This window comes from Azospirillum melinis (assembly GCF_013340935.1).
GTDB lineage: Bacteria > Pseudomonadota > Alphaproteobacteria > Azospirillales > Azospirillaceae > Azospirillum > Azospirillum melinis.
In genome coordinates this window covers 1-51,873 of record NZ_WHOS01000050.1, presented here as the reverse complement: position 1 = coordinate 51,873, position 51,873 = coordinate 1, and the positions used below count along the sequence as shown (strand labels likewise).

The following is a 51,873-nucleotide window of genomic DNA, read 5'->3' as shown; positions in this document are numbered from 1 at the left end:
TGGGGGGATCCCCGGGCGGGCCGGGCCGCCGGCAGGGGGGCGGGCGCGGGGGGGGCGGGACGCCCCACGCGGCGGCCGGGGTATGGGCGGGAGGGCAACGGGCCCCGCCCCGCCCCGCCCGGGCTGGGGGGGGGGGGGGAGGGGGGGGGGGGGGGCACCCAGGGGGGGGGGGGGTCCCTTAAGGGAGGCCCCCCCCCCCCTAGGCCCCCCGCCACTCCCCCTCGACCCAAGTCCCGCGCACCGTCAGATCCGGCCGCAGCAGCACCAGATCGGCCCGCCAGCCGGGCGCGATCCGGCCGCGCTCGCTCGCCATTCCCAAGAACTCGGCCGGATAAAGCGACGCCATCCGCAGCGATTCCTCCAGCGGCAGGCCGATCAACGTCCCGGCGTTGCGCACCGCCGTCGCCATGTCGAGATCGGCCCCCGCCAGAGTGCCGTCGGCCAGCACCAGCCGTCCGTCGCGCCGGTAGATCGTCCGCCCGTTCAGCTCGAAGCGATCCGCATCGGTACCGGTCGGCGGCATGGCGTCGGTCACCAGCATCATCCGGCCCCGCGGCCGGGCGGCCAGCGCCGCGCGCATCATCAGCGGATGGACGTGGTGGCCGTCGGCGATCAGCCCGCACCAGGGCCGCCCGTCGCCCAGCGCCGCCCCGGCCGGGCCGGGCTGGCGGTTGGCGATGCCGGGCATGGCGTTGTAGAGGTGCGTCACCCCGCGCACACCGAGATCGAAGGCATCCACCACCCGCTCGGCGCTCGCCATCGTGTGGCCGACCGACAGGATCACCCCCGCCGCCATCAGCCGGGACAGCGCCGCGTCGTCCACGCATTCCGGCGCCAGGGTCAGCAGCACCCGGCCGCCCGGCATCCGCGCCGGCAGCCCGCCGATGAAGTCGAGATCGCCCTCGTCCGGCGCGCGCACGAAGCGCGGGTCATGGGCGCCGACCCGCTGCGGGCTGATGAACGGCCCTTCGAAATGGATGCCCAGCACACCGCTGCCCGGCTGGGCGACCGCCGTCACCGCCGCCTCGGCGGCGGCTCGGTGGCAGTCGGGGGTGTCGGTGATGATGGTCGGCAGCAGCCCGGTGGTGCCGAAACGCCGGTGCGCCGCGGCAATGGCGAGCGTCGCTTCCGCCGTCGGCTGCTCGTTGAACAGCACGCCGCCGCCGCCATTGACCTGGATGTCGAGGAAGCCGGGCGCCAGCAGGTCGCCGGCCTCCAGCGCCACCGTCCGCTCGACGTCCGGCGGGGTACGTCCGGGGGCGACGATGTCGAGGATACGGCCGTCCTGGATCAGCAGGCTGCGGCCGTCGAGGATGGTTTCGCCCGTGAAAATCCGGGCACCGGTCAGGAGCTCTCGCATCAGACGGTCTTCGTCACTTTGGCAAGGTTGGGCGGACTGTCGGGGTCGATGCCGCGGGCCAGCGCCAGTTCATAGACCGCGCCGTAGAAGCTCTGCAATGCCGCCAGCGGCGCCGCCTCCGGCGCGATCCCCGGCAGGCTCGGCAGCAGCGTCGTTCCCGCAAGTCCAGCCTCGGTGGTGGCGACAGCGGCGCCCAGCCCGACGATGCGCTCCACCACCGCGCGGGTGTGGGGCTCCGCCGCATCGGCCTGGGTCAGGGCCAGCACCGGAAAGCCGGAGCCGACCAGCGCCAGCGGGCCATGGACCACCTCCGCCGCGCTGAAGGCCTCGGCGTGCAGACGGCAGGTTTCCTTGAACTTCAGCGCCATCTCCAGCGCCGCACCGAAACCGACTCCGCGCCCCAGCACATACAGGTTCCGCACGGTGGCGAGCGGCATCAGCGCCGGCTTCCAGTCCAGCGCCCTGGCTGCCTCCAGCGTGTCGGGCAAGGCCGCCAGCGTTGCCTTCAAAGCCGGATCGTCCTGCCAGTGCGCCACCAGTTGCAGATAGGCGGCCAGCGAGGCGATGCAGGATTTCGTCGCGGCGACGCTGCGCTCCGGCCCGGCCGCCAGCGGCAGGAAATGGTCGCACATCTCCGCCAGCGGCGAGTCCTCGGCATTGACGAAGCCGACCACCCGCGCACCGCCGGCCTTCGCCGCCTCCACCAGCCGCAGCAGGTCCGGGCTGCGGCCCGACTGCGAAACGGCGATGAACAGCGCCCCCTCCAGGCTGAGATGCCCGCCATAGACCGAGGCGATGGACGGCCCGATGGAGGCCACCGCCCGCCCGATCCGCGTCTCGATCAGATATTTGCCGTAGGCCGAGGCATGGTCGGAACTGCCGCGGGCGCAGGTGACGACGAAGCGCGGCGGCTCGCGGCGCAGCCGTTCGCCCAGTTCGGCGAAGCCGGCGCCACAACGCTCGATCTGCCGGGCCACCGCGGCGGGGGCCTCCGCCGCCTCCACCGCCATCAGCGGGGTGGAGCGGGAGGTGTTGAACTCTGGACTGCCCTGATCGGTCATGGCGGCGCTCGCGATTGACTGGTATAGATACCAATGTAAGACCTTCTTGCACCGGAGGCCAGCGTCCATTGGTGGAATCTCATCACGACAGCCGCCGCAATGCGGAAAAGAAAAGCGGCGCGACCCGGGAAAGGTCACGCCGCACGATAAAACCACTCAAATACCAGACAAGATGCCCGCTATTCGGCGGCACGCCGTCCGCCCGGCAGCATGCCGGTCATCGCGCCCGCCAGCGCGTCGGCATCGTTGCCGACGATCAGGTCCAGCCCGTTGGCGCCCAGTCCCATCACCGCGCGCACGCCGGCCCGCTTCAGCGCCTCGGCATTCGCCTTGCCGACATCGCTCAACTCGACCCGCAGACGGGTGATGGCGAATCCGGCCACCTCCTTGATGTTGCCGGCGCCGCCCAGCGCCTCGGCGATGCGGGCGGCACGGTCGGCCGGGACCGGCGCCGCGGCCGGAGCAGAGGCGGGCTTCGCCACGACCGGAGCCGCCACGGCGGCGGGACCGTCGGCTTCCGCGCCGGCGCTGTGCAGATACTCCTGCATCTCCGTCTTCAGGTTCTCCGACAGGGTGCCGAACACCGCCTGCACGCTGTCGCGCACCCGCAGGACGCCGGACGCCCCCATGCCTCGCAGCTTGCCGTCATCGACGCGGGCCGGGTCCTTCACCACCACGCGCAGGCGGGTGATGCAGGCGTCCAGATTGCTGATGTTGCCACGCCCGCCGAAGGCCAGGACGAGGTCGCGCGCCCGCTCGCTGCCGGTGGCCGTGCTGACGCTTTCCTCCGTCGCGTCCTCGCGGCCGGGAGTCTTCAGGTTCAGCGCCAGGATGGTGTAGCGGAACACGACATAGTAGATCGCCGCGTAGACCGGCCCAAGGATCAGCACCAGCCACCATTTCTGCGACAGCGGGCTGAGCGCGTTGAACAGCACGAAGTCGATGCCGCCCTGCGAGAAGGTGAAGCCCATATGGGCGCCGAGCGAGTTCATGATGAACTGCGAGGTCGCCGCCAGCACCGCATGGATCAGGTACAGCACCGGCGCCAGGAACAGGAAGCTGAACTCGATGGGTTCCGTGATGCCGGTCAGGAAGGAGGTCAGTGCCGCGGACACCATGATGCCGCCGACGCGCACCCGGTTCTCCGGCTTGGCGGTGTGCCACATGGCGATGGCCGCGGCCGGCAGGCCGAACATCTTGAACAGGAAGGCGCCGGACAGGATACCGGCGGTCGGGTCGCCGGCGAAATAGCGGGCGATGTCGCCATGGACCACCTGCCCGGCGGCGTTCTGGAAGGACCCGATCTCGAAGAAGAAGGGCACGTTCCAGATGTGGTGCAGACCGAAGGGGATCAGCAGACGTTCGACGAAGCCGTAGATGGTCGCGGCCAGACGCGGATCGTTCACCGCCGCCCAGCGCGAGAAGCTGTTGATGCCCTCCTGCACCGGCGGCCAGACCACCGACAGCACGATGCCGAGCACGATGGCGGCCAGTGCCGTGATGATCGGCACGAACCGCTTGCCGGCGAAGAAGCCGAGATAGGCCGGAAGCGCGATCTTGTAGAAGCGGTTGAACATCGCCGCCGCCAGCCCGCCGGCCAGGATGCCGCCGAACACGCCGGTTTCCATCGACTTGATGCCCATGATGGTCTTCGGCTCCATGCCCCAGACCCCGGTCATCACGCCCAGCGTGGCGAGCATCACGATATAGCCGATGGTGGCGGCGATGGCCGACACGCCGTCATTCTCGGTGTAGCCCAGCGCCACACCGATGGCGAAGATCAGCGGCAGGTTGCCGAAGATCACGTCGCCGGAATTCTTCATCAGCATCGACAGCAGCGGCGGCATCCATTCGAAGTTCGCCGCGCCGATACCCAGCAGCAGACCGGCGACGGGAAGAACCGCCACCGGCAACATCAGCGACTTGCCGATTTTCTGTAGAAACGCAAAGGGGTTCATTGCCATGGCGGCTCTCCCGCAAATTGTCCGGCGGCGGCGACATCCTGGGTTCCGGATGGGTCGGCCCTGGGTGGGAATACAACCTGACCCATGCTCGGGTTTCACGACATAGGCGACATAGCGTGCCGGGCAAGCTTGCGGCTTATCCCCGATGCGCCATGCGGGGCGCGGATTGGCCGCAGGCTTCCGCCTTTCCCGGACGGGATCTTTCGATAACATATGACGAGAATTGCGCTTGGGCTATGCGGCGTCTGCGCACAGACGGCGTCCGATACAGGAGACGCCCGCCAGGGGATGCCCGCTGCGGTCTAGCGATAAGAAAAGAGGACCGAACCACATGACCGCGATCACGCTTGCAGCTCCGCTGGCCGGATGGGCCATGCCGCTGTCCGAGGTGCCCGATCCCGCTTTCGCCCAGGGGTTGGTCGGAACCGGCATGGCCATCGACCCCACGGTGAACGAGTTGCGCAGCCCCTGCGACGGCACCGTGCTGTCGATCCACCGGGCGCGCCATGCCTGCACCGTCCGCACCGCCAGCGGAGCGGAAATTCTGCTGCATCTGGGGGTCGACACCGTCGGCCTGAACGGCGAGGGCTTCACCGCCCATGTCCGGGACGGGCAATCGGTGAAGACCGGCGACCGCCTGATCAGCTTCGACATGGATCTGGTGGGAAGCCGGGCGCAGAGCCTCGTCAGCATGATGGTCGTCGTGAATGACGGCTACACCGTCGACGGCCAGTCGGTGGATCGCGAGATCGCCACCGGCGACGCGGCGATGACCGTTCATGGCGGCAGCGGCGCCGATGCCGGACTCCCCGCCGCCGGCCCCGACTCGGCAGAAGAGGGCGATGGAGAGACCGGCGAGCGGACTGTTATGCTGCCCATCGCCAACGGGCTTCATGCCCGCCCGGCCGCGGCCCTGGTCGCCGCGACCAAGGCCTATCCCGGCACGGTCACCATCCACTGCCGCGACCGCCGCGCGAACGCCAAGAGCGTTGTCGCCCTGATGGGACTCGGCACCGTGCTCGGCGACCGGCTGACGGTGAGCGCCGCCGGTCCCGGCGCCCAGGACATGGCGGAAAGCATCGCCGTGCTGATCGAGGGCGGGCTGGGCGACCCGGTCGTCGCCGGTGCCGGTTCGCTGGCCGCGCCGGCGACAAACCCCACCGCCCCCACATCGATCTCGGCCCCGGCCCAGCCGGCCGCCGAGGAAGAGGTCGGCCCCCCCTTCGCCCCCGGCGAAGAGGTTCTGCTGAAGGGCACCATCGCCGTGCCGGGACAGGCGGCCGGCACCGTCGTCCGCCGGTTCCGCACCACTGTGCGCGTGGTCGAACAGGGCGCCGGCCTGGATATCGAGGAGCCGCGCCTGCGCCGGGCGCTGGAGCAAGTCGTCGCCGGTCTGGCTCACTCCGCCCAGCGGATGCCCGAACACGCCGCCATCTTCCAGGCCCACCGCGAGCTGCTGGACGATCCGGAGCTGCTGGACGGCGCGCTCGCCGACATCCGGGCCGGCAAGAGCGCCGAATGGTCCTGGCAACGCACGGCGCGCCTCCAGGCCGACGCCCTGGCCGCCCTCGCCGATCCCCGCATGGCCGAACGCGCCGCCGACCTGCGCGACCTTGAACAGCAGGTGCTGGCCGCCCTGTCCGGCAAGGGGCCCGACGTCGGGCTGGCCGAATTGCCGGCGGGCAGCATCGTCCTGGCCGACGAGATCCTGCCCTCCGACCTCGCCGGCGTGCCGGCCGGACGGCTGGCCGGCATCGGCATGGCGCATGGCGGCCCGACCTCCCACGCCGTCATCCTGGCGGCTGCGCTGGGCGTGCCCACCGTGGTGGCGCTGGGCCGGCAGGCGGAGCGGGTGCCGGACGGCGCCCCTGTGGTGATCGACGGCAACCGCGGCGAGCTGCTGGTCTTCCCGCCGGAGGACACGCTGGCGGCGACCCGGACCGCCGTCGCCGCCCGCACGGCGCGCCGCGAGGAGAACCGCCTCACCTCCCGCGAGGACTGCCGGATGGCCGACGGCACGCGGATCGAGGTGTTCGCCAATCTGGGCCGGGTCAGCGACGCCCCCGGCGCGGTGGTGGAGGGTGCGGAGGGCTGCGGCCTGCTGCGCACCGAGTTCCTGTTCCTGGAACGCCAATCCGCTCCGACCGAGGATGAGCAGTACCAGCAATACCAGCAGATCGCCGATGCGCTGGAAGGCCGGCCGCTGGTGATCCGCACGCTGGATGTCGGCGGCGACAAGCCGCTGTCCTACCTGCCCCTGCCGAAGGAGGAGAACCCGGTGCTCGGCCTGCGCGGCGTCCGCGTGGGCTTGCGCGAACCGGAGCTTCTGCGGGCGCAGATCCGCGCCATCCTGCGGGTGAAGCCGGCCGGCGTCTGCCGCATCATGGTGCCGATGATCGCCTCGCCGTCTGAACTCCAGGCGGTGCGGGCGATGGTGGATGAGGAGCGGGCAAAGCTCAGCCGGGCCGAACCCATCGAACTGGGGGCGATGATCGAGGTGCCGGCCGCCGCCCTGATCGCCGACCGCATCGGCGCGGTGGCCGACTTCCTGTCCATCGGCACCAACGACCTGACCCAGTATGTGCTGGCGATGGACCGCGGCAACCCGCATGTGGCGGCCCAGCTCGACGCGCTGCATCCGGGCGTGCTGCGGCTGATCCGCCTTGCGGTGATGGGGGCGAAAACCAACGACCGGGTGGTCGCGGTGTGCGGCGGCTCCGCCTCCGACCCGATGGCGGCGCCACTGCTGATCGGCCTCGGCGTCACCGAACTGTCGGCCACCCCGGCGGTGATCGCCGACCTGAAGGCGTTCATCCGCACCCTGCGCATGGAGGATTGCCGCCGCGTCGCCGAAGCCGCCCTCGGCACCGACAGCGCCGAAGAGGTCCGCCGGCTGGTCGCGGAGACCTGGCCGGCGCTTTGATGCCCTGAAACGGAAAAAGCCGGCAGCCCATCGCTGGGCGTGCCGGCTTTTCGATGCACTATCGAAGAACCGTCACACCCGACCGGCCATCAGCAGCACCGCCGCTGCCTGCCGGCCGCCATGCCAGCGGGCTGCACTCCGGGCGGCGGTGCGCATCGCGGCGATACCGATCAGCGATGCGGCGACGAACAACCCCGGCGTCAGGTCGCCGCGCATCAGCAGCGCCGCCCCCAACCCGACGATCAGCACGCGATAGACCGTTTCGCAGAAGCCCAGCCCGGCGAGGAAGCCGTCGGTGCAGCCGAAGCTGTCGGCACCGGCCAGCCGGGCGAGCTGCGACTGCCCGCCCGCGGCATGCGCCGGCCCGGTCGCCCCCACCGCGATCATCGCCGCCAGCGCCGCGACTCCGGCCAGCGCCATGGCACCCATCAGCGGGCTCACCAGCGCCAGCACCGCCAGATGGACCGGCGCCCACGCCGCCTCCAGCACCCACAGACGCTGCAACCACCCGGTGGCGGCACCCGATGGCACCAGCCGCGCCAGCTCCCGCGATTGCGCGAACTCCAGCATCGCATGCAGGGCGAACAGGCTCAGCGCCACAGCCACCAGCAGAAGAAGGCTGCCGTCATCGCTCCCTACCCACAGGGCGTCCTGCAACGGCCGGGCATACAGCGCGCTGCCGGCCACCAGCAGGTTCGCCGCCACCCCGAACAGGCAGCTGCGGATCAAAGCGGACCGGTTGGTGACCGCGTGACGGGCGATGGACGACGCCATGTCGGACGCTCGCGTTCGGAAGGGAAGGACCGGCGGCAGGCTCTGCGTCCCGCGCGCCATGGCGGGGGGCGGACAGTCCCGGCCGGCGGGCTGATGGGCGGACTTGCTGGCGGGCTGATGATCGAACGATGACAGGCTCATGCGGGCTACGGCCGGACGGCCGCTCCTTAAACCTTGGCGGACCTCGGCGGTCCTCATGAAACTGCGCAGCCACGGCGACCGTCGCATGTCCGGCATGATGCGTGGGAAAATTTCCCACATCAAGCGAAAAGGTGATTCCCTTTCCCTTCCGCCGCGCTATTGTCACATCGATCCTCACATCGATGCAGGACCTAGCCCCCAACCGCCGGAGTGTCAGGCGCGTGCCGATCCGCAGCCCCGAACCAGACCGCCCGACAGTGGCCGGCAGCACCGGGGCGGCACCGCCGCCGGCGCTGCTGACGGCGGTGCGCCGGCTGCTGGTCCCGCTGGTGCGGACGCTGATCGGCTTCGGCATCTCCTGGCCGATGCTGGCGAACCTTCTGAAGTCGGTGTATGTCGAGGTGGCGGAGCGCGGCTTCGCGCTGCCCGGAAAGCCGATGACCGACAGCCGCATCACCCTGCTGACCGGCGTCCACCGCAAGGACGTCAGCCAGATCCGCAGCGCGCCGCCGGTCGCGGAGCAGGCCGCCGCTGCCGCCCCGTCGCTGGGCGCCCAGGTGCTGAGCCGCTGGCTGACCGAAGCCGCCTTCCTCGACGCCGACGGCCGCCCCCGCCCCCTGCCCCGCGTTTCCGACGGCGAACCCGGCTTCGAAACACTGGTGACCGGCATCAGCAAGGACATCCGCCCGCGCGCCCTGCTGGACGAGCTTCTGCATGCCGGACTGGTGACAGAGCGGCCGGACGGGCTGCTCGACCTTGCCGAGGCGGCGCATGTGCCGCGCGGCGACCTGGACAAGCTCGCCTACTATTACGGCCGCAACCTTGCCGACCATCTGGCGGCGTCCGGTCACAATCTGGCGGGCGGCGCGCCGCCATTCCTGGAGCGGGCGCTCGCCTACGACCGGCTCAGCCCCGACTCCATTGCCGTCCTGCGGCGGGAGGCCGACCGGCTGGGAATGGCGATGCTGGTCGAACTGAACCGCTTGGCGGCCGATCTCGCCGATGGCGACGCCGGCCGCGACGACGCCGGACACCGCTTCACCGCCGGACTCTACCTCTATGACGAGGAAGAGGCGGCCGATCCTGCGCGGCACGATCCCGGGTCCGGCGAGGGAGCGGCGGCATCGTGACCCGCAAGTCCACCCCCCTTGCCCGCATGCTGCTGCTGACGCTGATGCTGGCCGCCGCCGGCTGCGGTCCTTCCCCCAACCGGGACGGCGGAGTGGCGGACGGCAAACTATCGGACCGCGGCATCGGAGGGACCGGTGTTTCCATCGCCGACCGCGGCATCGGAGGGACCGGCATCGTCGGAACCGTCACAGCCTTCGGCAGCGTCTGGGTCAACGGCCTGCGGGTCGATCTGCCGCCGACGACCCAGGTGCGGATCGAAGGCCGGCCGGCCCAGCCCGGCGACGTGCGGATCGGCCAGACGGTCGCCATGACCGCCGCCCCGGGCGGACCGACCGGCCTGACGGCGCAGACACTGGAGGTGCGCTTTGCCGTCGCCGGTCCGGTGGAACGGACGACGGCCGGCGGCGCCCCCAGCGCCGTGGTGTTGGGACAGCGCATCGACCTCGCCGACGCGGAGGGCACCACCGCGCTCACCCCCGGACGCTGGGTCGCGATCTCGGGCCTGCGCCGGCCGGATGGCGTGATCGACGCCAGCCGCGTCGATCCCTGGGAGCCGGCGCGCGGCTGGGTCCTGCGCGGACGGCTGGACTCGGTGACACCGAAGACGCTGACCGTTGCCGGGCTGACGCTGTCCCGCGGCCGGAGCCTGACCGGCGCCCTCCCGGCGGTGAGCAGCCTTGTGCGCGTCGCCGGCAAGCCCGATCCCGCCGCGGCGCTCGCGGTGGAGGCCGACCCCTTCAACCCCTTCGGCAGCACGGTCAGCGCCCTGTCGATCGAAACCTATGTCGATGCTTCCGGGCAGACGACGAGTCCGGGCGGCCCGCGCATCGGCCGGCCCGACGGCGAAGCCGTGCCTGCGCGTGTGGTGATCGACAGCGTGGTGACGTCCGGCGGTGGAATCGACCGCAGCCGGTCCTTCGGCGCCCAACGCCTGGGTGGCCGCTCGCTCGACGGCGCCGATCCCGCCGCCCGCGCCGCCGGGCTGGCACGGGCGGGCATGCGTCCCGACGGCCCGCAGGGGCCGGACGCACCGGGCATGGAGGGGCCGGACGGTCCGCCCGACGGCGTGCGCACCCATCCGGGATGGGGGGGACCACCCACCCCTTATGGCGGCCCCTATGGCGGGCCGGCCGCCGGCCAGCGTCCCGCTGCCGGCCCCAACTCCGGCCCGGACGGCAGCTCCGCCTCCGGCCCCGCCCGTGCGGCCAGTCCGCCCTCTTCCACGGACGCCTCGCGGGAGTCCACCGCTGCCCCGACCGGCGGCGGGTTCGGCGGAGGATTTGGCGGTCCCGGCCGGGGACGGGGTTCCATGCCGGGCGATGGCGGTTCGCCCCACGGCGGCCCGAGAGGAGGATTTGGCGGAGGTTTCGGTGGTGGGCCGGATGGGGGTCGCGGCGGGCATTTTTGATTAAGCACAGCGACCGATGCGTGCAAATAACCCGACACCCTGGACTTAAGCATTTATTTTGAAAGCCTGGAAGACGCCTTTGACCCTGTTCACAAGGCGCTGCGGCATTTTGATCCACATTTGGATTTTGCCTGCATTCCTGAACTCGTCCGCATTAGCATATTAATATATCAACGTCGGAGGAAAGCCGTCGCGGAAGACCGGCGCCATTGTCAATCGGGGCTGAACCGAAACCGCAAAGTCGGTTTCCATTATCGTCTTCGGTTTAGGCCCTAACCGTTTTCAAGTTTCGCCCGTTCAACCGGCCCGCCCTGGCAGGGGGGAACGGTGTCGCGCCGTCCGCAGCGGCTCCAACTCTTCGCACAGACAGGACCAGACCATGATCTCGCTCCTTTCGCGGCTGTCGATCCGCGCCACCCTTGGACTCGTCGTCGCCGCGCTGGGGCTGTTGCTGATCGCCACCAGCAGTGTCACGCTGATCGACGTCGTCGACCGCACCCGCAACGCCCAGCGTGTCGCCACGCTCAGCGAGACCAGCCGCGACCTGCTGCGCACGCTGCTGGCGATCCGGCTGGAACGCGGACTGGTCGGCCCGGCGCTGGGGGCGGAGGAGCCGGCCGGCGACGCCGAACTGCGCGACATCGCCGCCAACCGCACGGTGGCGGAAAGCGGCTATGCCGCCATCGCCGCCAAGCTGGACACGCTCGACCTGCCCGGCCTGCCGGCCGCGGCCTCGACGCTGCGCGCCACCCACGACACGCTGGCCGCCCTGCGCCGGCAAGCCGATGGCGCGCTGCGCCAGCGCAAACCCGCCCGCGATCCGGCGGTGGCGGAGGCCTGGGCGACGGCGCCCGTCGCCTATCTCGACGCGCTGACCGCCGCGACCGATCTGCTGGACGGATCGCTGAAACTGGCCGATCCGATGATCGACCATCTGCTGGGCATCAAGCGCGCCGCCTGGAACACCCGGCTGAATGCCGGCGGCATGGCGCTGCGCATCCAGACCGCGGTCGCCACGGGCCAAGCCTGGACACCGGCCGATGCGCAGGCGGTGGCGGAGGCCATCGGCCGCACCGGTCAGGCCTGGGCCCTGGTCAGGGAATCGGCCTCCCGTCCCGATACGCCCGGCCAGATCCGCGAGGCGGTCGAAAAGGCCAAGGTGAATTTCGAAGGCCCGCTGGTCGAACAGCGCAAGGCGGTGCTCGCGGCCCTGGCCGAAGGCCGCAAGTCTCCGGTGGAGATCGGCACCCTGCGCCAGCAGGACACCGCCAGCCAGGGCTACATCGTCGACGCCGCCCTGGCGGCGGTGGACCGCATGGTCGTCCGTTCCGATGCGCAGGCGGCGCGTGCGACTCAGGATGCCGTCATCGCCGGCCTGCTGGTGGTGGCCGCCGTGCTGCTGACCGTCATCGGCATGGTCGTCGCCAAGCGCCGGGTCAGCGATCCGATCCGCTCGATGACCGAGGCGATGCGGCGTCTGGCCGACCGCGACATGGCCGTCACCATCCCCGGCCTGGGCCGCGCCGACGAGATCGGCGGCATGGCGGCGACCGTCACCGTCTTCCGCGACAGCATGTTGACCGCCGACCGTCTTGCGGCGGAGCAGGCCCGCGAACAAGCCGCCAAGGAGGCGCGGGCCGCCCGGCTCGAGGCGCTGATGCGCGATTTCGACGCCAAGGCGATGCACATCGTCGAGACGGTGGCCTCGGCCGCCACCGAGATGCAGGGCACCGCCGGTGCGATGTCAACCACCGCCTCGCAGGCCAGCGCGCAGGCGACCGCTGTCGCCGCGGCTTCCGAACAGGCGTCCGTCAACGTGCAGACCGTGGCGTCGGCGACCGAGGAGCTGTCGGCCTCCATCCTGGAGATCGGCCGGCAGATCGCCGCCTCCACCCGCATCTCGGGCGAGGCGGTGACCCAGGCCGAACGGACCAACAGCACCATGCGCACGCTGGTGGAGGCGGCCGACCAGATCGGCCATGTGGTGGAGATGATCAACACCATCGCGGCGCAGACCAACCTGCTGGCGCTCAACGCCACCATCGAAGCCGCCCGCGCCGGGGAGGCCGGCAAGGGCTTCGCCGTCGTCGCCGGCGAGGTGAAGGCGCTGGCCAGCCAGACCGCCCGCGCCACAGACGAGATTCAGGCCAAGGTGAAGGAGATCCAGCAGGCGACCGGCGGCGCCCAGGACGCCATCCACGGCATCGGCCAGACCATCGGCCGCATCAGCGAGATCACCACCACCATCGCCGCCGCCATCGAGGAACAGGGCGCCGCCACCCGCGACATCGCCGGCAACGTCACGGAGGCCGCGCGCGGCACCACGGAGGTTTCCTCCACCATCGTCGGCGTCAACCACGCGGTGCTGGAGACCGGCTCCGCCGCCACCGAGGTGCTGGACGCCGCCAGCAGCCTTGCCCGCGAGGCCGAAACCCTGCGCGGCGAGGTGACCTCCTTCATCACCGCCGTGCGGGCGGCGTGACGCCGGTTCCCGTCGTCGGTCCGGCCAGCATGGTTTCCTGCACCGCCATCACCGCGGCGCCGATCACCCCGGCGCTCTCGACCTCCGGCACATACTGGATGTCGAGATGCCGGGTGGAGAGGGCGAGCGAGCGCTGATAGACGCTCTGCCGGATCGAGGCCAGCAGCAGCGGTCCGATCCGCGCCACGCCGCCGCCGATGAAGATGTGCGACGGATTGAAGAAGTTCACCACGGCGGCCAGCATCCGCCCGATATGGCCGCCGGCCTGCTGGACGATGGCGGTGGCCGCCGCATCCCCCGCTCGGCTGGCGTTGCCGAGATCGACCGTCGTCAGCGCGCCGTTGCGCTCCAGCAACTCCATCAGCCGCGGGCTTTCCCCGCCCCGCGCCGCCTCCTCCGCCATGCGTGCGATGGCCGGTCCGGCCGCCATCGCCTCGACGCAGCCGGCGTTGCCGCAATGGCAGACCGGCCCCTGCGGATCGACGCAGATATGGCCGACGTCGCCCGCCGACCCGTCCCGCCCGCGATAGACCAAGCCGTGGCAGATGATGCCGCAGCCGATGCCGGTGCCGATCTTGATCACCAGGAAGTTCTGAAGCTGTCCACGCAGGCGCCAGTGCGTGCCCAGCGCCATGATGTTCACATCGTTGTCGACGAAGACCGGGGCGGCATACTCCTCCGCCAGGAATTCGCGGATCGAGAAGGTCTCCCACCCCGGCAGCAGCGGCGGATTGACCAGCATGCCGCTGTCGAAGGCGACCGGACCCGGCACGCCGACGCCGATGCCCAGCACCCGGCCCGGCCCGATCCCCATCCGGTCCCGCGCCTCGCGCAGCAGGTCCCGCACCCGCCCGAACAGCACTGCCGGCCCGTCGCGGACATCCGCCGCTTCCGACCGGTGGTCCAGCACCGTCATGTCGGGGGCGAGCAGCGCCACGTCGATGCTGGTGGCGCCGATGTCGATTCCCGCCAGCACCCCCATCCGGTGGCTCAGCCGCAGCACCTCCGGTCGCCGTCCGCCCGACGAGGGCTGCACCCCGCCTTCTTCGATCAGTTCGCGCCCGATCAGGCTGGAGATCGCGAGGTTGGCCTTGCTCTTGGAAAAATCGACCGACGCCGCCAGTTCGCCCCGCGACAGGCCGCCCGCCCAGAACAGCCGCTCCAGCAAGGCGCGCTCGCCGTCCGACAGACGCTGCCAGTCAACCATCGACGAGTGCCTTTCCAAACGACGCGTGTCTCCTTCCCTATCACACCTTACCCACTTTCGCCAAATTATGTTCGAAGTCGGCCATTGTCTGTCCAAAGCAGCGGGCTTACCATCAGCCCAACGAACGAAGCGGCGTCTCCCGGCTTTCGAGCCGACGAAGGGGCGACACGCCTCGCAGTGGGAGAAACGTCATGGACGGTATCCGCCCGGCCGCAGACTTGCGGTCGGTGGAATGGCCGTCAGGGGGTGCGGAGCCATGAGCCTGCATGTCGCCTTCGACGGCATCACCAAGGAATTCGGACCCGTACGGGTGTTGCACGGCGTCGGCTTCGACCTGCATCCGGGCCGGGTGCATGGGCTGCTGGGCGAGAACGGCGCCGGCAAATCGACGCTGATGAAGATCCTCGCCGGCTATCACGCGCCGACCTCCGGCACGCTCACCATCGATGGCGAAGCGGTGACGTTCCGGAACTCCCGTGACGCCGAACAGCGCGGCATCGTGCTGATCCACCAGGAACTCAGCCTCGCCGACGACCTGACCGTCGCGCAGAACATGTTCCTCGGCCACGAGATCAAGCGCGGCTGGCTGCTCGACGACCGCAAGATGCGCGAGCAGGCGGCCAACGCCCTGCGCCAGGTCGGCTTCGACCGCGATCCCGACACCAAGGTGCGCGACCTGATCGTCGCCGAGAAACAGCTGGTGGAGATCGCCAAGGCGCAGCTGCGCAACGCCCGCCTGCTGATCATGGACGAGCCGACGGCCAGCCTGACGCCATCGGAATGCGACCGGCTGTTCAGGCTGATCGACCGGCTGCGGCGGGACGGCGTCACCATCGTCTACATCTCGCACAAGCTGGACGAGGTCGAGCGCATCACCGACGAAGTGATCGTGATGCGCGACGGCCGTTTCGTCGCCCGAGCCCCCACCGCCGAGACGCCGCGCCAGCGCATGGCGACGCTGATGGTCGGGCGCGAACTGACCGACATGTTCCCGGACAAGCACATGCCGGCCCTCGGCAAGCCGCTGATGGCGGTGCGCGGCCTGACCGTTCCCGGCTGGGCGGAGGATGTGAGCTTCGACCTCCATCCCGGCGAGATCCTGGGTTTCGCCGGTCTGGTCGGCGCCGGCCGCACCGAACTGTTCGAAGGCATCCTGGGCCTTCGCCCGCGCAGCGGCGGTACGGTCGAGATCGAAGGCCGCCCGGTTCGCCTGCGCACCCCGCGCGAGGCGATGCGCAACGGCCTGACCTATCTCAGCGAGGACCGCAAGGGCAAGGGCCTGCACGTCAACATGGGGCTGCGCGACAACCTGACCCTGATGACGCTGCGCCACCATGCCCAGCCTCTGCTGTCGCCGGCCTCGGAGGATCGGGCGCTGGAGCATGCCATCGCGAATTTCGGCATCCGCGGCAACCCGCAGGGCACGGCATCGTCGCTGTCCGGCGGCAACCAGCAGAAGCTGGCCATCGCCAAGTTCCTGGAGCCCGACCCGCGCGTCTTCGTGCTGGACGAGCCGACCCGCGGCGTCGATGTCGGCGCCAAGCGGGACATCTATTTCCTGATCGCGCGGCTGGCCGCCGAAGGGCGCGGCGTGATCGTCATTTCATCGGAACTGATCGAACTGATCGGGCTCTGCCACCGGGTGATCGTGATGCGCGGGCGGCGCGTGACCGCGACCGTGCCCGCCGACCGGCTCAGCGAAGAGGAGTTGATTGCCCATGCCATCGGGACAGACATCGGCACCCACACCCGTCACTGAGGCCGGCACCGTGTCCACAGGCAAGCCCGCCCGCCGCTTCGACCCGCACCGCTTCGGCCCGGTCGTCGGGCTGGTGCTGCTGCTGATCGTCGGCACGGCGCTGAACCCGGATTTCGCCACCTGGGACAACATGATGAACGTGCTGACCCGCACGGCCTTCATCGGAATCATCTCCATCGGCATGTGCTTCGTCATCATCTCCGGCGGCATCGACCTGTCGGTCGGGTCGATGGCGGCACTGATCGCCGGCGGCATGATCCTGCTGATGAATGCGCTGGCCGGGTCGGTCGGCTCGCCGGTCGTCGTCGTGGCACTCGGCATGCTGTTCGCCCTGCTGCTGGGCGGCGGCTTCGGGCTGGCGCACGGCTATCTGGTCACACGCGGACGGATCGAGCCCTTCATCGTCACGCTGGGCACGCTCGGCATCTTCCGCGCCGTGCTGACCTGGCTGGCCGACGGCGGCGCCATCACGCTGGACAACGGCCTGTCGGATGCCTACGGCCCGGTCTATTACGGCAGCCTGCTCGGCATTCCGGTGCCGGTCTGGGTCTTCCTGGTGGTGTCGGTCGCCGGTGCCGTCCTGCTGAACCGCACCGCCTTCGGCCGCTATGTCCAGGCCATCGGCTCCAACGAGCAGGTCGCCCGCTTCGCCGCGGTGGATGTCGACCGGGTGAAGCTGCTGACCTACGGGTTGCTCGGCGTCTGCGTCGGCATCGCCACGGTGCTGTATGTGCCGCGCCTGGGTTCCGCCTCCCCCACGACCGGCCTGCTGTGGGAGCTGGAGGCCATCGCCGCGGTGATCGTCGGCGGCACCTCCTTCAAGGGGGGCGAGGGACGGATCGCCGGCACGGTGATCGGTGCGGTTCTGCTGTCGGTCATCAGCAACATCCTGAACCTGACCAGCATCATCAGCGTCTACCTGAACGCGGCGGTGCAGGGCTGCGTCATCATTGCCGTCGCCTTTTTGCAGCGCCGGCGTCCCTAAAAAACGAAGAGGAGGAGAAACGTCATGTCGGAAGTTGCGCGTTATTCCCGCCGCCTTGTCCTGGGCGCCGGTGTCGCCATGGCCGCGACGGTCGCCCTCGGCGCCGGTCTTGGCGGCGTCGCCTTCGCGGCGGACACGGTGAAGCTGGGCGTCAGCATCCCGGCCGCCACCCACGGCTTCACCGGCGGCATCGTCTGGTGGGCCAACCAGGCGAAGGCGGAGCTGGAAAAGGCTCACCCCAACCTGAAGATCACCGTCAAGACCGCCAGCGGCGCGCCGGAACAGGCGAACCAGCTCCAGGATCTGGTGACGGTGACCAAGATCGACTCGCTGGTCATCTTCCCCTTCGAATCCGCCGCCCTGACCCAGCCGGTGCTGCAGGCGAAGAAGAAGAACGTCTATGTCACCGTCGTCGACCGCGGCCTGACCGACCCCAGCGCCCAGGACGCCTACATCGCCGGCGACAACACCGCCTTCGGCCGCATCCCGGCGGAATACATCGCCAAGAACTACAACGGCAAGGCCAACATCGTGGCGCTGCGCGGCATCCCGACCACGCTCGACAACGAGCGCTGGGAAGCCTTCACCGGCGTGCTGAAGCAGTATCCCGACATCAAGATCCTCGATGGCAAATACGCCAACTGGAACCGTGACGACGCCTTCAAGGTGACGCAGGACTTCCTGACCCGCTTCAAGGACATCGACGTCGTCTGGGCCGCCGACGACGACATGGCCTTCGGCGTGCTGAAGGCCATCGAGCAGGCCAAGCGCACCGACATCAAGGAGGTGTTCGGCGGTGCCGGGTCCAAGACGATGGTGAAGACCATCCTCGACGGCTCCAACCCGCTGATCCACGCCGACGTGTCCTATTCGCCGAAGTTCATCTACGACGCCATCAAGATGACCGCCGAGGCGCGTCTGAAGGGCGACAAGCTGCCGGCAACCTACATCATCCCGTCGGCGCTGATCACCAAGGAGAACGCCAAGGAATTCTACTTCCCGGATTCGCCGTACTGATCCCTGGTTCGTCAGTCCCCCTGACCCTCCCCTCCTGGCGGGGGAGGGTCAGGGGGGACAGCCGCCAGCCGATACCTCCCCCCATCAGGGAGCCAGCCCCATGAAGACCATCAAAGGCCCCGCGATCTTCCTCGCCCAGTTCGCGGGCGACGCCGCACCCTTCAACTCGCTGGACGGCATCGCCCGCTGGGCTGCCGGCCTCGGCTTCAAGGGCGTGCAGATCCCCAGCTGGGACCGCCGCCTGTTCGACCTGCACAAGGCCGCGACCAGCAGCACCTATTGCGACGAGATCAAGGGCACGCTGGCCGATGCCGGCGTCGAACTGACCGAGCTGTCAACCCACCTCCAAGGCCAGCTCGTCGCCGTCCACCCCGCCTACGACGCGCTTTACGACGGCTTCGCCCCGGCGGAGGTCCATGGCCGTCCCGACGCCCGGCAGGCCTGGGCGGTGGAACAGCTCCACCTCGCAGCGAAGGCGTCGGCGAACCTCGGCCTGACCGCGCACGCCACCTTCTCCGGCGCGCTGGCCTGGCCTTATCTCTATCCGTGGCCGCAGCGTCCGCCCGGCCTGATCGAGACCGCCTTCGACGAACTGGCGAAGCGCTGGCGGCCGATCCTCGATGCCTTCGACGACGCAGGATGCGATCTCTGCTACGAGATCCACCCCGGCGAGGATCTGTTCGACGGCACCAGTTTCCAGATGTTCCTCGACCGGGTGGGCGGACATGAGCGCTGCAACATCCTGTTCGATCCCAGCCATTTCGTCCTCCAGCAGTTGGACTATCTCGGCTATATCGACGTGTTCCGCGACCGCATCCGCATGTTCCACGTCAAGGATGCGGAGTTCAATCCGACCCCCTGGCAGGGCGTCTATTCCGGCTATGCACCGTGGAAAGACCGCGCCGGGCGCTTCCGCTCGCTGGGCGACGGGCAGGTCGATTTCCGCGGCATCTTCTCCAAGCTGACCCAGTACGGCTTCGACGGCTGGGCGGTGCTGGAATGGGAATGCTGCATCAAGCATCCGGAACAGGGGGCCGCCGAAGGCGCCCGCTTCATCCAGGACCACATCATCCGCGTCACCGACCGCGCCTTCGACGATTTCGCCGATGCCGGCACCGACGAGGCGGCCAACCGCCGGATTCTCGGTCTGGGGAAAGGGGCATCATGAGCCCGGATCAAGCACCCGCGTCGTCAAGACGCTTAAGGCTCGGCATGGTCGGCGGCGGCCAGGGCGCCTTCATCGGTGCCGTCCACCGCATCGCCGCCCGTATCGACGACCGTTACGAACTGGTGGCCGGCGCCCTGTCCTCCAACCCTGAGCGGGCACGGGCCAGCGGGGCGGAGCTTTTTCTGGCGCCCGACCGCTGCTACGACGACTTCCACAGGATGGCGGCGGCCGAGGCCGCCCGCCCCGACGGCATCGACGCGGTCGCCATCGTCACGCCGAACCACCTGCATTATCCGGCGGCCAAGGCCTTCCTCGAGGCCGGCATCCACGTCATCTGCGACAAGCCTCTGGTCCACACGGTGGAGGAGGCGGAAGAGCTGGCCGCCCTGGTGCGCCAACGCGACCTTGTCTTCGTGCTGACCCACAATTACAGCGGCTATCCGATGATCCGGCAGGCACGCGCCATGGTGGCGTCGGGCATGCTGGGCCGGATCAGGGTGGTTCAGGCCGAATATGCCCAGGACTGGCTGGCGACCGACCTGGAGGCCAACGGCAATAAGCAGGCTTCCTGGCGCACCGACCCGGCGCAGAGCGGCATCGCCGGCTGCATCGGCGACATCGGCACCCACGCCTTCCATCTTGCGGAGTTCGTGACCGGGCTGCGCTGCACCGACCTCGCCGCCGATTTGACCGCCTTCGTGCCCGGCCGGCGGCTGGACGACAATGCCCACATCATGATGCGCTTCGACGGCGGCGCCCGCGGCATGCTTTGGGCCAGCCAGGTCTCCCCCGGCACCACCAACGGCCTGCGCCTGCGCGTCTTCGGCGAGACCGGCGGGCTGGAATGGCAGCAGGAACAGCCCAACGAGCTGCGCTTCACCCCGCTGGGCGAGCCGACCCGCACCCTGCTGCGCGCCGGTGCGGGAAGCCTGCCTGAGGCCAGCGGCATCTCGCGCACCCCGGCCGGTCATCCGGAGGGATATCTGGAAGGCTTCGCGCAAATCTACCGCGACGCCGCCGACCGCATCGCCGCCCGGCTGGACGGCCGCCCGGCCCCGGCGGACGTGCCGCTGCCGACGGTGGAGGACGGGGTGCGCGGCGTGCGCTTCATTCATGGCGCCGTCGAGTCCAGCCGCCGCGATGCTGCCTGGGTGTCGTTGGCGAACAAGGACGCGTAAACCGGAAAATTTTCCCGATCATCGCCCTCTCCCGCCCCGGGAGAGGGAGCTTGACCACCGCAAAAAGCCGGGCCCTTCGAAGGGGAACCGGCTTTTTTGCATTCCCGGCAGCGGGATGCGCAGAACCGGCAAAAGCCGTTCCGAAGAGGCAATCCCCCGCCCGGCCATTTCCCTAACATCCGTTCACCAAGACAGCCGGCGCCGGTCCTGCCGGCCCGGTCCCGAACGGACTTCGCATGACCACCCAGGATTTCCATCCGTCCCGCCGGACGGTCCTTTCCGGCAGCGCCGCCCTTGCCGTCGCGGGCAGCGGGATGCTGACCGCAGTCGCCGACACCGCCGTCGCCGCCGAAAAGACGGCCACCCGCCCAGACCAGACCAAAGGAACGAAACCCATGCTCCAGGGCAGCCACGTCACCACCAAGGACGGCGTCCAGATCTACGTCAAGCAGTGGGGGCCGCAGACCGGCCAGCCGGTGGTCTTCAGCCATGGCTGGCCGCTGACCGGCGACGCCTTCGAAGACCAGATGATGTTCCTGGCCCAGCACGGCTACCGCACCATCGCCCATGACCGTCGCGGCCACGGCCGGTCGTCGCAGCCGGGCTTCGGCAATGATCTCGACCATTACGCCGACGATCTGGCCGCGGTGACCGAGGCGCTGGACCTGAAGAACGCCGTCCATGTCGGCCACTCCACCGGCGGCGGCGAGGTCGCCCGTTACATCGGCCGCCATGGCGTGTCGCGCGTCGCCAAGGCGGTGCTGATCGGCGCCATCACGCCGATCATGGTGAAGACCGACTGGAACCCGGACGGCGTGCCGCTGGAGGTCTTCGACGGCATCCGCGCCAGTGTGAAGGCCGACCGGTCGCAGTTCTTCAAGGACCTGACCATCCCCTTCTACGGCTACAACCGGCCGGGCGCCAAGGTCTCGCAGGGCGTCATCGACAGCTTCTGGCTTCAGGGCATGATGGGCGGGCTGCAGGCCGAGTATGAGTGCATCAAGGCCTTCTCCGAGACCGACCAGCGCGACGATCTGAAGAAGATGATCGTCCCGACGCTGGTCCTGCACGGCGACGACGATCAGGTCGTCCCGCTCGCCACCACCGGCAAGGCCGCCGCGGCGATGCTGCCGAAGGGCACCCTCAAGGTCGTTCCCGGCGGTTCGCACGGCATGTGCACCACGCAAAAGGATCTCATCAACGAGGAACTGCTGGCCTTCATCCGCGCGTAACCGGGCGGCGGGACACTGTCATTATGGCGGCAACAATTATGTTCTGCACAGACTGATTGTCCCAACAGCTAGCCTCGTGCCATTGTCCTTTCAGACGGCGCCGCCGACGAAAACGGTAGCCAACCCCTTAAAAATCCACACGGAACAGGAAACGATCATGACCTTCAACGCCAAGTCGCTCATCAACGCCGACGACACCGTCTTCATCTTCATCGATCACCAGCCGCAGATGTCCTTCGGCGTGGTCAACATCGACCGCCAGCAGCTGAAGAACAACACCATCGCCCTGGCCAAGACCGCCAAGCTGTTCGGCGCCTCGACCATCGTGACCGCCGTGGAGACCGAGAGCTTCTCCGGCTACATCTGGCCGGAACTGATGGACGTCCTGAAGCAGGACCCCATCGAGCGCACCTCGATGAACAGCTGGGACTCCGAAGAGCTGGTGGCCGCGGTCAAGGCGACCGGCAAGAAGAAGCTGGTCATCGCCGCCTTGTGGACCGAGGCCTGCCTGCTCTACCCGACCCTGTGCGCCATCGAGGAAGGCTTCGAGGTCTACATCGTCACCGATTGCTCGGGCGGCACCTCCAAGGAGGCCCATGACGCCGCGGTCCGCCGCATGGAGCAGGCCGGCGCCCATTCCATCACCGCGGTCAACGTCCTCCTGGAAATCCAGCGCGACTGGGCCAAGCGCGAGAGCTATGACGGCGTCATGAACATCGTCCGCGAGCATTTCGGCGCCTACGGCATGGGCGTCGATTACGCCTACACCATGGTCCACAAGGCCCCGCAGCGCGGCGAATTCCCGCACAAGGTGGTCGGCGGCCTCAAGCACGAGCACGCCTGATCCAACATTGTCCGGTGCCCGGTTCCGGCCGGGCACCGGCCCTCATTTGACGGAACAGCTTCAGACCGGGAGTCCGGACCCATGATGCCCTATCTCCTTTCGGCCGGCGCCGGCATCCTGGTCGGCGTCATCTATGCGCTGATCGGCGTCCGTTCGCCGGCCCCGCCGACCATCGCGCTGATCGGACTGCTCGGCATGCTGGTCGGCGAACAGGTGGTGCCCGTCGTCAAGCGGCTGATCGCCGGCGAGCCGGTCGTCGCCTTCATCCAGACCGACTGCGCGCGCCATGTGCTGGGTCCGCATGCCGGCGTCGCCGCACCGCCGGTGGAGTCCGATCCGGCTGACAAGGGAGGGAAGGCATGACGCCTCCCCCCATCGACCGCCGGAAAGCGATGGCGGGAACCGCCGCCGCTTCCCTGCTAGCATCGCCGCTGCTGTCCACCCTCGCGTCCAGACCCGGGAATGCCGCCATGCCGAATTCCGCCACCCCGAATCAAGCCGCCGGCGATCTGATCCTCGTCAACGCCAAGGTCACCACGCTCGACCGCGCCAACCCGCAGGCCAGCGCCATCGCCATCCGCGACGGCCGCTTCCTTGCCGTCGGCACGGAGGCCGAGGTGCGCGCCGCGGCTCCCCAGGCGACGGTGATCGACGCCAAGGGCCGGCGGGTGATCCCCGGCCTGATCGACAGCCACATGCACATCATCCGCGGCGGCCTGAACTACAACATGGAGCTGCGCTGGGACGGCGTGCCGAGCCTCGCCGACGCCATGGCGATGCTGAAACAGCAGGCGGCCATCACCCCGGCGCCGCAATGGGTCCGCGTCGTCGGCGGCTTCACCGAGCACCAGTTCGCCGAAAAGCGCCTGCCGACCATCGAGGAGCTGAACGCCGCCGCTCCCGACACGCCGGTCTTCATCCTGCACCTCTACGACCGCGCCCTGCTGAATGCCGCGGCCCTGCGTGCCGTCGGCTATACCAAGGACACGCCGAACCCGCCAGGCGGCGAGATCGTGCACGACGCCGCCGGCAACCCGACCGGCCTGCTGCTGGCCCAGCCCAACGCGACGATCCTCTATTCGACGCTGGCCAAGGGGCCGAAGCTGCCGCCGGAATACCAGCTGAACTCGACCCGCCATTTCATGCGCGAGATGAACCGGCTGGGCGTGACCGGGGTGATCGACGCCGGTGGCGGCTACCAGAACTATCCCGACGACTATGCCATCGTCGAGAAGCTGCATGCCGACGGCGAGCTGACGCTGCGCATCAGCTACAACCTGTTCACCCAGAAGCCGAAGGAGGAGCTGGCCGACTTCGCCGGCTGGGCGTCGAAGGTGAAGCCGGGCGACGGCGACGACAGCTACCGCCACAACGGCGCCGGCGAGATGCTGGTCTATTCCGCCGCCGACTTCGAGGATTTCCGCGTCGCCCGCCCCGACATGCCGCCCAACATGGAAGGCGACTTGGAGCCGGTGATCCGCCTGCTGGCCGAGAACCGCTGGCCCTGGCGCCTGCATGCCACCTACGACCAGACCATCGGCCGTGCGCTCGACGTGTTCGAGAAGGTCAACCGCGACGTGCCCTTCGACGGGCTGCACTGGTTCTTCGACCACGCCGAGACGATCAGCGACCGCAACATCGACCGCATCGCCGCACTCGGCGGCGGCATCGCCGTCCAGCACCGCATGGCCTACCAAGGCGAATATTTCGTCGAGCGCTATGGCGCGAAGGCGGCGGAGCGGACCCCGCCGATTGCAAAGATGATGGCGGCCGGCCTGCCGGTCGGCGGCGGCACCGACGCCACCCGCGTCGCCAGCTACAACCCCTGGGTCTCGCTGTCCTGGCTGGTGACCGGCCGGACGGTGGGCGGGCTCAGCCTCTATCCGCGCGCCAATCTGCTGGACCGCGAGACGGCGCTGCGGCTGTGGACGGAGGCCAACACCTGGTTCTCCAACGAGCAGGGCAAGAAGGGTCAGATCAAGGCCGGCCAGCTCGCCGACCTCGCCGTGCTGTCCGATGACTTCTTCTCGGTGCCGGAGGACCGCATCGTCCACCTGACCTCCGTCCTGACCATGCTCGGCGGCGCCGTGGTCCATGGTGAGGGCGATTACGGCCCGCTGGCGCCGCAACTGCCCAAGCCGATGCCGGACTGGTCGCCGGTGCGGACCTTCGGCGGCTACTACAAGTCGGCCGACAGCGGTGCGAACAGCCAGCGTCAGGCGCTGGCCTCGGCCTGCGGCTGCGCCACCGGCTGCGGCGTCCACGGCCACGACCATGCCGCCGCCTACGCCGCCGACGTGCCGGCCGCCGACGTGCAGTCCTTCTGGGGTGCGCTCGGCTGCGGCTGCTGGGCGGTGTAACCACCTCTCCCCTGGAAATGGATCCCCCTCTCCCCCTGGGGAGAGGGGGGATTTCCCCCCAATCGGAACATCACCGCCATGACCCTCCGCTCCTTCGAACGCCCGGCGGAACGCATCGTCGACCGCATCCTCGACTGGGACGGCACATGGCTGCTTGCCCGGCTGGCTCTGGTCGGCGCCTACCTCCTCGGCGGTCTGGTCAAGCTCACCGACTGGCCGGGCGCCGTCGCCGAGCAGGCGCATTTCGGCCTCACCCCGCCCGCGCTCTGGGCGGCCCTGACCATCCTGGTCGAGCTGGTCGGCCCGCTGCTGATCCTGCTGGACCGGGCGCTGTGGCTGGGTGCCGGCGCCCTCGGCGTCTTCACCGTTCTCGCCGCCCTGATCGCCAATGATTTCTGGACGATGGCCGGACCGGAGCGCTTCATGGCGACCAACGCCTTCTTCGAACATATCGGGCTGGTCGGCGGCTTCGCGCTCGCCGCGATCGTCTCGCGGATGCGCCGCCGCCTGGGTATAAACCGCTAAGCGAAGGAAAGCGCACCGCCCTCATCGCCATCCACTATAACAGCACAGCGGACCCCCAGCATGTCGCCATCCGGTCAGTTCGAACTTGTCCTCGGCCTGATGGCGGCGATCATCGTGCTGGAACTTGCGGCCAAGCGGTTGCGCATGCCGCCATCCGCCGTTCTGGTGCTGGGCGGCATCGCGCTCGCCCTGATTCCCGGCCTGCCGGAGATCACGCCCGATCCCGACCTGACCCTGCTGCTGTTCCTGCCGCCGCTGCTGTTCGCCAGCGCCTATTTCACGGTGTGGAGCGATTTCCGCGCCAACCTGCGCATCATCCTGCAACTGGCTGTCGGGGCGGTCGCCTTCACCACGCTGGCGGTCGGGGTTGCCGCCCATCTGGTGATGCCGTCGCTGCCCTGGGCGGCCTGCTTCACCCTCGGCGCCATCCTGTCGCCACCCGACGCGGTCGCCGCCAAGGCGGCGCTGAAGGGTTTGCCGCTGCCGCCACGCATCGTCACCCTGCTGGAGGGCGAAAGCCTGGTGAACGACGCCACCGGGCTGGTTCTGTTCCGCATCGCCATCGCGGCCGGGATGACCGGCACCTTCGAGGCCGGCCATGCCTCGCTGGAGTTCCTGTGGCTCGCCATCGGCGGTGTCGTGGCCGGCGTGGTCTTCGGCCACATCGCGGCACTGCTGCTGGGGCGCCTGCGCGACGTGCCGCTCAGCATCGTCGGCGGCTTCCTCGCCGCCTGGGGCAGCTATCTGGGCGGGGAGGCCCTGGAGGTGTCGGGCGTGCTCGCCACCGTCGGCTGCGGTCTGGTGATGGGCCGCCGCCAGCACGACCTGTTCACCGCGCAGTTGCGCACCCATGCCAACGCCGTGTGGGCGGTGGCGGTGTTCCTCATGGAATCGATGGTCTTCATCATCATCGGCCTGTCGCTCCGCGGCGTGCTGGGCCGGCTGGAGGCCGCCGGTACCGGCCTGACCGACCTGCTGCCGATGATCGTCGCCGTCACACTGGCGATGATCCTGTCGCGCTTCGCCTGGCTCTTCCCCTCGACCTACCTGCCCCGTTTCCTGTTCCCAAACTTGCGGCGGCGCGATCCCTACCCGTCGGTGGCGGTGCCGGTGATCATGGGCTGGGCGGCGATCCGCGGCGTGGTCAGCCTTGCCGTCGCCCTGTCGGTGCCGGTGGAGTTTCCCGGCCGCGACATCATCCTGGCGACCACCTGGGCGGTGATCCTGGTGTCGATCCTGGGGCAGGCGACCACGCTCGCCCCGCTGATCCGCAGGATGCGGCTGGGCGGCTTTACGCTGGAGCGCCGCCCGACCCTGTCGGAATCCGAAGCCCGCATCCGCATGGCCCGCGCGGCGCTGGAAGCGGTGCGCGAGCGGTCGGACACGGCCGACGGACGCCAGCGCCACCCGCGCCTGCTCGAACAGTATGGCCACCGCGCAACGATGGCCGAGCGCTTCCACGAGAGCGAAGGCATGCTGGCGGAGGACCGGCGCGAGCATTTCGCCGCCGTCCTGGCCGCCAACCGCGCCGCCCGCACGGAGATCCTCGGCCTGCACCGCGGCGGCCGCATCCATGACACGGTGCTGCACCGGCTGGAAGCGGAGCTGGATCTGGAGGAACTCAGCGCCGAACAGGCGCTGGCGGAGGGGGAGGCTGCGGGGTGAGTGCATAATTTCCCTCTCCCGCCCCGGGAGAGGGCGATTACATGCCCCCCTACGCCGCCTCGCCCACCGGGGCCGGCTTCGCCGCGCGCAGGATCATGCCGAACAGATCGCGCGGCTCGTCCGGATCGGCCAGCATGTCCAGATTCTCGTAGAGCCCCGTCCCCGCCACCTTGTCGCGGACATAGCGCAGGGCGGAGAAATCCTCCGTCGCGAAGCCGACCGAGTCGAACAGCGTGATCTGCCGCGCGTCGCGCCGCCCCACCGCCTGCCCGGTCATCACCGTCCACAGCTCCGTCACCGGATGGTCGGGGGCGAGCTGCTGGATCTCGCCCTCGATCCGCGTCTGCGGCGGATATTCGACGAAGATGTCCGACCGCAGCAGGATGTCGCGGTGCAGTTCCGTCTTGCCGGGGCAGTCGCCACCGACCGCGTTGATGTGCACCCCCGCCCCGACCATGTTGTCGGTCAGGATGGTGGCATACTGCTTGTCGGCGGTGACGGTGGTGATGATCTGCGCCCCCTCCACCGCCTCCTCGGTCGATTTGCAGGCGGTGATCTCGAAGCCCTGGTCGCGCAGGTTGCGCACGCATTTCTGCGTCGCCACCGGGTCGATGTCGTAAAGCCGCAGTTTCCGGATGCCCAGCAGCGCCTTGAAGGCCAGCGCCTGGAATTCCGCCTGCGCCCCGTTGCCGATGATCGCCATGCAGGCGGCATCCTTCGGCGCCAGATGCTTGGCCGCGACGGCGGAGGTGGCGGCGGTGCGCAGCGCCGTCAGGATGGTCATCTCCGTCATCAGCACGGGATAGCCGTTGCCGACATCGGCCAGCACGCCGAAGGCAGTGACGGTCTGCCGCCCCTCCCGTGTGTTCTTCGGATGACCGTTGACATACTTGAAGCCATAGGTGCGGCCGTCGCTGGTCGGCATCAGTTCGATCACGCCCTCCGCACTGTGCGAGGCGACCCGCGGAGTCTTGTCGAAGCTCTCCCAGCGGCGGAAATCCTCCTCCACATAGGCCGACAGCTCGGTCAGGAAGCGTTCCACACCGATGTGCAGCACCAGCTTCATCATGTGGTCGACGCTGACGAAGGGAACGAGGTTCAGGTTCGGGATCATGATCGGGCGCTCCATTCGCTCAGAAGCTGCGGGTGGGGTAGTCGAGAACGCGGCGCCCCATCAGGCTGGCCAGCAGTTCCACCATCAGGGTCGCAGTGCGGCCGCGCTCGTCCAGGAAGGGGTTCAGCTCGACCAGATCGACGCTGCTGACCAGACCGGTGTCGTGCAGCATCTCCATGATCAGATGGGCTTCGCGGAAGGTGGCGCCGCCGGGGACCGTGGTGCCGACGCCGGGCGCGATGCCGGGATCGAGGAAGTCCACGTCCAGGCTGACATGCAGCAGCCCGTCCGCCTCCACCACCCGCTCCAGGAACGGGCGCAGCAGGGCGACGATGCCGTGCTCGTCGATCTTGCGCATGTCGTGGATGGTGATGCCCGAGGTCTCCAGCGCCCGCCGTTCGGCCGGATCGACGCTGCGGATGCCCATCATGCAGACATTGTGCGGGTCGAGCCGGGCGGGTGGCGGCGGGAAATAGCCGTCGAAGCCGGCTAGCCCGGTGGCGTAGGCCATCGGCACGCCATGCAGATTGCCGCTCTCCGTCGTCTCCAGCGTGTGGAAATCCGGATGGGCGTCGAGCCACAGCACGAACAGCGGGCGCCGCATCTCGGCGGCGCGCTGCGCCAGCCCGGTCAGGGTGCCGGCGGCAAGGCTGTGGTCGCCGCCCATGAAGATCGGCATGGCGTCCTGACCGGCGCTCGCCTCGTACGCGACCTGGGTGAGTGCCGCGGTCCAGCCCGCCACCTCCGGCAGGAATTTCAGCGCGGCATTGCCGTGCGCCATCGGCCGTTGCGGCCGCGGCGCCACGTTGCCCAGGTCGGTCACACTGTGGCCCAGCTCCGACAGCGCCTTGGCGATGCCGGCGGTGCGGTAGGCGCTGGGTCCCATTTCGCAGCCAAGCCGGCCCGCCCCATCCTGCACCGGCACGCCGACCAGCCGGCACTGCTTCGTTTTGGTCTTGTGGTAGGACATTGTTTGGTCTCTTGCCTGTTCCTCTCACCAGCAAACCACAGGCGTCCGGCGGAACGGACAGGGCAATTTGACAAATGTCGCCAATCTGCCTACCAAACTGAACAGCCAAGCTTGCCAGAATGTCGGGAGGCCTACGACCATGACGCTCGACCAGCTCGATGAGAAGCTCATCACCCTGCTGCGCCATGACGGCCGCCGCAGCATTTCCGACCTCGCCATCGAACTCGGCGTCTCGCGGGCGACGGTGCGCTCGCGGATGGAGCGGTTGGAAAGCTCCGGCATCATCACCGGCTACACCGTGATCCTGCGTGCCGACACGGTGGAGGCGCCGGTGCGCGGCATCATGCTGATCGAGGTCGAGGGGCAGGCGACGGACCGGGTCGTCCGCACGCTCAGCGGCTTCCCCGAAATCATGGAAATCCACAGCACCAACGGGCGCTGGGATCTGATCGTGGAATTGTCGGCCGGCAGCCTGCCGGAATTCGACGGCGTGCTGCGCCGCATCCGCCTGATCCCCGGCATCACCACCAGCGAGACCAACCTGCTGCTGAACACCCCGCGCAGCACCCGCGCCCGGCTGTAGGCCAACCCGGAATTACCGCCATGGAGTTGCCAATTTGGGCAGCCATGGCTTTCATTCTGGCAAGTTCGCCCGATTCTTCTGTCACTTTTTCATCTTCCAGCCGCCAGCTGCTTCGCTGATGCTCCGTGTCCCCAACGAAATCGGGACGCCGCATGGACCAGCATCGCATCGCCATCGATCCTCTCGCCAGCGTCGAACAGGACGGGCCGGCCCACCGCCACCCTCCCTCCAACCCCGCCGCCGCGGTCGCCGTCCAGGCGGACGGGCTGCACAAGCGGTTCGGAAAGCTGGAGGTGCTGAAGGGCGTGTCGCTGACCGCCCGCGAGGGCGACGTCATCACGTTGATCGGCTCGTCCGGCTCGGGCAAGAGCACGTTGTTGCGCTGCATCAACATGCTGGAAGTGCCCGACGAAGGGCGCGTCACCATCTGCGGTGAGACCATCGCGATGAAGACGGCGCGCGGACGGACCCTGCCGGCCAATTCCCGTCAGGTCGACCGCATCCGCACCAGCCTCGGCATGGTGTTCCAGAACTTCAACCTCTGGAGCCACATGACCATCCTGGAGAATGTGATCGAGGCGCCGGTCCATGTCCTGGGCGTGCCGAAGGGCGAGGCCATCGACCTCGCGCGCAGCCTGCTCGACAAGGTCGGCATCCTGGGCAAGGCCGACTGCTACCCGGTCCAGCTGTCGGGCGGGCAGCAGCAGCGCGCCGCCATCGCCCGCGCCCTTGCCATGCAGCCCAAGGTGATGCTGTTCGACGAGCCGACCTCGGCGCTCGACCCCGAACTGGTCGGCGAGGTGCTGCGCGTGATCCGACAGCTCGCGGACGAAGGTCGCACCATGATCCTGGTGACGCACGAGATGGACTTCGCCCGCGAGGTCTCGTCGAAGGTCGTCTTCCTCCACCAGGGCCGGATCGAGGAGGAAGGAGCACCCGACAGGGTGCTGACCAATCCGGAGTCCGACCGCGTGCGCCAGTTCCTGTCCCGCCATCTCTCCGCCGCCTGAGTCTGCCGCCCAAAAGGGGGGTGCGCCACACAAGCGCAGGCATCCCGGCTTTCGCGACGATGACGGCCGACGGACGCCTGTGCCAAAGTCCGCCGTTCCGCCGCCGGTACGGATCGCAAGAGCCGGACCCGAGCGGACAAACGAACACAGGATACCAACCAATGAAGAAGATCCTTTTGGCCCTGGTGCTGGGCGCCCTGGCCGCCGGCAGCGCCGTTCCGGCGGTGGCGAAGGATGCAAAGAAGATCCGCATCGCGTCCGAAGGCGCCTTCGCGCCGTGGAACGGCATGGATTCGTCAGGCAAGCTGGTCGGCTTCGAAATCGACCTCGCCTGGGACCTGTGCAAGCGCATCGAAGCCGACTGCGAGCTGGTGGCGATGGATTGGGACGGCATGATCCCGTCGCTGCAGCAGGGCAAGATCGACGCCATCATGGCCGGCATGACCATCACTGACGAGCGCAAGAAGGTCATCGCCTTCGCCGGCCCCTACGGCACCGAGCAATCCACCTTCGCCACCCTGAAATCCTCCAAGCTGGCCGGTGCCGGCGTCGGCGCCGAGCGCGTCGACCTTGCCGACGAGGCCGCTGCCAAGCCGGCGGTCGCCAAGCTGGCGGAGCTGCTGAAGGGCAAGACGATAGGCGTCCAGACATCGACCATCCAGGTCGATTTCCTCGAGAAGTATCTGCCGGACGTGACCGTGCGCAATTACGACAAGATCGACAACGCCGCCATCGATCTGGCCGCCGGCCGCGTCGACGCCATCTTCGGCGACCGCTCGCCGGTCGAGGCGCTGATGCGCGCCGCCGGCAACGACACGATGACGCTGTTCGGCCCGGCGATGACGCGCGGCGTGCTGGGCGAGGGCATGGGCGTCGGCCTGCGCAAGGCCGATGCGGAGCTGAAGGGCCGTCTCGACAAGGCCATCGCCGATGCCAACAAGGACGGCACCATCGCGACCCTGAGCCAGAAGCATTTCGGCTACGACGTTTCGGTGCGGTGATCCCGATGCTGGACCTCCTCGACTCCGGGCTCACCTCCGGGCTGCACGGCTGGGGGCCGCAGCTCCTGTCCGGGACGGCGATGACCATCGCGGTCGCACTGTCGTCCTTCCTGCTGGGTCTCGCCTTCGGGGCCGCCGGCGCCGCCGCCAAGCTCAGCGACAGCCTGGTGTTGAGGGGTCTGGCGGAGCTTTACACCACCGCCGTGCGCGGCGTGCCCGAACTGCTGGTGATCTACCTGCTGTTCTTCGGCGGTTCGGGCATGATCATGGCGGTGGCCGGAATCTTCGGCTATGGCGGCCTCATCGAGCTGAACGCCTTTTCCATCGGCGTCGCCGCCGTCGGCCTGATCTCCGGCGCCTATTCGACCGAGGTCATCCGCGGCGCCGTCAAATCGGTGCCCTACGGCCAGATCGAGGCGGCGCGGGCCTGCGGCATGGGCCGCTGGCGCATCCTGCGCCGGGTTCTGGTGCCGCAGACCCTGCGCTTCGCCCTGCCCGGCCTGGGCAATGTCTGGCAGCTGACGCTGAAGGACACCGCGCTCATCTCCGTCACCGCCCTGGCCGAGATCATGCGCGTCGCCCACACCGCCGCCGGCTCCACCCGGCAATCCTTCCTGTTCTACAGCGTCGCCGCACTGCTGTACCTCGCGCTGACCACCGTCTCGACGACGGCGTTCCAGCAGGCCGAGCGCTATGCCAGCCGCGGCGTGCGGAGGGCCTGACGATGAACTGGACCTTGATGTGGGACAGCCTGCCGCGCCTTCTGGCGGCCCTGCCCCTGACCTTGCAGCTGGTGGCGCTGGCGCTCGCCTTCGGGGCCGTTCTGGCCTTCGCCACCGCGCTCCTGCGCCTGTCCGGCAACCGGGTGGCGGTGGCCCTGACCTCGGCCTACACCTTCGTTTTCCGCGGCACGCCGCTGCTGGTGCAGATCTTCCTGATCTATTACGGCCTCAGCCAGATCGACCTCATCCGCGACAGTTTCCTCTGGCCCGTCCTCAGCCAGCCGATGTGGTGCGCCATCCTGGCGCTGGCGCTCAACACCGGCGCCTACACCTCGGAGATCCTGCGCGGCGCCATCGAGACGGTGCCGCAGGAGCAGGTGGAAGCGGCACGGGCCTGCGGCATGTCGCGGGTGCGGCTGTTCCGCCGCATCGTCCTGCCGGTGGCGATCCGCCAGATGTTGCCGGCCTACGGCAACGAGGTGATTTTGATGGTGAAGGCCAGCTCGCTCGCCAGCACCATCACGATGATGGAGATCACCGGCGTCGCGCGGCGGATGATCGCCCAGACCTTCGCGGTCTTCGAGATCTTCATCGTCGCCGGCATCCTCTACCTGCTGATCAACTTCGTCGCCACCCGCCTGATCAAGCACGCGGAATGGCGCACGACTCCCTATCTGCGGGCGCGGGCCTGACGCGCGGCATTCATGCTATCCTGCCGTCCGGCCCCGACTGCAACAGCAACAGCAACCGGACGACATGACCCCGGACGACATGACCAGCGCCGTCAGCGACCAGGACCGCCTGATTCCGGCCGATCTCGGCCGTCTCTACGTGAAGGATTGGACGCCCGCCCGGGCCGGCGGGCTGCCGCCGATCCTGCTGTTCCACGATTCGCTCGGCTGCGTCGATCTCTGGCGCAGCTTCCCGGCCCGCCTTGCCGCCGCGACCGCAAGGCGGGTCATCGCCTATGACCGGCTGGGCTTCGGCCGCTCCGATCCCCACCCCGGCACCCTGCCCCGCGATTTCGTCGCCGCGGAGGCGCGGGACACCGTCCCCCTCCTGCTCGACAGGTTCGGCATCGGCGATTTTGTCGTCTGCGGCCACAGCGTCGGCGGCGGCATGGCGGTGGAAACGGCGGCGCGCTTCCCCTCCCGCTGCCGCGCGCTGGTGACCATCGCAGCACAGGCCTTCGTCGAGGAGCGCACGCTGGACGGCATCCGCGAGGCCAGGCAGGGCTTCCAGGATCCAGCCCATTTGGCCCACCTGGCGAGATACCAGGGCGACAAGGCGCGCTGGACGGTCGATGCCTGGACCGAAAGCTGGCTGTCCCCGGCCTTCGCCGACTGGACCCTGGACGCCGCCCTGGCGGAGGTCCGCTGCCCGGTTCTGGCCCTGCATGGCGACCGCGACGAGTATGGCTCGGCCCAGCACCCCGCCCGCATCGCCGCCGGCCGCGGGACCGTCCGCCTCCTGCCCGACACCGGCCACGTCCCGCACCGCGAATGCGAAGAGGAGGTGGTGGAGGCGATCCGGTCTTTCCTCAGCGAACTCCTCAGCGAACCCTGACGCCCGCCCCGTCCGCCGCCAGCGCCGCCTCCAGCAGCTCCGCAAGCTCCCCAACCCGGTAGGGCTTCGGCAGCACCCGCACCCCGTCGATCCGGGCGATGTCCTCGCTGTAGCCGGTGGTCAGCACCACCGGCAGGCCGGGCCGCAGGCGCCGGGCGGTGTGGGCCAGATCGATGCCGTTCATCGCCCCCGGCATCACCACGTCGCTGAACAGGATGTCGATCCGCAGGGCCCGGTCGTTCAGCAGCCCCAGCGCCTCCTCGGCATTGCCGGCGCGCAGAACGGCATAGCCCATCTCGTCGAGCGCTGCCGCCACCATGCTGCCGACGATGGGGTCGTCCTCCACCAGCAGCAGGCGCCGGCCGGCCCCGCGCGCGGTGTCCAGCGCCCGCTCCTTCGCGGGTGCGGCCACCGGCTTGACCGTCCGCGGCAGGAACAGCGAGACGGCGGTGCCCTGGCCGGGCGCGCTGTCGATCTCCACCCGGCCCGACGACTGGCGGGTGAAGCCATACACCTGCGCCAGCCCGAGGCCGGAGCCCTTGCCGACCTCCTTGGTGGTGAAGAAGGGTTCGAAGACGCGGGCCTTTACCTCCGGCTCCATCCCGGTGCCGGTGTCGCTGACCGTCACCTGCACCAGATCGCCGCTGGCACCGTCAGCCGGCCGGTTGCGGGCGGTAACGCGCAGCCGCCCGCCTTCGGGCATGGCATCGCGCGCATTGACGGCGAGGTTCAGGATCGCCAGTTCGAACTGGGTCGGATCGACCTCCACCGGCCACAGCCCCGGCTCCACCTGCGTCTCCAGCGTGATGTCGGCGCGGATGGCGCGGGTCAGCAGGTCGGCCATGCCCAGCAGCCGGTCGCGGACATCCATCGGCTCCGGCCGCAAGGTCTGGCGGCGGGCAAAGGCCATCAGCTGCTGCACCAGCTTGGCGCCGCGGTCGATGGCCTGCTGTCCGGTTTCCAGCAGCGGCTGGATCGACGGCTCCTTCGCCCGCCGCCCGACCAGCTGAAGGCAGCTGGCCAACGCCTGGAGCAGGTTGTTGAAATCATGGGCGATGCCGCCGGTCAGCTGGCCCATCGCCTCCATCTTCTGGCTCTGGCGCAGGGCGGCCTCGACCTTCTCGCGTTCGGCGATCTCGGCGTTCAGCGCCCTGTTGGCGGCGGACAGGTCGCGCGCCCGTTCCGCCAGATCGTGGTTCGCCCTCGTCAGCGCCGCCTGCGCCGCGCCAAGCACCAGCACGATCAGCAAGGTCATCGCCAGCAGAAGCGCCATGCCGACATAGCGTTCGGCCCGGCGGGCGAAGGGTTCCATCTGCGTGCGCAGCGACACGCTGCCGATGGCGCGTCCATCCTGCATGACCATGACGGTCACCGTCAGATGGTCGCCGTCGAAATGATGCCCCGGCGGCTCGGCGGTTTGCTGCATCGGCGCCATCCCGCCGGCGGTGTAGCTGGCGAACAGCGCCCCGCTGCCGTCATAGACGCCGGCCGCCTCGAACTCCGGGCTGGCGGACAGCGCCGCAAGATACTCGCTGGCGGAGGCCCGGTCGTTGAAGCTCAACGCCGCGGTGACGGTCGCCGCCAGGATCCGCGTCTGCACCTCCACGTCGCCCGCCCGCTCGTCGCGATAGGCGTTTTCGCTGGCCAGCGCCATCAGCCCGCCGGCAACCAGCAGGACAATCACCGCCAGCGCGGTCAGGCGCGGCGTGTGGCGCCAGAATCCGGCCAGATCGGTCACGTTCCGCTCTCCTGCTTCCTCATGGCCGCACCGACAGACTCATCAGCTTGGAGCTGATCGCCAGCCGGTTGCCCTGGGCTGCCGCCGCGTCGATGACGAAACGGACCCGGTCCTCCTGCAACACGAAGGTGATAACCGCGCCGGCGGCCGATCCGCCCGGCACATCGGCATCGCTGACCGTCAGAACAGGCTCGCCGCGCAGCCGGTCCATCGGCATCGTCCCATACAGCAGATGGCAGCCCGACCCTTTTTCGAACTGCTGCCGGCGCATCAGCTCGATCGGCCGTCCGCCGGCCCTCTGTCCGGCGACAGCCCGGTCCAGCAAGTCGCCGAACGGGTCCGGCCCTTCCACGCAGAGGCGGAACGGGCTGTCCGCCGCGGCGAAGGCCCCCGGCGGCCAGGCGACGAAGGCGATGAACTTGTAGAGAAAGGTTGCCTTCACCGCCGCCTCCAGCGGCTCGGCCGATGCGCCCGTCGCCGGCCCGCCCGCCAGCACCAGAAGCAGGCTCAGCGCCAGCGGACTGCACCAGCGCAGCGGCCGCTCCTCCATGCTCAAAACCCCACCCGCATGCGCGCATAGACGCTCCGTCCGATGGCGCGCGGCGTGGTGTTGGACGGGTCGTAGGCCTCCAGATGCCGGGCATGCAGCAGATTCTGGCCGAACAGCGACAGCTCCAGCGCCGGGGTGACATGCCAGCCCAGATGCAGGTCGGCCTCGGTATAGGCCGGGACGTTCGACACCGCGACCCGGCCGACCCGGCGCAGGGTGGCGTCGAATTCCACCTCCGGCGTCAGGTTCATCTGCGAGCGCAACTGAAGCTGATAGGCCGGATCCTGGCCGGCGGCCTGGAAGTTGGACAGGTCGTTCGCCCCCGGCTTCAGCCGCAGGTTCTTGTGCAGCCAGTTGCCTCCGGCATGCAGGGTCCACCAGCTGGTCAAGCCATAGCTGCCCCAGCCTTCGATGCCGTATGTGTTTCCCTCCATATCGTTGCGCAGCATGATCGGCAGGCCGCCGTCGGTCAGGCTGGTGGTGCGCAGGTCGTCATAGACATTGTAGAAGGCCGACAGCGCCACCCGGCTGTTCGCCACGGGCCGGCCGCGATAGCCGACCTCATAGGCCACCAGCCGCTCCGACTGGAAATCGGGCGAGGGCGCCAGGATGCCAGCCCCCGACAGTTCGCGGTCGACGCGCGACGGCGTGCGCACCGACCGGCTGACCGCCGTCCACAGCATGTGGTCGTCCGACAGCCGCCAGGCGAGCCGCAGGTTGGGCAGGATGTCGAAGCCGGAATAGCTGTTGTATTCCGCCTTCATCCCGACCGTCAGCTTCAGCTTCGGCGTCAGCGTCACCTCGTCCTGGGCGAACAGGCTTCCCAGCGAGATCGTCGCGTCATCCTCCGGGAAGCCGAGGGACACCCGCGAGCGGAAGGCCGACTGCCACACGCGGTACTGCGCGCCCCAGACCAGCTGGTGCCGGCTGCCCAGCGCCACATTGTGCTGGGCCTGAACGTCGAAGGTCTCCAACCGGTCGGTCGCGACCGCATAATCGCGAACCTGCTGGTCGTAATAGGCCTGCAGCTGCACCGACGACCCGTCGCCCAGCCTGTGCGTCCAACGCCCGAGCAGGTTCCCGCCATGCAGCGAGGTGTCGAGCCACTCCGTATGGTTGTGGAAGAGATCGCCTTGCAGGGTGTAGGAGGCCGCGCCGCCCGCCGCGGTGCCATCCAGCCGGAAGCCGGCCTGCGAGCCGTCGAAGGCGTCGGTGGTCACGTCGCCCGGCACCGCTGCGAAGCTGCTGCGCCGGTCGAAGCCGGTCAGATAGCCGCGCAACGCCAGTCCGCCATCCGCGGCCTTGACGCCGTAGCGCAGGGTACCGTTCCGCTCGCCGGAGCCGGCGCCGATTTCGGCGAAACCGCCCTGGCTGTCCGCGGCGGGCCGGGTGATGACGTTGACGACACCGTTGACCGCATTGGCGCCCCACAGCGTGCCGCCGGGGCCGCTGACCACCTCGATCCGCTCGATCTCCGACAGCGGGACGTTGATCGCTTCCCAGAAAACGGTGGAGGCGACCGGCGAATAAACGCTGCGGCCGTCGACCATCACCTGAAGCTTGTTGGCGGCCTCCGGCGAGTTGAAGCCGCGCGCGCTGACGGTGTAGCCGGCGGTGTTCAGCCGGGCCACCTCCAGATTAGGCGCCAGCCGCAGCGCTTCGGGCAGGCTGGTGGCGCCGGACCGCCGGATGTCCTCCGCCGTGATGACATAGACCGCCGCCGCCGCGTCGCTCAGCGGCTCCGGCCGCTTGGAAATGGAGGTGACCTTGATCGTCCCCAGCTCCTCGATGGACAGGGTCGACAGATCCTCGACCGTCTGGGCCGGCGCCGCATGCGGGATCAGAACCAGAGACAGCGTCAGGAGGGCGCCCAGCCTGCGGGCGGGACCACCGGTTCCCCCGGTTCTCTCGCACCGGCTTTCACGATGGAGGGCTGGCCATGGCATCGACGCTTGGTTGCTCTATTCAGTGTCTGCATGAACGAGCTTTATAGCAGTCTTGAGCGTGGTACCTCGCTAGGCGGAACGGCAGAACTCTACCTAGAGCTTTCGGGCGTCTGACCATGGCTGCCGGAAAGCCGGACCCCGCCCACCCGGTCACGCTCCGCCCGCAGCAGGGCGAGTTTCGCCTCCAGCTTGCCGATCTTCCTGTCGAGCTTGCGCAACCGCTTGTGCCGCGCCTTTCCCTCGACCGGTCCGGCTTCGATGCCTTGCCGGGAGTTGGACCCGATCCTGGCATTGATCGCCGCCTTGGCTGCATCGCTCAGCCGTTTCCACCCCTTCACCTCCGCCTTGGTGCGGTGGCAGCCCAGGCAGTTGCCGTCGCCGCCGAAGCGGCAGAGGCCGATGCACGGGTTCCCGCTGTCCATTTTCCCTGTCCTGTCGCTCTGCTTTCCGCTCAAGGGGGACCTGCCGCAGTCTCGTCTCGGGTCGACGACAATGTGCGCCGCTATTTCCGTCCGACAATGGCAGCCGGCGGAAGGCTGGCATGCCTGCAGCCCGGAAGCGCTTCCACAAATCGTTCCGAATGCATGGATCCTTCGATAAGAAATCCATACAAAGATGCGACACACCGCCGCACGAGGACATAAAGCACCAAATTCACCCTACAATCACCTTGCCGAATCCGTACAAGCGATCCATACAAACCTCATCGCCCGATGGGCGCTTCTCCATACGCCATAGAGCGTGGACAGGCGCCCGGACGGCTTCTTCGTGCCAGGTGATCCATGCCCAGCGATGCGCCCATCATCACCCGCCGCCCCGACCATGCGGCGGACACTCCAGACCCGCCATCGGCCTACGCCTCCCACCGCAAGATCCATCCCAAGGCGGTGCGCGGGCGGTACCGGCGGCTGAAGACATGGCTGGGCGTGGTCCTGCTGGCGCTGTTCGCCATCCTGCCCTGGCTGCGCTGGGACCGCGGGCTGGGGCTGCCCGATCAGGCGGTGCTGTTCGATCTGGGCAGCCAGCGCTTCTACATCTTCGCCCTGCAGCTGTGGCCGCAGCATGTCTATTACATCACCGGCGTGATGATCATCGCGTCCATCGGCCTGTTCCTGGCGACGGCGCTGGGCGGACGTGTCTGGTGCGGCTTCACCTGCCCGCAGACGGTGTGGACCGACCTGTTCGTCTGGGTCGAACGGCGGGTGGAAGGCGACCGCGGCGACCGCATCCGGCTGGACAAGCATCCCTGGACCGCCGGCTGGCTGGCGAAGAAGACGGTCAAGCACGCGGGATGGCTGGCGATCTCCCTGGTCACCGGCTTCCTCGGCATCGCCTACCTGACCGACGCGCCGTCCCTGGCGGCCGATCTGCTGCGCTTAGACGCCCCGGCGCTCGCCGCCGGCTCCGTCCTGTTCATCGCCGCCTGCACCTATGCCATGGCCGGCTTCATGCGCGAACAGATGTGCTTCTATGTCTGCCCCTGGCCGCGCATCCAGGCCGCCATGCTGGACGAGGAAAGCCAGGTCGTCACCTATCAGGACTGGCGCGGCGAAGGGCGTGCGCCCCTGCGCAAGAGCGAGGGCTGGGACACCCGCACCCACAAGGGGTTCGGCGACTGCATCGACTGCGGCCAGTGCGTCCATGTCTGCCCGACCGGCATCGACATCCGCGACGGCATCCAGATGGAATGCATCGGCTGCGGCCTGTGCGTCGACGCCTGCAACGACGTGATGGCGCGCATCGGCCGGCCCGGCGACCTGATCCGCTTCGACACCCTGACGGCACAGGCGGCGAAGGCGGCCGGCACCCCGCCGGCCCGCTACCGGCTGATCCGGCCGCGCACCATCGTCTATGGCCTGATGCTGGTCGTGGTCGGCGGTGTGATGGCAATCGCGCTGGCGATGAAGTCCAGCAACGACGTCTCCGTCCTGCGCGACCGGGCACCGCTGTTCGTCACGCTCACCGACGGCCGCATCCAGAACGCCTACACCATCAAGATCGCCAACATGTCGTTGACGGACCGCCACTACCGCCTCAGCCTGTCCGGCCTTCCGCAGGCGAGCCTCAGCCTGTCCGGCGAGGGCACCGAGGCCGGCGAATTGTCGCTGTCCGCCCGCGCCAACGCGGTGGAAACCTACCGCATCCAGGTCCGCGTGCCGCATTCCGCCCTGCCGGACTCCTCCACCCCGGTGACCGTCGTCCTGACGCCCGACAGCGGCGCCGGCCAGCCGGCCCGGCACAACAGCGTCTTCCTGGCACCGTGATCCTCCCCCCGGAGGACTGCCCCTCTCCCGTCGGGGAGAGGGGCACTGGACGCTTGCAGCACCATGATCGGAACGCGCATATGATGCCGACGGTGCCGCCGCAATCAGGCAAGGGAACGGCCAGGACATCCATGCAATCCGACACCCCGGAACACACCGGCCCGGCCGACCCGTCGGACACCGCCGTCTGGCAGCCCGATCTGACCAACCGCGCCAAGCCGGTCTATCTCGCCATCGCCGATGCACTGGCCGACGACATCGCCGCCGGCCGGCTGGCCGCCGGGCAGCGGCTGCCGCCGCAGCGGCTGCTCGCCGACCGGCTGGGCGTGGACCTGACCACGGTCAGCCGCGCCTACAGCGAGGCCCGCCGCCGCGGCCTGCTCGATGCCCGCGTCGGCCAGGGCACCTTCGTCAGCGCACAGGACGTCGCGCCGGACCGCCCGCTGCCCGAGACCGCCCGGCCCCGCCGCGAGGCCGCAGCACCGTCGGCGGTCATCGACATGACCATGAACCAGCCGCCGCTGCCCGACGCGCCGGATCTGCTGGACCGGGTGCGCCGCAGCCTGTCGCAGGCGATGCTGCGGCTCGACCCGCAAACGCTGCTGCGCTATCCGGAGGCCGGCGCCGGCTTCCGCGCTGTGGAGGAGGATTGCGCCGCCGGAGCCCGCTGGCTCGCCAAGCGCCTGCCCGATCTGGACGAGTCCCCGCTCGGCAATCACAGCCGCATCGTCGTTTGCCCCGGCACGCAGAGCGCCCTCCTGGCCCTGCTGTGCATGCTGACCAGCCCCGGCGATACCGTCTGTACGGAGGAGCTGACCTATCCCGGCTTCAAGGCCATCGCCCGGCAGCTCGGCCTGCGGGTGGTCGGGGTGGCGATGGACAAGGACGGCCTCGACCCCGACGCCCTGCGCGCCGCGGTGCAGGCCCACTCCCCGAAGGCGCTCTACTGCACCCCCACCCTGCACAACCCGACGACGGCGACCCTTCCGGCCGGCCGCCGCGCCGCCATCGCGGCCATCGCCCGCCAGCATGGCTTCCCGATCATCGAGGACGACATCTACGGCGTGCTGCCGCAGGACGCCCCGCCGCCCATCGCAGCATTGGCGCCCGACGTGACCTTCCACGTCGTCGGCCTCGCCAAATGCGTGGCGCCCGGCCTGCGCGTCACCTATGTCGCCGCCCCCGACGCCCGTCAGGCCATGCGGCTGGCCGCCGCCCAGCGCGCCACCATCCTCGGCACGCCGCCGGTCCCGGCCGCCGTCGCCACTCAATGGATCGCCGACGGCACCGCCGATGCGCTGCTGACCGCCATCCGTGCCGAGGCGTCGGCCCGCCAGCGCATCGCCCGCGACCTGCTTCCGCCCGCCACGCAGACCGCCCACCCCGAGGGGTTCCATCTGTGGCTGACCCTGCCGCCGGCCTGGACCCGTGGGGAGTTCGCAGCCCATCTGCGCAGCCACGGCATCGCCGCCGCGGTCAGCGACACCTTCCTGACCGCAGGCGCGGTGCCCGAAGCCCTGCGCATCTGCCTCGGCGCACCGGTGACCCGCGCCGACTGCCGCCGCATGCTGGAGGTTCTCGCCGATGCTCTCGACCAGAGTCCCGCCCTGGCCGGCATCGTGATCTGAATTGAGCCTTCAGACCAGATCCCGCGCCATGCCCGACCGGACCAGCAGGTCGGTATCCGGCGAGAAACGCGCCTTCAGCGGCAGCATTGCCGCCCCCAGCACGCGGGCCATCGGGCCGATGGATCCCGCCATCACCGGAGCGGACTTCAGCCCCGACCGGTTGAAGCGCTCCACCGCCGCCGTCAGCCTCTGGGTGAAGCGGTCGCGCCAGGAGGGCGGCAGGAAGCCGTCGACCACCACCTCCTGAAAATCGATGACGCTGAGCGCCGACACGACCGCGCGCGACAGCTCGGCACACGCCGCCTCGGCCCAGGAATCGAAGATGGCGTCCGCCCGCTCGCCGCTGCCGTCGGCCAGTGCCGCCGAAAGCGCCGCGGTCGGGTCGATGCCGGCGGCCTCCAGTTCGCGCTCCAGCAGGAAGATCGAGGCGGCATGGATGAGTTGGCCCGGCGGCGTGCCCGGCCCGGCCGGGCGGGTCGGCATCGAGCCGATGGCCCCGGCATTGCCCTGCTCTCCGCGATAGAGCCGGCCGTCGATCACCACCCCGCCGCCGATGAAGGTGCCCAGATAGATGTAGAGCGCGCTGCGGCTGACAATGGCGTGGCCGGCGATCATCTCGGCCGCGCAGGCCGCCGCGGCATCGTTGTAGAGCGTCACCGGCAGCCCGGTCTCGCGCGCGAAGGCGCCGGCGATGTCGGTATCGCGCCAGCCGTCCAGCGCCCCCGGCGCCAGGCCAAGCTCCGCCGACCAGGCATGGATTTCATCCGGCATGGCGACCCCCAGCCCGACCACCCGCCCGCGCGCCGCCGGCGACAGATGCGCCAGCAATCCGACCGCCTGGGCGATTGCGGTGGAGATCGTCGGCTCCGGCAGCGGCGCGTCGTAGCGCACGCGGCTCGCCCCCAGCTCCTCCCCCAGCAGGTTGATCAGGATGGCCTCGACGCTGCGCCGGCCGATCTTCACCCCCAGCGCATAGGCGCCGTCCGGATTCGGCGCGATCGGGGTGGACGGCTGCCCGACCTGCCCGCGCACCTTGTCCAGCTTGACCAGCAGCCCGTCCTCCAGCAGCCGGTTGACGATCACCGACGCCGCCTGACCGCTGAGACCGGTCTCCCGCGCGATTTCCGCCTTGGACAGCATCCCGGCCTGCAACAGCGCATGCATGACCAGCCGCTCGTTGTAGGCGCGCAGCCCGGTGGTATCGCCGCCCCGCATCCTTCCGCCGCCTCCCCGCCCTTGACCTCGACAATAGTCCGTATAGCAACCAATCATAACAAAATCAAAGTGATTTATTTAGTCCGACTCGGCCATGGTTATGGCCGTTGGATCGATCAACTTTGGAACTTCGCCACCGTAGCAAGCGGCACCCCAAGGGAGCAAGGCTGGCGGAAAATCCGGCTTAATCCCTAACTCTGCTGCGCCATCAACCCCGCTGTCCGAGCCACCTCTCCGCGCGCGCACGCAGATGGCCGAGCCATACGCCCCCGAATATCAAAATCAATGTGATTTATCTATTGCAGCTCCGCTCCGCCTGCGCCATAGTGTTGGTGTGCCCTACAAACCGAATGCCTCAATCGCATCCGGGTGTCGGGCGACCAGTCGCAAAGGGCCGGCGGGACGAAAGCCAGGGCGCGGCCGGACAGGATTTTGGGGAGGAAAACAGGAATGAAGCGTGCGCTTTCCTTGATCGGCGCGGCCGTCGCCGCGTTTCTCGGCAGCTCCGCCCAGGCGGAAACGCTGTCCATCGCCACGGTGAACAACGGCGACATGATCCGCATGCAGAAGCTGTCGGAGCATTTCACCAAGGCGCATCCCGACATCACGCTGAACTGGGTGACGCTGGAAGAGAATGTGCTGCGCCAGCGCGTCACCACCGACATCGCCGCCAAGGGCGGCCAGTACGACATCCTGACCATCGGCACCTACGAGGTTCCGATCTGGACCAAGCAGAAGTGGCTGATGCCGCTGACCAAGCTCGGCGCCAACTACGACGTCGAGGATCTGCTGCCCTCGATCCGCAGCGGCCTGACCACCGACGGCACGCTCTATGCCGCGCCCTTCTACGGCGAAAGCTCGATGGTCATGTACCGCAAGGACCTGTTCGAGAAGGCCGGCCTGACCATGCCGGAGGCGCCGACCTGGGCCTTCGTCTCCGACGCAGCGCGCAAGCTGACCGACAAGAAGGCCGAGGTCTACGGCATCTGCCTGCGCGGCAAGGCCGGCTGGGGCGAGAACATGGCCTTCCTGAGCGCCATGGCGAACTCCTTCGGCGCCAGCTGGTTCGACATGCAATGGAAGCCGCAGTTCAACACCGACCCGTGGAAGCAGACGCTGACCACATATCTCGGGCTGATGAAGGACGCCGGCCCGCCGGGCGCCTCCTCCAACGGCTTCAACGAGAATCTGGCGCTGTTCCAGTCCGGCAAATGCGCGATGTGGATCGACGCCACCGTCGCCGCCTCCTTCGTCTCCAACCCGGCGCAGAGCAAGGTGGCGGACAAGGTCGGCTACGCCCTGGCCCCCGACACCGGGCTCGGCAAGCGCTCCAACTGGCTGTGGGCCTGGAACCTCGCGATCCCCGCCAGCAGCAAGAAGGGCGACGCCGCGCAGGCCTTCATCTCCTGGGCGACCTCCAAGGACTACCTCGACCTCGTCGCCAAGGAAGAGGGCTGGGCCAACGTGCCGCCGGGCACCCGCAGCTCGCTCTACGCCAATCCGGAATACCGCAAGACGGCCCCCTTCGCCGACCTGACGCTGAAGTCGATCCAGGCCGCCGATCCCCAGCACCCGACGGTGCAGCCGGTCCCCTACACCGGCGTGCAGTTCGTCGCCATCCCCGAGTTCCAGGGCATCGGCACGGCTGTGGGTCAGGCTTTCTCCGCCGCGCTCGCCGGTCAGACGACCGCCGACCAGGCTTTGCAGACCGCCCAGACTCTCGCCACCCGCGAGATGACCAAGGCCGGCTACATCAAGTAAGCGGTCACGCCTGACCTTCCGTCCTGTCAGATCACGGCAGAACCTCTGTCCGCCGCCGTCTCAGCCTTCGCCGGGACGACGGCGGCAGAAGGCCGCGCTCCACAACGCCGTTACCCAAGGGTCGAGCCATGGCCACCGCCCACTCGCGTGCCGCCGCGCGCCTGACGATGTCTCCGGCCGTCATCCTGCTGCTCGGCTGGATGCTGATCCCGCTCGTGATGACGCTCTACTTCTCCTTCCTGCGCTACAACCTGCTGATGCCGGGGACGGAGGAGTTCATCGGCACGATGAACTACCAGTATTTCCTCACCGATCCGGCCTTCTTCGCCGCACTCGGCAACACGCTGGCCCTGGTCGGCGGGGTGCTGGTGCTGACCATCGCCGGCGGGATCGGGCTGGCCCTGCTGCTTGACCAGCCCTTCTGGGGGCGGGGCATCGTCCGCCTTCTGGTCATCGCGCCCTTCTTCGTCATGCCCACCGTCTCGGCGCTGGTGTGGAAGAACATGCTGATGAACCCGGTGAACGGACTGTTCGCCGCCATCGCCAAGGGGCTGGGCCTCCAGCCCTTCGATTTCCTGGCCGAGGCGCCGCTGTCCTCGATCATCATGATCGTGACGTGGCAGTGGCTGCCCTTCGCCACCCTGATCCTGCTGACCGCGCTGCAGTCGCTCGACCGTGAAAGGCTGGAGGCGGCGGAGATGGACGGCGCCGGTGCGGTCGACCGCTTCATCCACATCATCCTGCCCCATCTGGCGCGCGCGATGACGGTGGTGACGCTGATCCAGACCATCTTCCTGCTGTCGGTCTTCGCCGAGATCCTGGTGACGACCAATGGCGGCCCCGGCACCGCCACCACCAACATCACCTATCTCGTCTATGCCCAGTCGCTGCTGCAGTTCGATGTCGGCGGCGGCTCCGCGGGCGGCATCGTCGCCGTCGTCCTCGCCAACATCGTCGCCGTCTTCCTGATGAGGATGATCGGCCGCAACCTGGACATCTGACCATGGCGCGCGCCGCAACCAACCGCCACAAGCTGGTCGTGACCCTGATCGCCTGGACCGTCGGGATCGTGATCTTCTTCCCGATCCTGTGGACCGCCCTCACCAGCTTCAAGACCGAGGCCGAGGCGGTGGCGACCCCGCCGACCTTCCTCGCCTTCCACTGGACGCTGGAGAACTACAGCGAGGTCCAGCAGCGCTCCGACTACTTCCTCCATTTCTGGAACTCGGTCGTCATTTCGGTGGGGTCCACGCTGCTCGGCCTGCTGGTCGCCGTCCCCGCCGCCTGGTCGATGGCCTTCGTCCCCGGCAAGCGCACCCGCGACGTGCTGATGTGGATGCTGTCGACCAAGATGCTGCCGCCGGTCGGCGTGCTGATCCCGATCTATCTGCTGTTCCGCGATTTCGGGCTGCTCGACAGCCGCGTCGGCCTGGTCATCGTGCTGACGCTGATCAACCTGCCGATCATCGTCTGGATGCTGTTCACCTACTTCCGTGAAATTCCGGGCGAGATCCTGGAGGCGTCGCGGATGGACGGCGCCGGCCTGCGCGACGAAATCCTGTTCGTCCTCCTGCCGATGGCGGTGCCGGGCATCGCCTCCACCCTGCTGCTGAACATCATCCTGGCGTGGAACGAGGCCTTCTGGACGCTGAACCTGTCCGCCTCGCAGTCGGCGCCGCTGACCGCCTTCATCGCCAGCTACTCCAGCCCGGAAGGGTTGTTCTACGCGAAACTGTCGGCCGCCTCGACCATGGCGGTCGCGCCGATCCTGGTTCTCGGCTGGTTCAGCCAGAAACAGCTTGTGCGCGGCCTGACCTTCGGCGCCGTTAAGTAGGGGGGAACCCGCTATGGGTCAGATCACGCTCGACCGAGTCACCAAAAGCTTCGGCGATATCGACGTCATCCCGCCGCTGGATCTCTCCATCGGCAACGGTGAGTTCGTGGTGTTCGTCGGCCCGTCCGGCTGCGGCAAGTCCACGCTGCTGCGCCTGATCGCCGGCCTGGAGGATGTGTCGTCCGGCACCATCCGCATCGACGGCAAGGACGCCACCGCCCTGCCGCCCGCCCAGCGCGGACTGGCGATGGTGTTCCAGTCCTACGCGCTCTATCCGCACATGACCGTGCGCAACAACATCGCCTTCCCGCTGAAGATGGCCCGGCTCGACAAGGCCGCCATCGACCGCAAGGTGGAGGCGGCGGCCAAGGTGCTGAACCTCACCAACTATCTCGACCGCCGCCCCGGCCAGCTCTCCGGCGGCCAGCGCCAGCGCGTCGCCATCGGCCGCGCCATCGTCCGCGAACCGACCGCCTTCCTGTTCGACGAGCCGCTGTCGAACCTGGACGCCGCACTCCGCGTCAACATGCGGCTGGAGATCTCCGAGCTGCACGCCAGCCTCGGCACCACCATGATCTATGTGACCCACGATCAGGTGGAGGCCATGACGATGGCCGACAAGATCGTGGTGCTGAACGCCGGCCGGATCGAGCAGGTGGGATCTCCCATCGAGCTTTACGGGCGCCCGCGCAACCGCTTCGTCGCCGGCTTCATCGGCTCCCCCCGCATGAACTTCATCGAGGGCGAGTCAGCCCGCGGCGACGGCGCCGACTGCATCGGCATCCGTCCCGAGCATCTCACGCTCTCGACCGAAAGCGGCCGTTGGGCCGGCACCGTCACCGTGTCCGAGCATCTGGGCTCCGACACCTTCGTCTATGTGCAGGTGGAGGGCATTGGCACGCTGGTGGCGCGGGCCGGCGGCGAGTTCCCGGTGCGTCACGGCGACCGCGTCTGGCTGACACCGCAAACCGAAAAGCTCCACCGCTTCGACGCCCAGGGCAATGCGCAGTCCGCGGCGGCGCCGGGCATGAAAGTGGCATGAAAGGGTCCATTGCGATGAGCAGTCCCATGAAGCGTCTCGACGGCAAATCGGCCATCGTCACCGGCGCCGCGCGCGGCATCGGCCGCGCCTTCGCCGCCGCCTATGTCGCGGAGGGTGCAACCGTCGCCATCGCCGACATCAACCTCGCCGCGGCGGAGAAGGCGGCGGCGGAGATCGGGCCTGGCGCCTATGCGGTGGCGCTCGACGTCACCAGCCAGTCCTCGATCGACGCCGCCATCGCCACGGTGGTGGAACGGACGGGCGGCATCGACATCCTGATCAACAACGCCGCCCTGTTCGACCTCGCCCCCATCGTCGAGATCACCCGCGACAGCTACGACCGCCTGTTCTCGATCAACGTCGCAGGCACGCTGTTCACGCTGCAAGCGGTGGCGAAGCAGATGATCGCGCAGGGCCGCGGCGGCAAGATCATCAACATGGCGTCCCAGGCCGGACGGCGCGGCGAAGCGCTGGTCGGCGTCTATTGCGCCACCAAGGCGGCCGTCATCAGCCTGACCCAGTCGGCCGGCCTCGATCTCATCAAGCATAGCATCAACGTCAACGCCATCGCCCCCGGCGTGGTCGACGGCGAGCATTGGGATGGCGTCGACGCCCTGTTCGCCCGGCATGAGGGTCTCCAGCCCGGCGAGAAGAAGCGCATGGTCGGCGAGGCGGTCCCCTTCGGCCGCATGGGCCGGGCGGAGGATCTGACCGGAATGGCAATCTTCCTGGCGAGCCGGGAGGCCGACTACATCGTCGCCCAAACCTACAACGTCGACGGCGGCAACTGGATGAGTTGAAGAACCTCCCTCTCCCGCCCCGGGAGAGGGAAGGGGCCCATGCAAAGCATGGGAAGGGTGAGGGGCAATCCGGACATGGATCTCTGATTCTTGCTCCACCCCTCACCCTCCCCACGCCTGACGGCGCGGGTCCCCTCCCTCTCCCGGGACGGGAGAGGGCAACACATCTCCCTCCGCCGACTTCCGCAGGACCCCCCATCATGACCATCGCCCTTTCCGCCGCCACCCTCCCGAACATCGCCGCGCGGGCATCGGTGCCGGTTTACGACCGGTCCGCCCTGACCGCCGGGATCCTGCATTTCGGCATCGGCAACTTCCACCGCGCCCATCAGGCGGTCTATCTCGACAGCCTGTTCGCCCAGGGCCGCGACCATGACTGGGCGATCCTCGGCGCTGGCGTGATGCCGTCGGACCAGCGCATGCGCGACGCGCTGGAAGGCCAGGACTGGCTGACCACCGTCGTCGAACAATCCGGCGCGCAAAGCCTCGCCCGCGTCACCGGCGCCATGGTCGGCATGCTGCCGGTCGGCGACAGCGACGCCATTATCGCCAAGCTGGCCGACCCGGCCATCCGCATCGTCTCGCTGACGGTGACGGAGGGCGGCTATTACATCGACGCCGCCGGCAGGTTCGACGCCGGCCATCCCGCGATCCGCGCCGACATCGCCGTGCCCTCCCGTCCCACCACCGTCTTCGGCCTGATCGTCGCCGGTCTGGCCCGCCGCCGCAGCGACGGCACGGTGCCCTTCACCGTCATGTCCTGCGACAACATCCCTCACAACGGTGTCGTCACCCGCAACGCCGTGCTGGGCATCGCCAGGGAGATCGACGCCGACCTCGCCGCCTGGATCGAAAACTCCGTTGCCTTCCCCAACGGCATGGTCGACCGCATCACGCCCGCCACCGGCGTGCAGGAGCGCGAGACCCTCGACCGCGATTTCGGCATCGCCGACAACTGGCCGGTCTTCTGCGAGGACTTCACCCAGTGGGTGCTGGAGGACCGCTTCTCCGCCGGCCGCCCGGCGCTGGAGGCGGTGGGCGTGCAGTTCGTCCCCGACGTGACGCCCTTCGAGACGATGAAGATCCGCATTCTGAACGGCGGCCATGCGGTGATCGCCTATCCGGCCGGCCTGCTCGGCATCACCTACGCCCATGAGGCGATGGAAACCCCGCTGATCCGCGGCTTCCTGCAAAAGGTCGAGCGGGAGGAGATCATCCCGACCGTGCCGCCGGTGCCCGGCACCGACCTGCACTCCTATTTCGGGATCATCGAGCGCCGCTTCGCCAACCCCAAGATCAAGGACACCATCCGCCGGCTCTGCCTCGACGGCTCCAACCGCCAGCCGAAATTCATCGTCCCGTCCATCGCCGACCGCCTGAAGGCCGGCGCCGGCATCGAGGGGCTGGCCCTGGAATCGGCGCTGTGGTGCCGCTACTGCTTCGGGACAACCGACGACGGCCAGCCGATCGAGCCGAACGACCCCAACTGGGACCGCCTGACCCAGGTCGCCGCCAAGGCCCGCACCGAACCGACCGTCTGGCTCGACCAGGAGGACATCTACGGCGAGGTCGGCAAGTCGCAAATCTTCCGCGACGCCTTCTCCGCCGCCCTGCGCGCCCTGTGGACGGACGGCACCCGCGCCGTGCTCACCCGCTATGCCGGCGGATCCAACTGAAGGACTTGCCCGCCATGACCGCTATGCCGCCCACCGCATCGCAGCCCATCGACGTGCTGTGCCTGGGAGAGGTGCTGATCGACTTCATGCCCGCCGGCCCGGCGCAACCGGGGGTGATCGGCGCCTTCGATCCGGCGCCGGGCGGGGCGCCGGCCAATGTCGCGGTCGGTCTGGCCCGGCTGGGGGTACGCAGCGCCTTCATGGGCCGTACCGCGGCGGACGGCTTCGGCCGCTTCCTGGCGCGGGCGTTGACGGATGCCGGGGTCGATGTGTCCCACCTGCGCCGCGTGTCTGACGCCAGGACACCCGTCGCCTTCGTCTCCCTCGACGAGGACGGGGATCGGGAATTCCTGTTCTATGGCGAGCCGATGGCCGGCTTCTCCTCCACCGACCTCGATCTCGATGCCGTCGCGTCGGCCCGCCTGCTGCACTCCGGCTCCATCGGCCTGATCGACCCGGCCGCCCGCCAAGCGAGCCTGCTGGCGGTGGAGACGGCGCGCCGCCATGGCCGGTTGGTGTCCTTCGACGCCAACCTGCGCCTCGCCCTGTGGCCCGACCGCGACACGGCAGAACGCCTGATCCGCCAGGGCATCGCCGCCGCCTCCATCGTCAAGCTGAGCGACGAGGAGCTGGAATTCCTGACCGGCAGCGCCGATCCGGACACCGCCGGCCGCAGCCTGTGGCATGAGGGCCTGCGCCTGCTGGTGGTGACGCATGGCCGGAACGGCTGCACCTTCCTGACCGCCGATGCGTCCGCCCATGTGCCGGGAATGACCGTCACCACCGTCGACACCACCGGGGCCGGCGACGCCTTCGTCGCTGCACTCCTGGCCGGCATTCTCGAAGATGCCGCGACCGCCTTCACCCCGGACCGGCTGCACGAGGTTTGCCGGTTCGCCAACGCTGCCGGGGCGCTGACCACCACCGCCCCCGGCGCCATCCCCTCCCTGCCCGACCGCGCCGCGGTCAACCGGCTGCTGGCCCGCTGAAGCCGGGCGGATTTTGAAGCTTTCAGTGGTCCGCACCCCGGCCAGGGGCTAGGATTTCCCGGTCACCGTTTCCCTCATCCGCACCTGTATCGAACGCCCTTTCCCGCAATGGGAGAGGGCGTTTCCATTTGGCCAAATGAAACACTCAACACCACTGGAGTGCCCCCTGAAACTGAGACAGTGTTAAAGTGTTCCGGTTCTCTGATGGAGAGGACCGATGGGAGAGAAGCGAAGTTTGGAGTTCAAGGTTTCGCTGGTTCGACGGCTTGAAGCTGGCGAG

General features: G+C 68.8%; 42 protein-coding genes. 30 read left to right on the top strand and 12 right to left on the bottom strand.

The genetic code is table 11. The annotated features are described in order from the left end of the window. Positions 1-199 precede the first annotated feature (199 nt). From nagA to ptsG, 3 genes are all read right to left on the bottom strand, one after another. The gene (nagA, locus tag GBZ48_RS27220; protein WP_174473893.1) at positions 200-1,360 is read right to left on the bottom strand and encodes an N-acetylglucosamine-6-phosphate deacetylase; all 1,161 of its coding nucleotides are present in this window, start codon (positions 1,358-1,360) and stop codon (positions 200-202) included. Then, positions 1,360-2,421 (bottom strand): SIS domain-containing protein, encoded by a 1,062-nt coding sequence (locus tag GBZ48_RS27215; protein ID WP_174473892.1) that lies wholly within the window; start codon positions 2,419-2,421, stop codon positions 1,360-1,362. Before GBZ48_RS27215 ends, nagA begins: the two co-directional genes overlap by 1 nt. Positions 2,422-2,600: 179 nt before the next feature. Continuing rightward, a complete protein-coding gene (ptsG, locus tag GBZ48_RS27210) occupies positions 2,601-4,385 on the bottom strand; it encodes a PTS glucose transporter subunit IIBC (RefSeq protein WP_174473891.1) in 1,785 nt (594 codons plus the stop codon). 331 nt (positions 4,386-4,716) lie between these two features. Here ptsG and ptsP point away from each other — a divergent pair, with 331 nt between their 5' ends. Then, positions 4,717-7,308: a phosphoenolpyruvate--protein phosphotransferase gene (gene ptsP, locus GBZ48_RS27205; protein ID WP_174473890.1), complete on the top strand. Its 2,592-nt coding sequence runs from the start codon at positions 4,717-4,719 to the stop codon at positions 7,306-7,308. Between the two features lie 72 nt (positions 7,309-7,380). Here the strand turns inward: ptsP and GBZ48_RS27200 are convergent, their stop codons facing one another. Beyond that, on the bottom strand, positions 7,381-8,082 hold the full coding sequence (locus GBZ48_RS27200) for a hypothetical protein (protein WP_174473889.1): 702 nt from the start codon (positions 8,080-8,082) through the stop codon (positions 7,381-7,383). Positions 8,083-8,444: 362 nt separating this feature from the next. On the opposite strand from GBZ48_RS27200, the gene GBZ48_RS27195 reads away from it, so the two are divergent. The 3 genes from GBZ48_RS27195 to GBZ48_RS27185 all read left to right on the top strand — a co-directional run bounded on the left by GBZ48_RS27195 (position 8,445) and on the right by GBZ48_RS27185 (position 13,244). Next, a complete protein-coding gene (locus GBZ48_RS27195) occupies positions 8,445-9,353 on the top strand; it encodes a DUF6502 family protein (protein ID WP_174473888.1) in 909 nt (302 codons plus the stop codon). Next, complete coding sequence (locus tag GBZ48_RS36805) at positions 9,350-10,762, top strand: DUF5666 domain-containing protein (protein ID WP_211105910.1); 1,413 nt, start codon at positions 9,350-9,352, stop codon at positions 10,760-10,762. Before GBZ48_RS27195 ends, GBZ48_RS36805 begins: the two co-directional genes overlap by 4 nt. Positions 10,763-11,141: 379 nt before the next feature. Next, positions 11,142-13,244: a methyl-accepting chemotaxis protein gene (locus tag GBZ48_RS27185; RefSeq protein ID WP_174473887.1), complete on the top strand. Its 2,103-nt coding sequence runs from the start codon at positions 11,142-11,144 to the stop codon at positions 13,242-13,244. Here the strand turns inward: GBZ48_RS27185 and GBZ48_RS27180 are convergent. Beyond that, positions 13,222-14,451: an ROK family protein gene (locus GBZ48_RS27180; protein ID WP_174473886.1), complete on the bottom strand. Its 1,230-nt coding sequence runs from the start codon at positions 14,449-14,451 to the stop codon at positions 13,222-13,224. The genes GBZ48_RS27185 and GBZ48_RS27180 overlap by 23 nt on opposite strands. Before the next feature lie 256 nt (positions 14,452-14,707). Between GBZ48_RS27180 and GBZ48_RS27175 the strand changes: the two genes are divergently transcribed. The 11 genes from GBZ48_RS27175 (at position 14,708) to GBZ48_RS27125 (ending at position 27,184) form a co-directional block, all read left to right on the top strand. Beyond that, complete coding sequence (locus GBZ48_RS27175; protein WP_174473885.1) at positions 14,708-16,210, top strand: sugar ABC transporter ATP-binding protein; 1,503 nt, start codon at positions 14,708-14,710, stop codon at positions 16,208-16,210. 10 nt (positions 16,211-16,220) lie between these two features. Continuing rightward, complete coding sequence (locus GBZ48_RS27170) at positions 16,221-17,195, top strand: ABC transporter permease (RefSeq protein ID WP_343049690.1); 975 nt, start codon at positions 16,221-16,223, stop codon at positions 17,193-17,195. Positions 17,196-17,219: 24 nt separating this feature from the next. Next, on the top strand, positions 17,220-18,212 hold the full coding sequence (locus tag GBZ48_RS27165) for a substrate-binding domain-containing protein (RefSeq protein ID WP_174473883.1): 993 nt from the start codon (positions 17,220-17,222) through the stop codon (positions 18,210-18,212). A gap of 100 nt (positions 18,213-18,312) precedes the next feature. After that, a complete protein-coding gene (locus GBZ48_RS27160; protein WP_174473882.1) occupies positions 18,313-19,380 on the top strand; it encodes a sugar phosphate isomerase/epimerase family protein in 1,068 nt (355 codons plus the stop codon). After that, positions 19,377-20,558, top strand: a complete 1,182-nt coding sequence (locus tag GBZ48_RS27155) for a Gfo/Idh/MocA family protein (RefSeq protein WP_174473881.1) — start codon at positions 19,377-19,379, stop codon at positions 20,556-20,558. The genes GBZ48_RS27160 and GBZ48_RS27155 overlap by 4 nt, the downstream gene beginning before the upstream one ends. Positions 20,559-20,794: 236 nt before the next feature. Next, a complete protein-coding gene (locus GBZ48_RS27150) occupies positions 20,795-21,790 on the top strand; it encodes an alpha/beta fold hydrolase (protein WP_174473880.1) in 996 nt (331 codons plus the stop codon). Between the two features lie 157 nt (positions 21,791-21,947). Continuing rightward, positions 21,948-22,634 carry a hydrolase gene (locus GBZ48_RS27145; protein WP_174473879.1) on the top strand — a complete coding sequence of 229 codons (687 nt, stop codon included), beginning with the start codon at positions 21,948-21,950 and terminating at the stop codon, positions 22,632-22,634. An 81-nt stretch (positions 22,635-22,715) separates the two neighbouring features. Next, entirely contained in the window at positions 22,716-22,997 is a 282-nt protein-coding gene (locus GBZ48_RS27140; protein ID WP_174473878.1) for a XapX domain-containing protein, read from the top strand. After that, positions 22,994-24,994 carry an amidohydrolase gene (locus tag GBZ48_RS27135; RefSeq protein ID WP_174473877.1) on the top strand — a complete coding sequence of 667 codons (2,001 nt, stop codon included), beginning with the start codon at positions 22,994-22,996 and terminating at the stop codon, positions 24,992-24,994. The genes GBZ48_RS27140 and GBZ48_RS27135 overlap by 4 nt, the downstream gene beginning before the upstream one ends. A gap of 78 nt (positions 24,995-25,072) precedes the next feature. After that, complete coding sequence (locus GBZ48_RS27130; protein ID WP_174473876.1) at positions 25,073-25,519, top strand: DoxX family protein; 447 nt, start codon at positions 25,073-25,075, stop codon at positions 25,517-25,519. A 60-nt stretch (positions 25,520-25,579) separates the two neighbouring features. After that, complete coding sequence (locus GBZ48_RS27125) at positions 25,580-27,184, top strand: Na+/H+ antiporter (RefSeq protein ID WP_174473875.1); 1,605 nt, start codon at positions 25,580-25,582, stop codon at positions 27,182-27,184. Between the two features lie 49 nt (positions 27,185-27,233). On the opposite strand, the gene GBZ48_RS27120 is transcribed toward GBZ48_RS27125, so the two are convergent. Both GBZ48_RS27120 and rocF read right to left on the bottom strand, forming a co-directional pair. Further along, the gene (locus GBZ48_RS27120) at positions 27,234-28,298 is read right to left on the bottom strand and encodes an ornithine cyclodeaminase (RefSeq protein ID WP_209798406.1); all 1,065 of its coding nucleotides are present in this window, start codon (positions 28,296-28,298) and stop codon (positions 27,234-27,236) included. A 19-nt stretch (positions 28,299-28,317) separates the two neighbouring features. Continuing rightward, positions 28,318-29,268, bottom strand: coding sequence for an arginase (gene rocF / locus GBZ48_RS27115; RefSeq protein ID WP_174473874.1), 951 nt, complete (start codon positions 29,266-29,268; stop codon positions 28,318-28,320). Between the two features lie 139 nt (positions 29,269-29,407). Here rocF and GBZ48_RS27110 point away from each other — a divergent pair, with 139 nt between their 5' ends. From GBZ48_RS27110 to GBZ48_RS27085, 6 genes are all read left to right on the top strand, one after another. Further along, entirely contained in the window at positions 29,408-29,851 is a 444-nt protein-coding gene (locus GBZ48_RS27110) for an Lrp/AsnC family transcriptional regulator (protein WP_098736358.1), read from the top strand. Positions 29,852-30,003: 152 nt separating this feature from the next. Next, the gene (locus tag GBZ48_RS27105; RefSeq protein ID WP_174473873.1) at positions 30,004-30,861 is read left to right on the top strand and encodes an ABC transporter ATP-binding protein; all 858 of its coding nucleotides are present in this window, start codon (positions 30,004-30,006) and stop codon (positions 30,859-30,861) included. Between the two features lie 161 nt (positions 30,862-31,022). Next, the gene (locus tag GBZ48_RS27100; protein WP_174473872.1) at positions 31,023-31,862 is read left to right on the top strand and encodes a transporter substrate-binding domain-containing protein; all 840 of its coding nucleotides are present in this window, start codon (positions 31,023-31,025) and stop codon (positions 31,860-31,862) included. Positions 31,863-31,867: 5 nt separating this feature from the next. Next, positions 31,868-32,584 carry an ABC transporter permease gene (locus tag GBZ48_RS27095; protein WP_174473871.1) on the top strand — a complete coding sequence of 239 codons (717 nt, stop codon included), beginning with the start codon at positions 31,868-31,870 and terminating at the stop codon, positions 32,582-32,584. A 2-nt stretch (positions 32,585-32,586) separates the two neighbouring features. After that, entirely contained in the window at positions 32,587-33,276 is a 690-nt protein-coding gene (locus GBZ48_RS27090) for an ABC transporter permease (RefSeq protein ID WP_174473870.1), read from the top strand. A gap of 64 nt (positions 33,277-33,340) precedes the next feature. Further along, complete coding sequence (locus GBZ48_RS27085) at positions 33,341-34,150, top strand: alpha/beta fold hydrolase (protein ID WP_246307492.1); 810 nt, start codon at positions 33,341-33,343, stop codon at positions 34,148-34,150. On the opposite strand, the gene GBZ48_RS27080 is transcribed toward GBZ48_RS27085, so the two are convergent. The 4 genes from GBZ48_RS27080 to GBZ48_RS27065 form a co-directional block, all read right to left on the bottom strand. Further along, entirely contained in the window at positions 34,137-35,888 is a 1,752-nt protein-coding gene (locus tag GBZ48_RS27080; protein WP_343049689.1) for an ATP-binding protein, read from the bottom strand. The two genes, GBZ48_RS27085 and GBZ48_RS27080, sit on opposite strands and share 14 nt — an antisense overlap. Before the next feature lie 19 nt (positions 35,889-35,907). After that, positions 35,908-36,438 carry a YfiR family protein gene (locus tag GBZ48_RS27075; RefSeq protein ID WP_174473869.1) on the bottom strand — a complete coding sequence of 177 codons (531 nt, stop codon included), beginning with the start codon at positions 36,436-36,438 and terminating at the stop codon, positions 35,908-35,910. A 2-nt stretch (positions 36,439-36,440) separates the two neighbouring features. Beyond that, positions 36,441-38,384 (bottom strand): TOL_0244 family TonB-dependent receptor, encoded by a 1,944-nt coding sequence (locus GBZ48_RS27070; RefSeq protein WP_174473868.1) that lies wholly within the window; start codon positions 38,382-38,384, stop codon positions 36,441-36,443. A gap of 89 nt (positions 38,385-38,473) precedes the next feature. Then, positions 38,474-38,806, bottom strand: coding sequence for a DUF1289 domain-containing protein (locus tag GBZ48_RS27065; RefSeq protein ID WP_174473867.1), 333 nt, complete (start codon positions 38,804-38,806; stop codon positions 38,474-38,476). A 360-nt stretch (positions 38,807-39,166) separates the two neighbouring features. Here GBZ48_RS27065 and ccoG point away from each other — a divergent pair, with 360 nt between their 5' ends. Both ccoG and GBZ48_RS27055 read left to right on the top strand, forming a co-directional pair. Continuing rightward, positions 39,167-40,648 (top strand): cytochrome c oxidase accessory protein CcoG, encoded by a 1,482-nt coding sequence (gene ccoG / locus GBZ48_RS27060; protein WP_174473866.1) that lies wholly within the window; start codon positions 39,167-39,169, stop codon positions 40,646-40,648. A 131-nt stretch (positions 40,649-40,779) separates the two neighbouring features. After that, on the top strand, positions 40,780-42,276 hold the full coding sequence (locus tag GBZ48_RS27055) for an aminotransferase-like domain-containing protein (RefSeq protein WP_174473865.1): 1,497 nt from the start codon (positions 40,780-40,782) through the stop codon (positions 42,274-42,276). A 9-nt stretch (positions 42,277-42,285) separates the two neighbouring features. Here GBZ48_RS27055 and GBZ48_RS27050 read toward each other — a convergent pair whose 3' ends face one another. Then, complete coding sequence (locus GBZ48_RS27050) at positions 42,286-43,491, bottom strand: ROK family transcriptional regulator (RefSeq protein WP_246307491.1); 1,206 nt, start codon at positions 43,489-43,491, stop codon at positions 42,286-42,288. A 450-nt stretch (positions 43,492-43,941) separates the two neighbouring features. Between GBZ48_RS27050 and GBZ48_RS27045 the strand changes: the two genes are divergently transcribed. From GBZ48_RS27045 to GBZ48_RS27015, 7 genes are all read left to right on the top strand, one after another. Further along, on the top strand, positions 43,942-45,252 hold the full coding sequence (locus GBZ48_RS27045; protein WP_174473863.1) for an ABC transporter substrate-binding protein: 1,311 nt from the start codon (positions 43,942-43,944) through the stop codon (positions 45,250-45,252). 128 nt (positions 45,253-45,380) lie between these two features. Next, a complete protein-coding gene (locus GBZ48_RS27040) occupies positions 45,381-46,253 on the top strand; it encodes a carbohydrate ABC transporter permease (protein WP_174473862.1) in 873 nt (290 codons plus the stop codon). 2 nt (positions 46,254-46,255) lie between these two features. Beyond that, a complete protein-coding gene (locus GBZ48_RS27035; protein ID WP_174473861.1) occupies positions 46,256-47,086 on the top strand; it encodes a carbohydrate ABC transporter permease in 831 nt (276 codons plus the stop codon). Positions 47,087-47,099: 13 nt separating this feature from the next. After that, positions 47,100-48,128, top strand: coding sequence for an ABC transporter ATP-binding protein (locus GBZ48_RS27030; protein ID WP_174473860.1), 1,029 nt, complete (start codon positions 47,100-47,102; stop codon positions 48,126-48,128). Positions 48,129-48,154: 26 nt separating this feature from the next. Beyond that, entirely contained in the window at positions 48,155-48,928 is a 774-nt protein-coding gene (locus tag GBZ48_RS27025) for an L-iditol 2-dehydrogenase (protein ID WP_174473859.1), read from the top strand. Positions 48,929-49,128: 200 nt separating this feature from the next. Continuing rightward, positions 49,129-50,604 (top strand): mannitol dehydrogenase family protein, encoded by a 1,476-nt coding sequence (locus tag GBZ48_RS27020; RefSeq protein WP_174473858.1) that lies wholly within the window; start codon positions 49,129-49,131, stop codon positions 50,602-50,604. A 14-nt stretch (positions 50,605-50,618) separates the two neighbouring features. After that, complete coding sequence (locus GBZ48_RS27015; RefSeq protein WP_174473857.1) at positions 50,619-51,593, top strand: carbohydrate kinase family protein; 975 nt, start codon at positions 50,619-50,621, stop codon at positions 51,591-51,593. The last annotated feature ends 280 nt before the right edge of the window (positions 51,594-51,873 follow it).

What these genes read in the sequence shown, in the direction of transcription:
- GBZ48_RS27140 (WP_174473878.1), top strand. Translation starts at nt 22,716, where the DNA reads ATGATGCCCTATCTCCTTTCGGCCGGCGCCGGCATCCTGGTCGGCGTC.
- GBZ48_RS27180 (WP_174473886.1), bottom strand. Translation starts at nt 14,451, where the DNA reads ATGGTTGACTGGCAGCGTCTGTCGGACGGCGAGCGCGCCTTGCTGGAG.
- GBZ48_RS27165 (WP_174473883.1), top strand. Translation starts at nt 17,220, where the DNA reads ATGTCGGAAGTTGCGCGTTATTCCCGCCGCCTTGTCCTGGGCGCCGGT.
- GBZ48_RS27055 (WP_174473865.1), top strand. Translation starts at nt 40,780, where the DNA reads ATGCAATCCGACACCCCGGAACACACCGGCCCGGCCGACCCGTCGGAC.
- GBZ48_RS27145 (WP_174473879.1), top strand. Translation starts at nt 21,948, where the DNA reads ATGACCTTCAACGCCAAGTCGCTCATCAACGCCGACGACACCGTCTTC.
- GBZ48_RS27110 (WP_098736358.1), top strand. Translation starts at nt 29,408, where the DNA reads ATGACGCTCGACCAGCTCGATGAGAAGCTCATCACCCTGCTGCGCCAT.
- GBZ48_RS27160 (WP_174473882.1), top strand. Translation starts at nt 18,313, where the DNA reads ATGAAGACCATCAAAGGCCCCGCGATCTTCCTCGCCCAGTTCGCGGGC.
- GBZ48_RS27185 (WP_174473887.1), top strand. Translation starts at nt 11,142, where the DNA reads ATGATCTCGCTCCTTTCGCGGCTGTCGATCCGCGCCACCCTTGGACTC.
- GBZ48_RS27150 (WP_174473880.1), top strand. Translation starts at nt 20,795, where the DNA reads ATGACCACCCAGGATTTCCATCCGTCCCGCCGGACGGTCCTTTCCGGC.
- GBZ48_RS27130 (WP_174473876.1), top strand. Translation starts at nt 25,073, where the DNA reads ATGACCCTCCGCTCCTTCGAACGCCCGGCGGAACGCATCGTCGACCGC.
- GBZ48_RS27050 (WP_246307491.1), bottom strand. Translation starts at nt 43,491, where the DNA reads ATGCGGGGCGGCGATACCACCGGGCTGCGCGCCTACAACGAGCGGCTG.
- GBZ48_RS27155 (WP_174473881.1), top strand. Translation starts at nt 19,377, where the DNA reads ATGAGCCCGGATCAAGCACCCGCGTCGTCAAGACGCTTAAGGCTCGGC.
- nagA (WP_174473893.1), bottom strand. Translation starts at nt 1,360, where the DNA reads ATGCGAGAGCTCCTGACCGGTGCCCGGATTTTCACGGGCGAAACCATC.
- GBZ48_RS27025 (WP_174473859.1), top strand. Translation starts at nt 48,155, where the DNA reads ATGAAGCGTCTCGACGGCAAATCGGCCATCGTCACCGGCGCCGCGCGC.
- GBZ48_RS27095 (WP_174473871.1), top strand. Translation starts at nt 31,868, where the DNA reads ATGCTGGACCTCCTCGACTCCGGGCTCACCTCCGGGCTGCACGGCTGG.
- GBZ48_RS27070 (WP_174473868.1), bottom strand. Translation starts at nt 38,384, where the DNA reads ATGCCATGGCCAGCCCTCCATCGTGAAAGCCGGTGCGAGAGAACCGGG.
- GBZ48_RS27120 (WP_209798406.1), bottom strand. Translation starts at nt 28,298, where the DNA reads ATGATCCCGAACCTGAACCTCGTTCCCTTCGTCAGCGTCGACCACATG.
- GBZ48_RS27175 (WP_174473885.1), top strand. Translation starts at nt 14,708, where the DNA reads ATGAGCCTGCATGTCGCCTTCGACGGCATCACCAAGGAATTCGGACCC.
- GBZ48_RS27090 (WP_174473870.1), top strand. Translation starts at nt 32,587, where the DNA reads ATGAACTGGACCTTGATGTGGGACAGCCTGCCGCGCCTTCTGGCGGCC.
- GBZ48_RS27015 (WP_174473857.1), top strand. Translation starts at nt 50,619, where the DNA reads ATGACCGCTATGCCGCCCACCGCATCGCAGCCCATCGACGTGCTGTGC.
- GBZ48_RS27035 (WP_174473861.1), top strand. Translation starts at nt 46,256, where the DNA reads ATGGCGCGCGCCGCAACCAACCGCCACAAGCTGGTCGTGACCCTGATC.
- GBZ48_RS27105 (WP_174473873.1), top strand. Translation starts at nt 30,004, where the DNA reads ATGGACCAGCATCGCATCGCCATCGATCCTCTCGCCAGCGTCGAACAG.
- GBZ48_RS27135 (WP_174473877.1), top strand. Translation starts at nt 22,994, where the DNA reads ATGACGCCTCCCCCCATCGACCGCCGGAAAGCGATGGCGGGAACCGCC.
- GBZ48_RS27040 (WP_174473862.1), top strand. Translation starts at nt 45,381, where the DNA reads ATGGCCACCGCCCACTCGCGTGCCGCCGCGCGCCTGACGATGTCTCCG.
- GBZ48_RS27030 (WP_174473860.1), top strand. Translation starts at nt 47,100, where the DNA reads ATGGGTCAGATCACGCTCGACCGAGTCACCAAAAGCTTCGGCGATATC.
- GBZ48_RS27100 (WP_174473872.1), top strand. Translation starts at nt 31,023, where the DNA reads ATGAAGAAGATCCTTTTGGCCCTGGTGCTGGGCGCCCTGGCCGCCGGC.
- GBZ48_RS27020 (WP_174473858.1), top strand. Translation starts at nt 49,129, where the DNA reads ATGACCATCGCCCTTTCCGCCGCCACCCTCCCGAACATCGCCGCGCGG.
- GBZ48_RS27200 (WP_174473889.1), bottom strand. Translation starts at nt 8,082, where the DNA reads ATGGCGTCGTCCATCGCCCGTCACGCGGTCACCAACCGGTCCGCTTTG.
- GBZ48_RS27085 (WP_246307492.1), top strand. Translation starts at nt 33,341, where the DNA reads ATGACCCCGGACGACATGACCAGCGCCGTCAGCGACCAGGACCGCCTG.
- ptsP (WP_174473890.1), top strand. Translation starts at nt 4,717, where the DNA reads ATGACCGCGATCACGCTTGCAGCTCCGCTGGCCGGATGGGCCATGCCG.
- ptsG (WP_174473891.1), bottom strand. Translation starts at nt 4,385, where the DNA reads ATGGCAATGAACCCCTTTGCGTTTCTACAGAAAATCGGCAAGTCGCTG.
- GBZ48_RS27065 (WP_174473867.1), bottom strand. Translation starts at nt 38,806, where the DNA reads ATGGACAGCGGGAACCCGTGCATCGGCCTCTGCCGCTTCGGCGGCGAC.
- ccoG (WP_174473866.1), top strand. Translation starts at nt 39,167, where the DNA reads ATGCCCAGCGATGCGCCCATCATCACCCGCCGCCCCGACCATGCGGCG.
- GBZ48_RS27215 (WP_174473892.1), bottom strand. Translation starts at nt 2,421, where the DNA reads ATGACCGATCAGGGCAGTCCAGAGTTCAACACCTCCCGCTCCACCCCG.
- rocF (WP_174473874.1), bottom strand. Translation starts at nt 29,268, where the DNA reads ATGTCCTACCACAAGACCAAAACGAAGCAGTGCCGGCTGGTCGGCGTG.
- GBZ48_RS27075 (WP_174473869.1), bottom strand. Translation starts at nt 36,438, where the DNA reads ATGGAGGAGCGGCCGCTGCGCTGGTGCAGTCCGCTGGCGCTGAGCCTG.
- GBZ48_RS27125 (WP_174473875.1), top strand. Translation starts at nt 25,580, where the DNA reads ATGTCGCCATCCGGTCAGTTCGAACTTGTCCTCGGCCTGATGGCGGCG.
- GBZ48_RS27045 (WP_174473863.1), top strand. Translation starts at nt 43,942, where the DNA reads ATGAAGCGTGCGCTTTCCTTGATCGGCGCGGCCGTCGCCGCGTTTCTC.